Annotated in this window: 50 protein-coding genes and 1 other RNA gene (2 of these 51 only partly in view); 14 read left to right on the forward strand and 37 right to left on the reverse strand. The window is 63.2% G+C overall.

The genetic code is table 11. The features are described from left to right. Positions 1–1,408, reverse strand: partial view of an alpha-glucosidase gene (locus tag MUK71_RS11440; protein ID WP_227929462.1) — the 5' portion only. 296 nt of this gene lie to the left of the window's left edge; the window shows 1,408 of its 1,704 coding nt (coding positions 1–1,408); its start codon is at positions 1,406–1,408; the stop codon falls past the left edge of the window. 216 nt (positions 1,409–1,624) lie between these two features. Between MUK71_RS11440 and MUK71_RS11445 the strand changes: the two genes are divergently transcribed. Both MUK71_RS11445 and MUK71_RS11450 read left to right on the forward strand, forming a co-directional pair. Further along, positions 1,625–2,125, forward strand: coding sequence for a DUF1269 domain-containing protein (locus MUK71_RS11445; protein ID WP_227903439.1), 501 nt, complete (start codon positions 1,625–1,627; stop codon positions 2,123–2,125). Positions 2,126–2,250: 125 nt separating this feature from the next. Then, positions 2,251–2,625 carry a hypothetical protein gene (locus tag MUK71_RS11450; RefSeq protein ID WP_227929461.1) on the forward strand — a complete coding sequence of 125 codons (375 nt, stop codon included), beginning with the start codon at positions 2,251–2,253 and terminating at the stop codon, positions 2,623–2,625. 134 nt (positions 2,626–2,759) lie between these two features. On the opposite strand, the gene MUK71_RS11455 is transcribed toward MUK71_RS11450, so the two are convergent. From MUK71_RS11455 to MUK71_RS11500, 10 genes are all read right to left on the reverse strand, one after another. Continuing rightward, positions 2,760–3,392, reverse strand: coding sequence for a uracil-DNA glycosylase family protein (locus MUK71_RS11455; protein WP_227903442.1), 633 nt, complete (start codon positions 3,390–3,392; stop codon positions 2,760–2,762). A 244-nt stretch (positions 3,393–3,636) separates the two neighbouring features. Beyond that, positions 3,637–4,008: a transfer-messenger RNA gene (gene ssrA / locus MUK71_RS11460) on the reverse strand. 66 nt (positions 4,009–4,074) lie between these two features. Further along, entirely contained in the window at positions 4,075–4,434 is a 360-nt protein-coding gene (locus MUK71_RS11465; RefSeq protein ID WP_227903443.1) for a hypothetical protein, read from the reverse strand. Then, on the reverse strand, positions 4,431–4,904 hold the full coding sequence (smpB, locus tag MUK71_RS11470) for an SsrA-binding protein SmpB (protein ID WP_227903444.1): 474 nt from the start codon (positions 4,902–4,904) through the stop codon (positions 4,431–4,433). Before smpB ends, MUK71_RS11465 begins: the two co-directional genes overlap by 4 nt. Before the next feature lie 60 nt (positions 4,905–4,964). Further along, positions 4,965–6,368 carry a M23 family metallopeptidase gene (locus MUK71_RS11475; RefSeq protein ID WP_227929460.1) on the reverse strand — a complete coding sequence of 468 codons (1,404 nt, stop codon included), beginning with the start codon at positions 6,366–6,368 and terminating at the stop codon, positions 4,965–4,967. A 74-nt stretch (positions 6,369–6,442) separates the two neighbouring features. Then, entirely contained in the window at positions 6,443–7,345 is a 903-nt protein-coding gene (ftsX, locus tag MUK71_RS11480) for a permease-like cell division protein FtsX (protein WP_227903447.1), read from the reverse strand. Continuing rightward, on the reverse strand, positions 7,342–8,097 hold the full coding sequence (gene ftsE / locus MUK71_RS11485; protein WP_227903449.1) for a cell division ATP-binding protein FtsE: 756 nt from the start codon (positions 8,095–8,097) through the stop codon (positions 7,342–7,344). Before ftsE ends, ftsX begins: the two co-directional genes overlap by 4 nt. A gap of 187 nt (positions 8,098–8,284) precedes the next feature. Further along, positions 8,285–9,403 carry a peptide chain release factor 2 gene (gene prfB / locus MUK71_RS11490; RefSeq protein ID WP_227929459.1) on the reverse strand — a complete coding sequence of 373 codons (1,119 nt, stop codon included), beginning with the start codon at positions 9,401–9,403 and terminating at the stop codon, positions 8,285–8,287. Positions 9,404–9,566: 163 nt separating this feature from the next. Then, positions 9,567–9,716, reverse strand: a complete 150-nt coding sequence (locus MUK71_RS11495) for a hypothetical protein (RefSeq protein WP_227929458.1) — start codon at positions 9,714–9,716, stop codon at positions 9,567–9,569. Beyond that, entirely contained in the window at positions 9,713–10,777 is a 1,065-nt protein-coding gene (locus MUK71_RS11500; RefSeq protein WP_227929457.1) for a glycosyltransferase family 2 protein, read from the reverse strand. Before MUK71_RS11500 ends, MUK71_RS11495 begins: the two co-directional genes overlap by 4 nt. A gap of 490 nt (positions 10,778–11,267) precedes the next feature. Between MUK71_RS11500 and MUK71_RS11505 the strand changes: the two genes are divergently transcribed. After that, positions 11,268–11,567, forward strand: coding sequence for a hypothetical protein (locus tag MUK71_RS11505; protein ID WP_227929456.1), 300 nt, complete (start codon positions 11,268–11,270; stop codon positions 11,565–11,567). Positions 11,568–11,580: 13 nt separating this feature from the next. On the opposite strand, the gene MUK71_RS11510 is transcribed toward MUK71_RS11505, so the two are convergent. From MUK71_RS11510 to MUK71_RS11540, 7 genes are all read right to left on the reverse strand, one after another. Then, positions 11,581–12,057: a pilus assembly protein TadG-related protein gene (locus MUK71_RS11510; RefSeq protein WP_227929455.1), complete on the reverse strand. Its 477-nt coding sequence runs from the start codon at positions 12,055–12,057 to the stop codon at positions 11,581–11,583. Then, positions 12,054–12,509: a hypothetical protein gene (locus MUK71_RS11515; protein WP_227929454.1), complete on the reverse strand. Its 456-nt coding sequence runs from the start codon at positions 12,507–12,509 to the stop codon at positions 12,054–12,056. The genes MUK71_RS11510 and MUK71_RS11515 overlap by 4 nt, the downstream gene beginning before the upstream one ends. Continuing rightward, complete coding sequence (locus tag MUK71_RS11520; protein WP_227929453.1) at positions 12,493–12,888, reverse strand: TadE family protein; 396 nt, start codon at positions 12,886–12,888, stop codon at positions 12,493–12,495. The genes MUK71_RS11515 and MUK71_RS11520 overlap by 17 nt, the downstream gene beginning before the upstream one ends. Before the next feature lie 35 nt (positions 12,889–12,923). Continuing rightward, positions 12,924–13,118, reverse strand: a complete 195-nt coding sequence (locus MUK71_RS11525) for a hypothetical protein (RefSeq protein ID WP_227929535.1) — start codon at positions 13,116–13,118, stop codon at positions 12,924–12,926. Between the two features lie 157 nt (positions 13,119–13,275). Next, entirely contained in the window at positions 13,276–14,217 is a 942-nt protein-coding gene (locus tag MUK71_RS11530; protein WP_227929452.1) for a type II secretion system F family protein, read from the reverse strand. Next, positions 14,214–15,071: a type II secretion system F family protein gene (locus tag MUK71_RS11535; protein ID WP_227929451.1), complete on the reverse strand. Its 858-nt coding sequence runs from the start codon at positions 15,069–15,071 to the stop codon at positions 14,214–14,216. The genes MUK71_RS11530 and MUK71_RS11535 overlap by 4 nt, the downstream gene beginning before the upstream one ends. Further along, positions 15,068–16,294 (reverse strand): TadA family conjugal transfer-associated ATPase, encoded by a 1,227-nt coding sequence (locus MUK71_RS11540; RefSeq protein WP_227929450.1) that lies wholly within the window; start codon positions 16,292–16,294, stop codon positions 15,068–15,070. The genes MUK71_RS11535 and MUK71_RS11540 overlap by 4 nt, the downstream gene beginning before the upstream one ends. A gap of 406 nt (positions 16,295–16,700) precedes the next feature. Between MUK71_RS11540 and MUK71_RS11545 the strand changes: the two genes are divergently transcribed. After that, positions 16,701–17,585, forward strand: coding sequence for a glycosyltransferase family 2 protein (locus MUK71_RS11545; protein ID WP_227929449.1), 885 nt, complete (start codon positions 16,701–16,703; stop codon positions 17,583–17,585). A 276-nt stretch (positions 17,586–17,861) separates the two neighbouring features. After that, the gene (locus MUK71_RS11550) at positions 17,862–19,733 is read left to right on the forward strand and encodes a GH25 family lysozyme (RefSeq protein WP_227929448.1); all 1,872 of its coding nucleotides are present in this window, start codon (positions 17,862–17,864) and stop codon (positions 19,731–19,733) included. Positions 19,734–19,869: 136 nt separating this feature from the next. Here MUK71_RS11550 and MUK71_RS11555 read toward each other — a convergent pair whose 3' ends face one another. The 6 genes from MUK71_RS11555 to MUK71_RS11580 all read right to left on the reverse strand — a co-directional run bounded on the left by MUK71_RS11555 (position 19,870) and on the right by MUK71_RS11580 (position 25,981). After that, positions 19,870–20,325 carry a DUF2304 domain-containing protein gene (locus tag MUK71_RS11555; protein WP_227929447.1) on the reverse strand — a complete coding sequence of 152 codons (456 nt, stop codon included), beginning with the start codon at positions 20,323–20,325 and terminating at the stop codon, positions 19,870–19,872. Next, the gene (locus MUK71_RS11560; RefSeq protein WP_227929534.1) at positions 20,322–21,029 is read right to left on the reverse strand and encodes a glycosyltransferase family 2 protein; all 708 of its coding nucleotides are present in this window, start codon (positions 21,027–21,029) and stop codon (positions 20,322–20,324) included. The genes MUK71_RS11555 and MUK71_RS11560 overlap by 4 nt, the downstream gene beginning before the upstream one ends. Positions 21,030–21,335: 306 nt before the next feature. After that, positions 21,336–22,238: a glycosyltransferase gene (locus MUK71_RS11565; protein ID WP_227929446.1), complete on the reverse strand. Its 903-nt coding sequence runs from the start codon at positions 22,236–22,238 to the stop codon at positions 21,336–21,338. Continuing rightward, entirely contained in the window at positions 22,225–23,649 is a 1,425-nt protein-coding gene (locus tag MUK71_RS11570; protein WP_227929445.1) for a sugar nucleotide-binding protein, read from the reverse strand. The genes MUK71_RS11565 and MUK71_RS11570 overlap by 14 nt, the downstream gene beginning before the upstream one ends. Positions 23,650–23,651: 2 nt before the next feature. Continuing rightward, positions 23,652–24,650, reverse strand: a complete 999-nt coding sequence (gene rfbB, locus MUK71_RS11575; RefSeq protein WP_227929444.1) for a dTDP-glucose 4,6-dehydratase — start codon at positions 24,648–24,650, stop codon at positions 23,652–23,654. A gap of 59 nt (positions 24,651–24,709) precedes the next feature. Continuing rightward, positions 24,710–25,981 (reverse strand): polysaccharide biosynthesis protein, encoded by a 1,272-nt coding sequence (locus MUK71_RS11580; protein WP_227929443.1) that lies wholly within the window; start codon positions 25,979–25,981, stop codon positions 24,710–24,712. A gap of 101 nt (positions 25,982–26,082) precedes the next feature. On the opposite strand from MUK71_RS11580, the gene rfbA reads away from it, so the two are divergent. The 4 genes from rfbA (at position 26,083) to MUK71_RS11600 (ending at position 30,579) form a co-directional block, all read left to right on the forward strand. After that, positions 26,083–26,952 (forward strand): glucose-1-phosphate thymidylyltransferase RfbA, encoded by an 870-nt coding sequence (gene rfbA, locus MUK71_RS11585; protein ID WP_227929442.1) that lies wholly within the window; start codon positions 26,083–26,085, stop codon positions 26,950–26,952. A 152-nt stretch (positions 26,953–27,104) separates the two neighbouring features. Then, entirely contained in the window at positions 27,105–29,039 is a 1,935-nt protein-coding gene (locus MUK71_RS11590; protein ID WP_227929441.1) for a DUF6541 family protein, read from the forward strand. 362 nt (positions 29,040–29,401) lie between these two features. Continuing rightward, on the forward strand, positions 29,402–29,728 hold the full coding sequence (locus MUK71_RS11595; RefSeq protein ID WP_244802772.1) for a helix-turn-helix domain-containing protein: 327 nt from the start codon (positions 29,402–29,404) through the stop codon (positions 29,726–29,728). Positions 29,729–29,772: 44 nt separating this feature from the next. Continuing rightward, on the forward strand, positions 29,773–30,579 hold the full coding sequence (locus tag MUK71_RS11600; RefSeq protein WP_244802774.1) for an IS3 family transposase: 807 nt from the start codon (positions 29,773–29,775) through the stop codon (positions 30,577–30,579). 118 nt (positions 30,580–30,697) lie between these two features. On the opposite strand, the gene MUK71_RS11605 is transcribed toward MUK71_RS11600, so the two are convergent. From MUK71_RS11605 to MUK71_RS11625, 5 genes are all read right to left on the reverse strand, one after another. Then, positions 30,698–31,426 (reverse strand): ABC transporter ATP-binding protein, encoded by a 729-nt coding sequence (locus MUK71_RS11605; RefSeq protein ID WP_227929593.1) that lies wholly within the window; start codon positions 31,424–31,426, stop codon positions 30,698–30,700. 3 nt (positions 31,427–31,429) lie between these two features. After that, on the reverse strand, positions 31,430–32,299 hold the full coding sequence (locus MUK71_RS11610; protein ID WP_227929602.1) for an ABC transporter permease: 870 nt from the start codon (positions 32,297–32,299) through the stop codon (positions 31,430–31,432). A gap of 28 nt (positions 32,300–32,327) precedes the next feature. After that, positions 32,328–34,328 (reverse strand): glycosyltransferase, encoded by a 2,001-nt coding sequence (locus MUK71_RS11615; protein WP_423724633.1) that lies wholly within the window; start codon positions 34,326–34,328, stop codon positions 32,328–32,330. After that, the gene (gene glf, locus MUK71_RS11620; RefSeq protein WP_227929592.1) at positions 34,325–35,512 is read right to left on the reverse strand and encodes a UDP-galactopyranose mutase; all 1,188 of its coding nucleotides are present in this window, start codon (positions 35,510–35,512) and stop codon (positions 34,325–34,327) included. The genes MUK71_RS11615 and glf overlap by 4 nt, the downstream gene beginning before the upstream one ends. Positions 35,513–35,597: 85 nt before the next feature. Further along, complete coding sequence (locus tag MUK71_RS11625) at positions 35,598–37,646, reverse strand: acyltransferase family protein (protein ID WP_227929591.1); 2,049 nt, start codon at positions 37,644–37,646, stop codon at positions 35,598–35,600. Between the two features lie 305 nt (positions 37,647–37,951). Here MUK71_RS11625 and MUK71_RS11630 point away from each other — a divergent pair, with 305 nt between their 5' ends. After that, positions 37,952–41,974: an FtsK/SpoIIIE domain-containing protein gene (locus MUK71_RS11630; RefSeq protein ID WP_227929590.1), complete on the forward strand. Its 4,023-nt coding sequence runs from the start codon at positions 37,952–37,954 to the stop codon at positions 41,972–41,974. Here the strand turns inward: MUK71_RS11630 and MUK71_RS11635 are convergent. Further along, entirely contained in the window at positions 41,971–42,399 is a 429-nt protein-coding gene (locus tag MUK71_RS11635) for a hypothetical protein (protein ID WP_227929589.1), read from the reverse strand. The two genes, MUK71_RS11630 and MUK71_RS11635, sit on opposite strands and share 4 nt — an antisense overlap. A gap of 371 nt (positions 42,400–42,770) precedes the next feature. Between MUK71_RS11635 and MUK71_RS11640 the strand changes: the two genes are divergently transcribed. Next, positions 42,771–43,019, forward strand: coding sequence for a WhiB family transcriptional regulator (locus MUK71_RS11640; RefSeq protein ID WP_055239553.1), 249 nt, complete (start codon positions 42,771–42,773; stop codon positions 43,017–43,019). A 147-nt stretch (positions 43,020–43,166) separates the two neighbouring features. Here MUK71_RS11640 and MUK71_RS11645 read toward each other — a convergent pair whose 3' ends face one another. The 4 genes from MUK71_RS11645 to MUK71_RS11660 form a co-directional block, all read right to left on the reverse strand. After that, positions 43,167–44,648, reverse strand: coding sequence for a sensor histidine kinase (locus MUK71_RS11645; RefSeq protein WP_227929588.1), 1,482 nt, complete (start codon positions 44,646–44,648; stop codon positions 43,167–43,169). Positions 44,649–44,660: 12 nt separating this feature from the next. Then, positions 44,661–49,496 carry an NAD-glutamate dehydrogenase gene (locus MUK71_RS11650; protein WP_227929587.1) on the reverse strand — a complete coding sequence of 1,612 codons (4,836 nt, stop codon included), beginning with the start codon at positions 49,494–49,496 and terminating at the stop codon, positions 44,661–44,663. A gap of 82 nt (positions 49,497–49,578) precedes the next feature. Continuing rightward, positions 49,579–50,883 carry a CpaE/TadZ family protein gene (locus MUK71_RS11655; protein WP_227929586.1) on the reverse strand — a complete coding sequence of 435 codons (1,305 nt, stop codon included), beginning with the start codon at positions 50,881–50,883 and terminating at the stop codon, positions 49,579–49,581. Beyond that, positions 50,880–51,530, reverse strand: a complete 651-nt coding sequence (locus MUK71_RS11660; RefSeq protein ID WP_227929585.1) for a CpaB family protein — start codon at positions 51,528–51,530, stop codon at positions 50,880–50,882. The genes MUK71_RS11655 and MUK71_RS11660 overlap by 4 nt, the downstream gene beginning before the upstream one ends. A gap of 233 nt (positions 51,531–51,763) precedes the next feature. On the opposite strand from MUK71_RS11660, the gene MUK71_RS11665 reads away from it, so the two are divergent. Then, a complete protein-coding gene (locus tag MUK71_RS11665) occupies positions 51,764–51,997 on the forward strand; it encodes a helix-turn-helix domain-containing protein (RefSeq protein ID WP_227903500.1) in 234 nt (77 codons plus the stop codon). A 49-nt stretch (positions 51,998–52,046) separates the two neighbouring features. Here the strand turns inward: MUK71_RS11665 and MUK71_RS11670 are convergent, their stop codons facing one another. Beyond that, positions 52,047–52,610, reverse strand: coding sequence for a hypothetical protein (locus tag MUK71_RS11670; RefSeq protein ID WP_227929584.1), 564 nt, complete (start codon positions 52,608–52,610; stop codon positions 52,047–52,049). A gap of 223 nt (positions 52,611–52,833) precedes the next feature. Between MUK71_RS11670 and MUK71_RS11675 the strand changes: the two genes are divergently transcribed. Both MUK71_RS11675 and MUK71_RS11680 read left to right on the forward strand, forming a co-directional pair. Continuing rightward, complete coding sequence (locus MUK71_RS11675) at positions 52,834–53,646, forward strand: LysM peptidoglycan-binding domain-containing protein (RefSeq protein ID WP_227929583.1); 813 nt, start codon at positions 52,834–52,836, stop codon at positions 53,644–53,646. Continuing rightward, the gene (locus tag MUK71_RS11680) at positions 53,643–54,242 is read left to right on the forward strand and encodes an Rv3235 family protein (protein ID WP_227929582.1); all 600 of its coding nucleotides are present in this window, start codon (positions 53,643–53,645) and stop codon (positions 54,240–54,242) included. The genes MUK71_RS11675 and MUK71_RS11680 overlap by 4 nt, the downstream gene beginning before the upstream one ends. An 11-nt stretch (positions 54,243–54,253) precedes the next feature. On the opposite strand, the gene secA is transcribed toward MUK71_RS11680, so the two are convergent. Together secA and MUK71_RS11690 are read right to left on the reverse strand one after the other, a co-directional pair. Then, on the reverse strand, positions 54,254–57,016 hold the full coding sequence (gene secA / locus MUK71_RS11685) for a preprotein translocase subunit SecA (protein ID WP_227929581.1): 2,763 nt from the start codon (positions 57,014–57,016) through the stop codon (positions 54,254–54,256). 91 nt (positions 57,017–57,107) lie between these two features. Continuing rightward, on the reverse strand, positions 57,108–57,671 hold the final stretch of the coding sequence (locus tag MUK71_RS11690) for a winged helix-turn-helix domain-containing protein (RefSeq protein WP_227929580.1). The gene runs 651 nt beyond the window's last position; the window shows 564 of its 1,215 coding nt (coding positions 652–1,215); its start codon lies off the right edge, out of view; it ends in the stop codon at positions 57,108–57,110.

Below are 57,671 nucleotides of genomic sequence, written 5' to 3' on the forward strand. Positions count from 1 at the left end.
ACTTTTCCGCGGCCCGGTCAGCCTCCACGCTGGTTTCGGGAAATCCCTTTCCCAGCGGAATCCACGGCTCAACCGTGCTGAATCCGGCGTGGGGCCCGGAGGTCCACTGCATGGGGGTGCGGGCGTTGTCCCGGCTCATCCGGCGCAGGGACTCCAGCACGGCTTCCTGATCCATCCCCAGCCGAAGTGCCTCGGCGTAGTGGTTTAGCGACTCCACGTCCCGATACTGGCCGATCGAGGTGAACCCGGCGCTCGGCATACCGATCTCTTCACCCTGATAGACGTACGGCGTGCCGCGCTGCAGATGCAGCAGGGTCGCCCACAGCGTGGCGGATTCGTACCGGTACTCTTCCTCATCGCCGAAACGTGAAACTATCCGGGGCTGGTCGTGGTTGCTCAGGTAGAGACTGTTCCACCCGGTTTCCGCCAGTCCCCGCTGCCAGCGGTTCCAGCTGGTCTTCAGGTCGGCGAGCTCCAGGCCCTTGTAGTCGAACTTCCCGCCCGGCCCCTGGTCCAGGCTGACGTGCTCAAATTGGAAGACCATGTCCAGCTCATGCCGCCTCCTGTCCGTATACAGGCGCGCCTGCTCCACCGTTGCGCCGGGGGTCTCACCCACCGTTAGGTACTCGCCCTGGCGTTCGCTGAAGACCCGGTGGTGCATCTCCTGCAGGAACTCGTGGATCCGCGGACCGTTGACGTAGTGCGGGCTTCCGTCGCCCCAGACACCCCCTGCTTCAGAGACTCCGTCCGGCAAGGCGGGATCCTTCGAGATGAAGTTGATGACGTCCATGCGGAAGCCGTCTACGCCTTTGTCCAGCCACCAGTTCATCATCTCGTAGACACGCTCCCGCACCCTGGAGACTTCCCAGTTCAGGTCCGGCTGCTGCGGAGTAAACAGATGCAGGTAGTACTGCCTGGTGCGTTGATCGAAAGTCCATGCCGATCCGCCGAACATGGATCCCCAGTTGTTCGGCTCGGCGCCGGGTTCCCCCGCGGTGAAGCCCGGCCGGGGATCCCGCCACCAATAGCTGTCCCGCCGGGGTGAGCTGCGGGAGGACCTGGACTCCAAAAAGGCGGGATACTCACTGGAGGTATGGTTTACCACCAGGTCCATAATCAGTTTGATCCCCCGCCCGTGCAGGCCCTCCAACAGTTCGTCCAACTGCTCGTTGGTGCCGAACAGCTCGTCCACCCGGCGATAGTCGCTGATGTCATAGCCGTTGTCGAACTGCGGCGACTGGTGGATCGGGGACAACCAGAGGACATCAATGCCCAGATCCTGCAGGTGATCGAGGTGTTCAATGATCCCGCCGATGTCGCCGATACCGTCGCCGGTCGAATCCGCAAAACTGCGGGGATAGATTTGGTAGACCACTGCGTTGGCCCACCACGGGGTACGGGGTTCCATGGCAGGCCGTCCTTTCCCAGTCCCTGGCCTCAGGGTTTCCCTGCATGCTACGTCTGCGGACGCCGCCGGCACAGGCCTTCGGCAACTTCCCGGCCAAGCTGCCCGGTCATAGCCGTTTGCCTTGTACGCCGCCCATGCACACCGATAACGTTGGCGCTGCCGGCGGGTCCCTTGTACGGACACCTTCGTCGAACTCAACCGTTTGGAGTAACTGCCATGGCAACACTGACCGTTTGGAAATTCTCTGACGCCGGGGCTGCGGAACGCGCCACGGAAACCCTCGCCAGCCTGCAGTCCCAGGGGCTGATCAATGTCCAGGATGAAGCAATCGTCACCTGGCCCGAAGACAAGAAAAAGCCCAAGACCATCCAGGAGCATCATCTGGTGGGAGCCGGAGCCCTGGGCGGCGGCTTCTGGGGGCTGCTGTTCGGCCTGATTTTCTTTGTACCGCTGATCGGGGCCGCGGTTGGTGCAGCAGTGGGCGCGCTTTCCGCGTCCATGGTGGACGTCGGGATCAACGACGACTTCATCAAGCAGGTGCGTCAGGAAGTGACTCCGGGCTCCTCGGCCCTGTTCGTCCTGTCCACCGACGCGGTCGAGGACCGGGTAGCCGAAGCGTTCAAGGACTACCAGGGTGCCAAGCTGATCTACACCAACCTCTCCAAGGAGCAGGAAGCGAACCTTCGCGAGGCTTTCTTTGAGGCAACGCCTGCCTAGGCAGGCCCGCAACGCCTGATCACAATAGCGGGACGCCGGCCGGATGGCCGCCGTCCCGCTATTGCCGTTCCAGGGTATTCCTGCCCTGAAACGGATGAAGGCCCGTACGCCGTATCGTTTAACTGATGATTACTCGACGCCAAGCCGCACAAATACTTGATATTCCGCTTGAAATGGCCATCCGCCACGGTATCCCGCCACGGATGGAGGACGCCGAGCTGGCCCGGCTCCAGGCCGATCCTCCCGGGTGGCTACTCCAGTCACGGGCCAACCGCACCGGGAAACGCCCGGTATGGGTCGAGCTTTCCTGCACCGTGTGCGGTTACACCGAAACGGCGCGGCCGAAGAAGTGGTGGCCGGAGTTCACCTTCCTGGCGTGCGAGGACCACAGCGTCCGCGAACTGCCCGCCCTGCCCGACGGCGCGGTGCGCAGCGAGTACCCCGGCGTAGGCTCCCGGTTTATTGGCGTGGTGGACTCCGCCGTAAGCCCCGCGGACTGAAGATCCCTCGGCCCTGCCGGCGGAAGCAGGCCCGCCCGATGGAGCCGGGCCGGCTCCCTGAAGGCAGGCCCGCCCGATGGAGCCGTGCCGGCCGATGGAGCCGGACCGGCCCCCGGCGAGGTGCCGTGCCGCGGCTAGCGGGTAGCGCTAAGTCCGGTTCGTGCCATCGCGTCAGTGTAGGCGGCCTTCATATCGTCAAGGGCCTCCTGCTGGCGCTCCGCTGTGGCACCGAAGGAACGTCCCGAGAGTGAGCGGGCCTTGTAGACCTTGAAGCTCCGGCGGTAGATCATCCGGTTTTCGGTCTTCAGGAAGGCCGCGGCCAGACGCTGCGCCTCAGTACCGTGTGCCACGATCACCGAAGCACGCGGCACCAGGGCAAGGAAGCGAAGCAGCGGCCGAAGCCCTTCCTGCACCTGCTCCTTGGTCAGCTTGCCATTGGGCTCGCCGGGCACATGCCAGGGATAGGTGTTCCACGGCATCACAAACTCGGGGCGGAGCCCGGCCTGCCAATGGACACCCAGAAGCCGCGTCATGGCGTCGTTGTCCCCCGCCGTGATAAACCCGGACTCGTGCGCTTCGCCGATGTTGGAAAAAAGACTGACAATCCGGCATTCACCGATGTCATGCATGGGGTCCACATAGGGGACCTGGCTGCCCGGCTTGATTTCGGCCAGTGCGTCGCAAAGCTGGTTCACTTCCGCAACATTGGGGTCGTACCGTCGGTTCCAGAGGTCGTCATGCTGGGATTCAACTGCCGGGCTTTGCATAGAGTGGTGCGTCTCCTACGAGGTCTTCCGACCGGTTATATCGCCCGCTCCGGTGGGGGCCGGCGCGGGTAGTGCTTCAGTGCAAGTTTAGCAACGTGTCCCGCACGTCCCGGCGGCGGAGCCCGGACTTACGGCCTAAACAAGCGTGGGTGTGAGAAACAACTCCGCCCCGGTCCGATGACCGTCGGCCTTTAAACCACAAGACGGGACGTGTCCGTGGACACGTCCCGTCTTGTGCGGAACACAGTGGAGATGGGGGGAATCGAACCCCCGTCCGATGTCGCTTTGTCAGGGCTTCTCCGGGCGCAGTCTGCATCGGATTTTCTCGGTCCCAGCCATCACGCAAACAAGTGGCTGATCCGGACCCAGCCGTCTAAAAGTCCCGAACACCCCAACGGCGAAGGTGTTCAGCAGTGGCCCTCTAAATGACGCCAGGCACCGGGGCGAGAGCATCCCCGGGCTGACGGACTATGCCTTACTGCTTAGGCAGCAAGAGCGAAGTCAGTGCGCTTTGATTCGGCACTTATTGGTTTACAGAGATCGTTAACGAGATAACCCTGTATCCTCGGCCCGCTTCCCCTGTCTCAACAAAACATCGTCGAAACCGGTCATCCCCTTATTGAGTTGCCAATCCGGCCGGAGCCGGAACACCCATTGTAGCCCATGCGCCGCAGGCCCGGGTTTAGAGGGTGAAGCCCAGTATTACTACCGGCGCCTGCCAGGCGATAAGAAGAATCCAGGAGACCAGGACAAACAGCACGGAGAGGATGCTCAGCGCCGTCATTCCAGGTGCTTTGCGCCGGAAGGCCCAGGCAAAAAGCGCTATGTTGGCTCCCACCAGCACCGGAGCCAGCCAGACCAGTACCGTTGCCAGGTAGAGATAAAAAGCGAGGAAAAACGGCACTACCACAAGGATCACTACGGGCAGCACGGCAAGGACAATCAGCAGATCAACGGCCGCCACCACCCAGGTCCAAGCCGGCTTCCGGACGCTTACCTCTTCGGCGGCATCGGGCTGCGCTTCCCAGAACGTGCCGCTCATGCGCCGCGGTTCTTCTCCCGCATGGCCCGAAGTGCCTCACGGTTGTCCTGCTTTTCCCGCAGTGTCTGGCGCTTGTCATACTCACGCTTACCGCGCGCCACGGCAATCTCCACTTTGGCCCGCCCGTCAACGAAGTAGAGCTGGAGCGGGACGATGGTGAAGCCTGATTCGCTGGTCTTCCGCATGATTTTTTCGAGCTGTTCGCGGTGCAGCAGCAGCTTCCGCCGGCGGCGGGCCGCGTGGTTGGTCCAGCTGCCATTCAGGTATTCGGGAATGTAGGCGGCTTCAAGCCAGAGTTCATTGTTGTAGAACGTGGCAAAGCCGTCCACCAGTGAAGCCCTGCCCTCGCGCAGCGATTTCACCTCGGTTCCCATCAGGACCATACCGGCCTCATAGGTGTCCAGGATTTCGTAATCGTGCCGGGCCTTGCGATTGGTGGCCACTACCTTCCGGCCACTTTCCTTAGGCACGGGGCAACTCCTTAGTGATTCAGCGTCAGCTGGTCTTTGAGCGAAAGTTCTATTGTAGGCCTACAACAGACCCATCGGGTCAACCAGGTTGCCGTTCAGGACCGTCTCGAAGTGCAGGTGACAGCCGGTGGAGTTACCGGTGCTGCCGACGTAACCGATCAGCTGGCCCTGGTTCACCCACTGTCCCCCACGGACGGCGAAGCCGTTGAGGTGGTAGTAGTTCGTGGCCAGGACGTTGCCGCCCACCACACCGTGGTTCAGGACAATGCGGTTTCCCGTGCCGATCATCTCGCCGCCGCCCTGGTCCGCCCGCCAGACTTCGCCGGCGGCCGCAGCGTAGACCGGCGTGTTGCAGGCAGGGGCGAAGTCGATGCCCGAGTGCAGGTACCCGCCGTTGCCAAAGAAGTCGATGGATCCGGGAGGCGTGGCACGCCACCCGTAGCCGGAGGATACGGGTGCACTGACTACCGGGTAACGCAGTCCGAAGGAGGACGGGCTGGAGGGCTGCGGCACGGTTTGGACGGGAGGGGCCGGCCGGTTGTTTCGGGCGGCCTCTTCGGCTGCTGCCCGGTTGGCAGCGTCAATACGCGCCTGCTCACGCTTGCGGTGCTCCTCGAGCAGTATCCGCTGCCGTTCGGCAATGTCCGCAGTGACCTGCGCGCTTTCCTTTTCCAAGGTGGCCATCTGCGCCTGCAGCTTCGGCTTCTGCGCTTCGAGTTCCTTGTTCATGGCAGTGGTCTCGGCGATGAGGCTGTCCACTTTGGCTTTCTCGGCGGCAGCGGCATCGCGGGCTGCCTGTTCGGCCTTCAGTGCTTCTTCGGCCTGGGCCTTCAGCTTGTTGATTTCCTCCGCAACGGCGGCCAGCCGCGCTTCGGAGTTGAGGTTGTTCGCGTTCTGCTGGGAGAGCTTCTCCACCGCTGCATTCTGACCCTTGAGCGCCTGTTCGGCCATGCCCAGGGAATCCGTCAGGCTGTCCGCACCCTTGGCGCCAAACATCAGCGACAGGGTGGAGGGAACGCCGCCGTTCTTATAGGCCTGGGAGGCTATCTGGCCGATGGCCTTCTCGGTGGCCGCAATCTCCTCACGGTCCTTTTCAATCTGGCCCATGATGGTCTCGTGCGTGTTCTGCGCCAGGGCCACCCGGTCATTGAGCGCGCCGACCTTGTCTGCGGCGGTGTTCACCCGGCCCTCAGCATCAGCCAGCTGCTGCTGTGCTGCCGGCAGCTGCCCGTTGTAAATGTTCAGCTTGGCCACGGTCTCGGCAATGTCCTCACCCAGATACTCGTAGTTCTGCTGGACCTGCTGCTTTTCCGCCTCGATGGCTTCAAGCCGGTTATCCAGTTCGTCAGCGCTGGCAGTACTGGTGAAGGCTATTGAAAGCGTCATGGTCAGGAGCACAACAACACCCGCGACCGCCCGTGATGCATGGGCGCGTCGGGACCGCTTGGACACGGCATTATCCATTGATGAGACTCTCCATGATGTTCAGCTTTCTCTTCCGGGTGCCGATGTACTGCTCATGAGTACTGCTCATGACTCTAAACCTTCAGGTAACGACGCAGCGTCAACAGCGAGGATACGCCCGCCAATAGTGCTCCGAGAACAAGTAAGACGGGTGTTAGATACAGAACCTGTTCCGAGGAGATAAAGGCTGTGGTGGGGTACTGCCTGGCCAGCGCACCAATAAAGAAGTGTGCAGTGCTCCACAATGCCACAGAAGCGAGGATTGCGCCGATAACGGCGGCAATGACGCCTTCCAGGACGAAGGGCAGCTGGATGACGGCCTTGGAGGCTCCCACCAGGCGCATGATTCCCGTTTCCCGCCGGCGGCTGAAGGCCGAGAGCCGGATAGTCGTTGCTATCAGCAGGATGGCGCAGATCAGCATCACCGCCGCCACGCCCAGGGCTGCCACGGACGCCAGGTTCAGATAAGTGAACATCTTCTCGAAGAGTTCCCGCTGGTCGCTGACTGATTCCACACCCGGCTTGGAGGAAAACGCTTCGTTGATGACCTCATACTTTTCCGGGTCCACCAGGCTCACCCGGAAGGACTCGGGCAGCATTTCCGCCGTAATGCTGTCCACAATGGGCGAATTCGCAAACTGTTCACGGAAATGCGTCAGCGCAGTTTCCTGGTCTTCGTACTCCACGCTTTCCACATACCGGTCCGCCCGCAGGTCTGCCTCGACGGCGTCGCGCTGCTCATCGGTAACCGCCCCCGCGGCGCAGGAGGCTGAGGTGTCATTGTCGGTGCACAGGTACACCGCCACCTGCACCCGGTCATACCAGTAGCCCTTCATCTGCCCGATCTGCAGCTGCAGCAATCCGGCAGCACCCACGAAGGTCAGGGACACAAAGGTTACGAGGATAACCGAAACCACCATGGACAGATTCCGGCGCAGGCCCGAACCGATTTCGCCAAGGACAAATGCAAGCCTCATTCGGATACCCCGCTTTCCTGGCGGCCGGGCGCATCCGGCTGCGGCTCCGGATCCTGTTCGGCCCCGGGCTCGCCCAGGTAGATGCCTTCGCGTTCGTCGCGGATGATCTGGCCGTTGCGCAGTTCCACCACGCGCTTGCGCATGGCATTAACGATGTCGTCGTCATGGGTGGCCATAACCACCGTGGTGCCGTTCTGGTTGACCCGGTCCAGCACCTTCATGATTCCCAGCGACGTGGTCGGGTCAAGGTTGCCGGTGGGCTCGTCCGCGAGGAGGATTCCGGGCTTGTTGACAATGGCGCGGGCGATGGCCACACGCTGCTGCTCGCCGCCGGAAAGCTCATGCGGCATGCGGTTGTCCTTACCCTCCAGCCCCACGGTTTTCAGGACCTCGGGAACGGAGTCACGGATGACGGCACGGCTGCGTCCGATCACCTGCATGGCGAAGGCAACGTTGGCGAAAACCGTTTTGTTGGGCAGCAGGCGGAAGTCCTGGAAAACCACGCCGATTCCGCGGCGCAGCCGGGGAACCCGCCAGCTGGGGATCTTCGCGACATTCGCCCCGGCAACGTAGACCGTCCCCTTGGTGGCGTGCTCTTCCTTCATGATCAGGCGGATAAAAGTGGATTTACCCGATCCCGAGGCGCCTACGAGGAAAACGAACTCTCCCCGGTCCACGTCAAGGCTGACTGAGTTGAGCGCAGGCCGGGACTTCCGGTCATACAGCTTGGTGACATTGTCGAATGTGATCATGACTACTTAGTGCCCATGAAGCGGCCGGAGACACGGGCCTTGGTTCGGGGTATGGGCACCGGCTCCTCGACTATAGCCAGCTTGCCGGACAATGGGCCAGAACCGGCCGGCGCGTGTCGGAACCGGCGGGCGGCACGACGGCGGTCCTGCCGGCGCGACGCACTGTCCGGCTGCCGTATCCGCCGGGTTATTTGCGGGCCGAGACACTGCCGTTGGCGCGCCAACGGATACCGGCGTCAATGAAGTCGTCAATCTCGCCGTCGAACACGGCAGACGTGTTGCCCACTTCGTGTTCGGTGCGCAGGTCCTTGACCATCTGGTAGGGGTTGAGCACATAGGAGCGCATCTGGTCGCCCCAGGAGGCTTTGACGTCGCCGGCGAATGCCTTCTTCTCCGCGTCCTCCTGCTCCTTCTTCAACAGCAGCAGCCGGGACTGCAGCACCCGCATGGCGGCGGCACGGTTCTGCAGCTGCGATTTTTCGTTCTGCATGGAAACCACGGTGCCGGTGGGAAGGTGGGTCAGGCGGACGGCGGAGTCTGTGGTGTTAACGGACTGGCCGCCGGGGCCGGAGGACCGGAAGACGTCCACGCGGATCTCGTTGTCCGGGATCTCGATGTGGTCGGTGGGTTCGATCAGCGGAATCACCTCGACGGCGGCGAACGAAGTCTGGCGGCGCCCCTGGTTATCGAACGGGCTGATCCGCACCAGCCGGTGTGTGCCGGCCTCCACCACGAGGGTGCCGAATGCGTAAGGGGCCTTGACTTCGAAGGTGGCCGATTTCAATCCCGCCTCTTCAGCGTAGGACGTGTCCAGGACGGTGGTGGGGTAACCGTGGCGTTCGGCCCAGCGCAGGTACATCCGCAGCAGCATTTCGGCGAAGTCCGCAGCGTCCACTCCCCCGGCGCCGGAACGGATCGTCACAACCGCCTCGCGGGCGTCGTACTCACCGGAGAGCAGGGTGACCACCTCGAGCTGGGACAGTGACTTGCGCAGCGATTCCAGCTCGGTCACCGCCTCAGCCTTCGACTCGGCGTCCGCCTCATCCTGGGCCAGCTCCACCAGGACCTCAAGGTCATCGATGCGGGACTCGATCTTCTCCAGGCGTTCCAGCTCCGACTGGCGGTGCGACAGCTTGGAGGTGATCTTCTGCGCCTCGGCCGGGTCGTCCCAGAGATCGGGCACGCCGGCCATTTCGCTGAGCTCTTCGATGTCCTCTTTGATCTTTGCCACATCCGAGACCTCTTTAATGGAGGCGAAAGTGGAGCGGAGGGCGCGGATTTCTGCGGGAAAATCTATTTCTGCCATGGTGCTTACAGCCTACGCCATGTCCCTGCGCCGCTGCCCGTCGTCGTCGTCGTTGCCGTCGTCCCACCGCGGCTGGGGCCAGGGTCCGGCCCGCGAGGCAGCAGAGCAGCGGAAGGCTTCGCAGGTTTTCGCTGCCGGGACACGGCCTTTGCCTAGGGCCTGCCTAGGGCCGGTTGGAAGAATTCTTCTTCAGCAGTGTGAAAAGACCTACTGCAACGAATATCCCGCCCAGGATAAACAGGACTATCGAGCCTATCTCCAGTACGGCTGCCGCGATGCCGGCAACCTTGGACGCCAGGATTACCCCTTTCATGCTTCCACGCCCTCTGCCTTGTACTGCGCCGCCCACAAGTCACGATCTTTGCGGGTGATCTTTTTGCGGAGGATTTCTCCCCAGGAAGCGAGAATCCATCCGCCGCGTATGCAGGCCAGGAGCTCAATAGGGATTATCAACACGACGATAAGGATGTCCCACTTGTCCTTATACGGGACGCGAAGGGCCGTCTTGAGGTTGATGGCCATAAACAGGATGGGCACGAGCAGTCCCCACCAAGCCAATGTCAGGGCATCCAGATACAGCGCCAGCGAAATTACCATCACCCATAGCGCCCGGATTGCAGGTCCGAGCAGATTGAGCATCTGGCTAAACCAATCCCTGATGGTCAGATGGTTGACTCCGAAGCGAAGCAGATCCTGAAGGGTACCTGTCTGCCACTTCATGCGCTGCCCCCACAGGGACTTCAGGTTCTTCATCCCGTCGGTGTATGCCCTGATGGTGGTGGATACGTAGGTCTTGTACCCCGCTTCCCGGAGCCGGTAGGTCAGCTCGTAGTCCTCCACGGCACTTTCGTAGGACCACGGCCCTTCCCTGTCGTCCCTGGCGGCAATCTCCCTCAGCGCCCTGCCGGAGAACGCAGACCCGGCGCCTGCCAGGACATTGGTCCAACCATGATTCAGCCCCTGTTGGATGTTGTAGGCGTATTCGGATTTCTGCAGCCTGCACCACAAACCGGGCTGCCGGATGGTGAATTTGGAAGTCGATCCTCCGAAGAGACGCTTCCATGATTCCTTCTCCCAGTCTTCGATGGCATTGGGGACAAGTACAGTGTCTGCGTCCATGGACACGACAAGGTCGGAGTCACGGCCATAGAGATTCCATCCCCTGTTCATGGCCTCGGACTTGCGGTGCTCCAGGCGGGGCAGATCCATAACGATTACCGGGTACTTTTTTGCTACCTCGACCGTTTGATCAGTGCATCCATTGGCGATAATGATTATCTGGTCCGGCTGCCGGGTCTGCGCAAGCAGGGATTCAATGGTTTGCCCTATTGTTTGCTCCTCATTGTGCGCCGGCACTAATACCGTGACCTCCATTTCTCCTCCTTCCTGGGCAGAGTGCCGGGAACATCGCCGTGCCCGCCGGGGTCCAATCCGCGCACGCGGATCAGATCCTGGTCCCGGCCCGCTGCCATCCCCACGGCATGCACTGGCGGGCCCCCGGTAACGCACGGGATGGACCGGATATGCCGCCCGTCCCGCGAGAATCGGGCGGCCGGTTTGTGGCTACGGCGTAAGGCTAAGGAGCGCGGGAAGGCCTTGACGAGGGTATTGCGGGGGTCGGATGCAAAGTCGGGTATGCCACCCGCGGCGCCGGGGGCAGAGACTCAGTAAAGGCGGGCGTCCCCCGGTATCTTCCGGCGGCCGGGCAGCACTGGAGCAGCCGGGCCTCACCCGCCGCTGCGATGGAGATTCCGTCCGGCACCGGCCGCCTGACGCGCCGCGGCAGTGCACGGATGTGTCGGCGGGGAGGGTTACATTAACCAATGACGGAGAAAGAACACACGCCCTGATGAAGGAGCCTGTCTTGACCGAACGGAATCCGCACCCCCATCCCGAACGCGGCCGCCTCTACACCCTCGACGAACTCAACGACCTGGCTGAGCAGGGGGATCCCTGGGCCATGGGCAAAGTGGACGAATGGGACCGCGACTTCTCCAACGACTATGCCGTGAAGATGTTCGACAAGTGCCCCGACAGCAACTGCGAGTACTACGGTGAGCCCGTCAATATCTGCTACGGCGAGGACGGGCAGGTCCTGGACATCGACCACGGCGGCTGGGACCACGGACCGGCGCAGGACATGGCGCAGAAAAAGGCGTCATAGCCACTGCGGGCGTTTACTGAACCAGCCGTGCCCGGGCCTCGCTGACGGCCGTTATTTGAATACCCTCCGGGACCAGGAAATTGACAATCGGCGGGTGCACCCGTGCAGCCAGGACAATTCGGGCCGTCCGGCCGTCCGCCGTACCGGTGTCCTCCGCCACCACGAGGTCATTGAAACGGGACTCGGCCCCCGTTACCTGAAGGTAGTTTCGTGCCGCAGCGCGCACCGCGCCTGCGTCCAGTGCCGCCGCCGGGCCGTCCCCGGCGTCGGACTGGCCCAAGGTGAACGTATCCGCGGCTGCCACAGCTGCTCCGTCGGCTGCCGACAGCAGCTTCTTCTGTCCGATGTACACCGAAGATGCCGCCATCACAACGGTCACGGTGAGCAGGGCCAACAGGGTGTAGCCGATGATCAGCACGCCTACCTGGCCGCTTTCGTGCCCCTCGCTGCCACCGGCGGGACCGCCGTCGCTCCCGGAGCCCGGCCTCATCCGAAACGCTCCACGACCTGCGTGGATTCCGAGTCCACCACTACCGGTGAGTCCCCTGCCCAGGGAAGTCCGGGCAGGGGAACATCAACGCTCACCCGGACGGTCACGAGGGTGCCCGGCGCCAGGCAGTCGGCAGGGCAGCTGATGACCATGTCCATGGTTCCGGCCGGCAATCCGAAGTCATCCAGGGCAAGCTGTGCAGCCTCCGTGGCGCGGCGTTCCGCCGTCGCCGCGTCCGGCGCCGTGGCATAGACCTTGGCGGCCGCATCCGCTGCTCCCACGGCAGCAAAAGAGGCACCCTGGATCTGACCCACCGTAATAACCAGATAGACCACCGGAACAAGCAGCAGCAGGCCCAGGAAAATGAATTCGACGACGGCGCTTCCGGTTTCGTCCTGCTCCTGCCGGGTCCCGCCGCAGGTGTCCGGTCCGCCCTCAGCGCCAGGCCGCATGCCCCGCCACCTCAATCCCGCCGTCGGGACCGATCAGGCCGATCACCGGCAGCGGTGCCCGGACGGTGATCTCGAGCAGGCGGGCGTCCCCTGCAGTCTGCTCGGCGCTGGTGATGTCCCCGGCGTATTCCGCCCCGAGGCTGGCATGGATCAGCTCGGAGGTCCGCCGGATACCGTCCTCCGGAGAACGGTCCGCCAGCGTCCCGTAGCGGGCCCCCGTTGCAGCGGCGTCAATGAGCGTGTTGCGCACGTGCAGTACCAGTGCCAGCTGGATCACCGCCATAAAGACCAGGCTGACAAGCGCCCCCACCAGCACAAAGTCCACCACTGCCGACCCGCGCTCCGTCGCGCCGGCAGGCAGCCGTGCGGAACGGAGCACCCTGGTCCGGGCGTCCGCAGGACGGCGTCCCCGCGCTATGGCTTCACCTGTTCCATGGCCGTCCTGAAGAGCTGCTCCAGTGCGGGCTCGGCGATGAACAGCAGCCCGGCCACCAGGATGGCGGACATCAGGGTGATCATGACCCACCCGGGCACGTCGCCGCGCTCCCTGTCCAAAGGCCGGGCCGAAGCCCGAACCTGACGGACGAGCCGGTAGCACCAGCCTGCCAGAACGGCGGCGGCTGCTTTCCAGCTGTCCGCTGTTTTCCAGCCTCGCTCCCCGCCCGTTTCGGTCCTCCGGTGCCTGCTGCCGTTCCTGGTATTCATGGTTTCCCTTTCCGTCGTAGCCATGTCTTGGATGTCCGGACACCGTTATGCCCGCTGCCCGTCACAGCCCCAGCCTCAACAGCGCCATGCCGGGAAATACGGCAAACAGGACCGTCAGGGGAAGGATGCCGAAAACCACCGGCACCATCATGGCGATTTCCTTTTTTCCTGCCGTTTCCATCAGCTCGCGTTTGGCCGCGTCCCGGACATCCTGGGCCTGGGCCCGCATCACGTCTGCCAGAGGTGTCCCGCGTTCCACAGCCACGCTGACCCCGTCCACAAAACGCGTCAGCGGCGCCAGCCGGATCCGGTCGGACAGCTCCTCCAACGCGGCAGTCAGCGGTGTTCCCGCCCGTGTCTGTGCCAGTACCCTGCGAAACTCCCCGGCCAGTTCTCCCTGCGCCGCTGCTGAGACACGTTCCAGTGACCCCACGGCGTTCTCCCCCGCTCCGACCGCGAGCGCCATCATTTCGGCAAGACTGGGAAACTCGGCCAGGATGCGGGCATTGCGGCGCTTTATTTGGTGGGTCAACAGATAATCCCGCAGGAGGAAGCCCGCTGCGGCGCAGGCAAGAATCCCCAGGACTACAGCCGGCACGCCGATGCGTCCGCTGCCGGCCAGGAACGCCGTCGCCGTCCCTCCCATCAGGAGCCCGCCACCGGCACAGAGCACCTGCTCCACCCGGAAATCCAGGACGGTTTTCGTCCCGCCGGCCTGCTGCAGCCGGACGGCGAGCGATCTGTTCCCGGGAGACAGCCGGGCCAGCCGGCGTCCGGCGTCTCGCAGTACCGGACGCAGGATGCGTTCCAGCGGGCCGAAGGGCGTGAGGTCCGGCGTTGAAGGGTCCAGCAGCCTCGACGCCGGGCTGACCGAGCGTAGTTGGGGCGCCACGCGCTCTGCGAATGTGGTGCTGCGCAACGGCGGCAACCGGTGCAGCACCAGGAGCAGGCTGATGCCCACCATGGCACCTGCCAGCATCGCCATCGACGTCAGGCCGGTCACCGGAGGACCCTCACGTCTTCCGGAAGGGCACCGATCCGAAGCATCAGCCGGTAGCAGAGCACTGATATCCCGATGCCTGCCGCCAGGACACCGGCGCCCGCGGCGGTGTTGTACGCTGCCGCGGTTTCCGGCCGGGCTGCCAGAAGCAGCAGCACCACCCAGGGTGCAGCGGCTGAGAGCCGCGCCGCGTTGACGGTCCAGGATTGCCGTGCCAGCAGCTCGCTTCGGGTACGGGCGTTCTCCCGCAGGAAACCGGCCAGCGTGCCCAGCAGGCGGCCCAGGTCTGTTCCGCCCACCTGCCGGGTAATCCGCAGAGCTTCGATAATCCGGTCCGCGACGGGATCCGAGAGCCTGTTCTTCAGCCGGGTCAGCGAATCCTCGAAGTCACCGCCGGACCGGTAGTCCGACGCGAACGAGGAGAAGTACCCCCGCAGTTCATCCGGCCCGTTGTCCGCCAACTGGATCAGCGCATCGGGGAGCGGGAGTCCGGCCCGGATCGCCGAACGCAGGTGGTCAACGACGTCGGGCCAGAGCTCGGCAAGCGACGCCCTCCGCCGGGTGGCCTGCATCCGCACCAGGGCATAGGGAAGGGCAGCACCGAAGATACCGAAGCACGCGGCGATGGGCACTGAGAGCGTCAGGCCGTAGACCAGGAGGAGAGCAGAGAAGCCGGTGACGGCACAGGTCACCAGCAATCCGCCGACACCGACGCGGTCAATTCCCGCCTGTCGCAGCAGGTCTTCCAGGAACCCGGTGCGGCGGCGTCCGGGTCCCGGGCGGGCCGGTGACACCCAGCATGACTGCCACAGCAGCAGCAGACCAAGCCCCAGACAGAGTCCGGCGGCGGCGCTCACTGTCCGCTCCCCAAGAGTGCAGCGACGTTGACTCCTGCCCGCGCGAACTTCTCCGCAGCAGGCATGGAGGACGCGGTGACGGCCAGCTGACCCTCGGACCGGGCAAAAACGGAAGATGACTCGATGAGGCCGTTTTCGACCCGGCGCCCCAGGGCCAGGATTTCGGTCACTTCCCGTTGCCCGGATGGGGTCCTTTCGCAATGGACCACCAGGTCAATGCAGGAGGCCACCGTCGGGACCACGAATGCACTCGAAATATTGCTTCCCGCCAGCAGCGGAAGAGTGCACAGCTTGGTCACTGCATCCCTGGCACTGTTGGCGTGTACGGTACACATCCCGGGCAGCCCTGCGTTCAGGGCAATCAGCATGTCCAGGCTTTCCGCTTCACGGACCTCCCCCACAATCAGGCGGTCCGGCCGCATGCGCAGCGCTTCCTTGACCAGGCGCCGCAGCGGAATCTCGCCCTGCCCCTCCAGGTTCGCCTGCCGGCACTGCAGACCCACAACATCACGCAGCGGCAGCTGCAGTTCGAAGATCTCCTCAACGGTCACCACCCGTTCGCGGGCACCAATGGCGGCGCCAAGGCAGTTGAGCATGGTGGTCTTGCCCGCCTGTGTGGCACCCGACACCAGGATATTCAGGCCGACACCCACAGCAGCGTCCAGGAACCGGGCCGCGGGGGCGGACAGCGTGCCCAGTTCCACCAGGTGCTCCAGGCGGCGTGCGCGGGCCACGAACTTTCGGATGTTGACGGCCCAATGGCGCCGGGTGACATCAGGTATGGCCACGTGCAGGCGGGACCCGTCCGGCAGTGCAGCATCCACAAACGGCGAGGACAGGTCCAGCCGGCGACCGGAGGATTTCAGCATCCGCTCCACCAGGACCCGTACCTGTTCCGGTGTCAGTGTCAGCGAGGTCAGTTCCGAGCGGCCGTCCCGCGCCAGGTAGACCTCTGAGGGAGAGTTGATCCAGACTTCCTCGACCGTCGGATCATCCAGCAGCGGCTGGAGAACGCCGAATCCGGCGACGGCGTCGAACACCTGCCGGCGCACCGATTCGGGCCGTCCCAGCGGCGGCAGCGATCCGAGCAGCGAGCGTTCGTCGTAATCCGACACTGCCGCGTCCACCAGGCGGCGGACCTCCCCCACCTGTTCCTGCGGATCCAGGCCGCGCACGCGGATGAGTTCGCGTACCTCGTCCTCCACGATCCGTAGCGCATCCATCCGTATCCCCCGTATTCACCCGGGCGGCAGCACCCGGCATGAGACTGGCGGCCCCGGTTTGCGGGCCACGGGCGACAGAGTAGGGGCCGGATGGCGGAGAAGCGAGAGTGGTGGTCAGGCGTTGTGGATAAGTAGTGGCCCGAGCATCCGTCGGGGCGCCTTCAGGGTTCAGCTCCACCGTCCACGGGAACGGTTGAGCAGATGATGTCACGGAAGCGTCGGATAGTCCCGCCGAGTGTAGACGGCAGGCTGCGGCGTCCCTGTATCCCAAGGACGCGCCTCGCGGTGGAGCAATCTATACGCCTGTTGACGGTTCTGCACTATAGGCCTTCCTCCCAGCATTCCGAAGCGCCCAGAATCAGTGGGACGGTCGTCCGCTGAACCCGTTGATTGGAGAACCAGGTCCATGGAGAAAATCGACGTATTACTCCCCTACTACGGCGACGTGGAATTCATGAAGATTGCAACTGCGAGCGTGCTCGCCCAAAGCTACGACCACTGGCGGTTGCTGGTCCTGGACGACGCCTATGCCGACGATGAACCTGCACGCTGGTTTGCAGGCCAGACGGACCCCCGCATCACCTATCTCCGTAACAGTGAGAACCTGGGCGCCAGCGGGAACTTTCGAAAAGCCCTCAGCATGGCGCAGGCTCCCCTGACCGTGATGATGGGTGCCGACGACGTAATGCTGCCGGGTTATTTGCAGCGGGTCGCAGAGATACTCGATGCCTACCCGCAGGTTGCGGTGGCGCAACCTCGCGTGCAGGTCATTGACGAATACGGATATCCAATACTTCCGCTGACAGACCGGATCAAACGGTTTATCTCGCCAAAACCTGCTCCTGAGGTGGTTATCGGAGGGGAAGACATGGCTGCAAGCCTGCTCCACGGAGGCTGGCACTACTTTCCGTCATTGGCTTGGCGGACTGCGGAGATGCAGCGTTACGGATTTAGACCCGGGTACGACGTTGTTCAGGATCTGGCGCTCCTATTGGACATCGCGGCCGGAGGGGGTTCCATGGTGCTATTTGATGACACCGTCTTCCAGTACCGACGCCACTCGAGGTCAGATTCTTCCGTGAGGGCGGGAGATGGTCGCCGTTTCGAAGAAGAGAGGAGGTTCTTTTGCGCGGAGGCTGAACGTTTCCGGACGCTCGGATGGCAACGTGCTGCGCGGGCCGCCCATCTGCACTGGACCTCCCGTCTCCATGCCCTCAGTCTGCTTCTTCGCACGGCACGCAGTGCCGATTGGGGAGCTGCCGGACTTCTCTGGCGCCACGTAGTCCGGTAAGCACCTAAACCAGACGAGTGGTCTCGCCATTTTCTCCGTGAAACCTCGCCACGGTACGCAGTGGAAACGGCGGCTACATATTCACGGGCGGCAACTTCATGGGAAACCAGTTCATTTCGGCGTCCGAATATTTTCCATCCACCATCAATAGCCTCTGCGGTTACACACGGCGGATAGAATTCGTAGACAATCCACCCATGTTGATGTCTATCCCCTGTTTCTGGAGCACCTGTGATTTCACGAAGCTGGCCCCTGCCAGCACTTATACTGGCCGCCGTGCTCGCTATAGCGCAGCCTGCGGGCGCGGCCACCCTCACGCCGGAAACTCCGGCGCCACCCTCCTATTCCGGCATGCAGCCCCCTGCGCCTGAGCCCTTCGCAACCGATTCACCGACGCCCGTCCCCACTCCGGTCGATGCATCGCAGATACCTCCCGCACCCAGCGATACAACGCCGACGGGCACCACAAACGGGGAATCGCCGGATGTTGACCTTCCGGAGCCGACTGAGACTGCTCCGGCGCCCGACGAGACTAAGGAAGACGATCTCGAGTCGATAATTGGTATTCTCGGTGCAAAAATGGGCCAAGGACTGGAGCGCCTCGAGGATACTCAGGACCCCCAGTTGCCGGGCGCCGAGGAAATAACGGAGCGTATCGAAGCCGAACAGACCCTGATTGAGGAAAATGTTGCGGACAGGCGCCTGGCTACCGGACCAGATGCATTTGATGCCCGATCCCCCGCTCAGGGCGCGACGGCCGCCCCGGCAGCGTTCGGCCGAACAGCTTCCCATGAACCTTCCGTTTCGTTGGCCGCCAGTTGGATGCCCGCCGGCCTTCAGGGCATGGACGTCGCCAGCCATCAGCCGGCGGTGAACTGGAGCCGTGCATGGAACCAGGGCGCCCGCTTCGCGTACGTAAAAGCCACTGAAGCCACTTCCTACACCAATCCGCTTTTCACCAGCCAGACTTCCGGAGCCACTAACGCGGGGATGCTGCACGGGGCTTACCACTTTGCGATCCCGAATGTGTCCAGTGGTGCGCGGCAGGCCAACTACTTCGTAGACCGTGGCGGCAAGTGGACTGCCGACGGCAACACACTGCCTCCTCTGCTGGATATCGAATACAACCCTTACTCCGAGCTTGGCGACACCTGCTATGACATGTCAGCACGCGAGATGATCGCCTGGATCAGGGACTTCTCGTCAACCGTTGCGGCCCGAACAGGCAGGGTGCCGATGATCTACACAACAACTGACTGGTGGAAGACGTGTACTGGTAATTCGAATGCCTTCGCCAACCACCCGCTGCATATTGCCAACTACGCCAAGTCCCCGGGAAGCCTTCCTAACGGCTGGGGAAAATACACCCTTTGGCAGTACAGCAGCACAGGGCCGTTCGAAGGTGACTCCAACGTCTACAACGGCAGCCTGAGCCAGTTACGGGACTTCGCCCGGGGGTCCAGGATCGCCGGTCCGGCAAAGCTCTATTTCCAGGGAAACCCTGTATCCAGCCTCGCTTATGGGCACACCACCGATGAATTTGTGACATGTGACTGGGACGGAGATGGCATTGCAACCCCCGCCGCGTTCCGGAACGGGGTTTGGTATATCCGCAACGGGTTGACCGGTAATGCATCGGTAACGGAACTTCGATACGGGGAAAAAGGGGACATTCCGATCTGTGGGGACTGGGATGGCGACGGATTAGACACTCTGGGTGTCTACCGCAAAGGTATGGCCTATCTCAGGAACTCCAACACCACAGGCAAGGCTGACGGAACGTTTCCGTTCGGGGCGGCATACGACATCCCCTTGGTAGGAGACTGGAACGGAGATGGCTATGACACGCTCGGAGTTGCTCGGATGGAAGGCGTGGGAAAACGTTTCTACCTGACTGACAGCAACATACGCCCTGCCGTCAGTCACACCTTCATCTATGGGAACGCGGGAGATACCCCGATTTCCGGCGATTGGAACAACGACGGTTTTAGCACGGTAGGTGTTCAACGGAGCAACATATGGCATTTGACCGACGACCACAGCACCGCGGCCACCACCTCCAGATTTGCTTTCGGCAACCCCGATGACCGGCCACTCACCGGACAGTGGAGCCGGGGAACTGGAACGTCGGTGGGGGTAATCCGCTAGCCAACTGAGCTGCTGACGCGCCTGTTCCCCTGCATCCTATGGAGGATGCAGGGGCACAGGCGTCCTACGCGGATCGCTGATCAGGTTACTGGATCCATCACTTCACCACTGAATACTGTTTCAGCTATGCAGCTGGTTAAGACTCGTCCGTACGGATTCCCTGTTGTCCGTGTTCGGGATGCTCTTTCTCCTGCGCCCTTGGGTGCGGCAGGGCAGGAGAGATTCCCTGCCCTGGAACCAAGCCGTCCACATTGGCTTGGAGTGCTTCCAACTGGGCCCGCAGGATGGCGGCCTCTTCCGCCAGAGCACGGGTTTCGTCCTCTACGACGGAAATCTCCAGTGACAAATGCAGGCACACTCCGATAGGAAGGAGGATCGCCAGGAGGAAGAGCAGATTAGACGGCAGCGCGAACCCTGTCAGCTCTGCCGCAAAGCTGAGAAGCTGCGGGAAGCCGGCAAGAATCAGCGTGACCAGGCCAACCAGAATCCATAAGACTGCGTATTTCTCCCGCAGCTTCCGCTGGCGCAGCAACCATACAACTGAGCCGACCACGAGAAGAGCCGCAATGAAAGGCACCACGGTGTTTGTCATTTTGCTGCTCCGATATGCTCAGGAATCCGGGTTTTCTTGCGGGTCATGGCTATGACGAGAGCAAAGCCGCTGCGGGCCAGGTACAGGGCGGCTTTAGCCGGGTTGTGACTCGGCTGTCCACCCTGTCTGGGCCTCATCTCGACAGGAACCTGCGTTACCGTCAGCCCGGACCGAACCGCCACTACGAGTGAGTCGATCGTGTCACCAAGATACTCCGCGGGATAATGCTCGCAATACTGGGCGATAGCACGGGCATTGGCCGCGCGGAAACCGGACGTTACGTCGGTCAGACGGGTCCGTGCTACTCGCGAGATGGACCAGCCGAGGAAGGACATGGCCCATTTCCGCGGTCCGCGCACCTCATAGTTGCCCTTCTCTGCAAAGCGGGCTCCGATGGAGATGTCCGCCTTTTCCAATCCCTTCACCACATTGATGAGGTCCTTGGGATCATGCTGTCCATCAGCATCCACCTGAATGGCCCGAGTGTAATTGAACCGTTTGGCGTATTTGTAGCCTGAGCGCATCGCTCCGCCTACGCCAAGATTGAACGGCAGGCGAAGCACAGTGGCCCCGGCTGCTGAAGCGAGATCCGCCGTGTTGTCGGTTGATCCGTCATCTACGACCAGCACGTCGCAGTGCGGCACTGTCCGAATGACCTCAGCGACGGTGTTTCCCACCGACTCAGACTCGTTCCAAGCCGGCATGATAACCAGCAGCCGGTCCTGCGACCGTGCCTCAGCTTTATCCACGAGAGTCCTAAACCATTCTGCAGTCGTTCAAATTGGGGCCAAGAGCGTCTAAAGCCCTCTGGCCGCGGGGCGCAGCGATGTGCCGCGTCTCGGATGGAACCTATCGGGAAGCCGGCCTAAATCCGCCCCGTTTCGGCGTTGTTCCGGCGGGAGAAGACCCTCCTTCGCTGCGGAGACAAGCAGTTACAGGCTATAGAAATAGTCGTCGACTCGCCAATTCCGCCGGCATAGCTCGCGCCGTCACCCCGCCATAGCCCCGGGTCAGCTCCCGAAAACGTGCCGGAGGATCACTTTTGCAGTTCGCATATCCCGCCGCACGAGGACTCCCGGCAGCAGGACAAGGGCATGCAGGCGCGATGTGACATGCAGACGCGCTGCGGACTGCGTCTTCCTCCAGCCCTTGGCTGTACTTAGCGCCATGGCGTGTTCGAAGAATTTCCGCTCGCCGGCAAACCTAGACCCGTCCCGCAGCTCAAGCGACGAGGCACTCGAACTGTGCCGGCGGTAGGCAAATACGACGTCTGGGACCATCAGCAGGTCGCCGCCGTCGAGCAGGATGTCCAAGATCAGGGCGAGGTCCTGGATGACGGGGAAGCCGTCACGGAAATCGTGGGACTGGATCGCCTCACGCCGGAAGGCCAGCGATGGCCAGTAAAGCCAGTTCCCATGCATCAGGTTGGCCGCCAGCTTGTCACCGGACAGCAGGAGGGGGGATTCGCTGCGGGGCCGAAGCAGTGACTGCTTCACCCGGTCCACCAAGGGCCTGACCACCGTGCCGCTTTCATCCACCACGGCAACCCCCGGCTGGATCAGGTCCGCGCCGGGGCAGCCCGCATGGGCCTTGCAGACAGCATCGACGTACCCCTCCAACAGGAAGTCGTCGCACCCCATCACTACAACACGCGGTTCGACGGCCATCTGCACGCATCGGCGGAAGTTTTCGGTGATTCCGCAGTTCTCCTCGTTACGGACGTACTGGATCCGCGGGTCCTGCAGGGTTTCAAAATAGGCATCAACGGAATAATCAGGGTGTGCGTCGTTCACGACAGTGAGGGTCCAGTCCGGATTGGTCTGGGCGAGGACGCTTTCCACGGCCGTCTGAAGGTAGTCGAGTTCGCCCCAGAACGGGATGTAGATTCCAACGGTGGCATCAGGCTTCGGCATTGAGAACTCCAGAGACGTAGGCAGGCAAACGGTCAGCGTATTGCGCCGGGGTAAACCCGGCGGCCTGGATCTTGCCGAGATCAAATGAGTTGTTAAGCGGACGAGGGGCAGTTCCTGCCTTGTCCCTGAAGTAGTCCGCGGTACTGATCCCCGTCACGTCGGCACGGCTGCGGCCGGCCAGTTCGAAGACCCTGGCCGCCACATCGGCCCAACTGGACGGTCCCCCGGCATTGCTGAGGTTGTACGTTCCGTAGGGCGCCCCGGTGTCCAGCAGGTGCCGGATCCCTGCCGCCAGATCAACAGTGAAAGTCAGCCGTCCCACCTGGTCGTCCACAACAGACGGAGCGATCCCCCGGCCCGCCAGCCCGGCCATGGTGGTGACGAAGTTCCTGCCGTCTCCGATCACCCAGCTCGTTCGCACTATGTAGTGCTTCGGAACCACGGACACAACGGCGTCGCCGGCTGCCTTGGTCTGGCCGTAGACCCCCAGCGGCGAGAATTCCTCATCCTCCGTGTGGCTTTCCGCGGTTCCGTCGAAAACATAGTCGCTGGAAACGTGCACGAGCGTCAGCCGGTTTTCCACCGCTACCCGCGCCAGACGAGCCACTGCGGAGACGTTGATCCGCCATGCAGCCTTCCTGCCCTCAGCGGTTTCGGCGGCGTCGACCCCCGTATAGGCAGCCGCGTTGATGACGGCGGAGTAGTTTTTCCAGTTGCGTTCGTATGAAGCCGCGTCGCACAGGTCGAACTCATTCCGTCCGGCGAACTCCACGGAGGGATCCCCTGCGTAAACCTCCCGCAGGGCCCGGCCCAGCTGACCGTCCGCCCCGAGCACCAGCGTCTTCTTCGGTGCCATCGGCACTACGTCGGCGAGGCGGGGGTGGGCGCGGTCCTTGTCGGAGAGCTCCGCGTCCTCCAGCGGGATCGGCCACTGAATGGCTGCGCTCTCGTCTGCCAGGTTCAGAAAGGTGTACTGGCCCTGAGCGTCGGCGCTCCAATGGTCATTCACCAAGTAGGTGTAGGCCGTGTTGTCTTCAAGCGTCTGGAAGGCGTTGCCTACGCCGCGTGGAATGAAGATGGCCTGGCTCGGATCCAGTTCCGCGGTAAATACGGTACCGAAGCTCGGGCCCTCGCGGAGGTCCACCCATGCCCCGAAAATCCGTCCGGTAGCGACGGAAACAAACTTGTCCCATGGCTCGGCATGGATACCACGAGTGGTGCCGGCGGATTCGTTGAAGGAGATGTTGTTCTGGACGGGCCCGAAATCGGGGAGGCCAAGAGCCAGCATCTTTTCGCGCTGCCAGTTTTCCTTGAACCAGCCCCGGTTGTCACCGTGCACCGGCAGGTCGAAAAGCACAACCCCGGGGATGGTCGTTTCGTGTGTGACCAGGGCCTTCGAAAACTCAACCATGCCTACTGCCCCTGAACCTTGTATTTGGCTTCGGTTTCGGCCTTCTGCGGCCGCCACCATGCCTCGTTGTCCCGGTACCAGCGGATGGTGTCCTCAATCCCCTGGTCGAAGTTGGAGAACTGCGGCTCCCAGCCCAGCTCCGATCGCAGGCGGGTGGAGTCGATGGCATAGCGCATATCGTGGCCGGGACGGTCAATGACCTGGTCATACGCATCGGCAGGCTGGCCCATGTGTTTAAGAATCAGCTCCACAACGTCTTTGTTGTTCTTCTCGCCGTCCGCGCCAATGAGGTAGGTCTGACCGATTTCACCCTTTTCGATGATCCGGAGCACAGCCGAGGAATGGTCATTGGCGTGAATCCAGTCGCGGACGTTTTCGCCGGCTCCGTAGAGCTTCGGGCGGATTCCGTCGATTACGTTGGTGATCTGGCGGGGAATGAATTTCTCCACGTGCTGGTAAGGGCCGTAGTTATTGGAGCAGTTGCTGATAGTGGCCTGCAGCCCGAAGGAACGGACCCAGGCACGCACCAGCAGGTCCGACCCTGCCTTCGTGGAGGAATACGGGCTTGAGGGGTTATACGGGGTCTTTTCTGTGAACCGCTCCGGATCGTCGAGTTCCAGGTCACCGTAGACCTCGTCCGTCGAAATGTGATGGAACCGCGTACCGTGCCGGCGGGCTGCTTCGATCAGCGTGTAGGTGCCGATGATGTTTGTGTCCAGGAACGGACGCGGATCGTGGAGGGAGTTGTCGTTGTGGGATTCCGCCGCATAATGGACGACGACGTCGGCCGAACCGACCAGCGTATTTACGAGCTCCGCGTCGCAGATGTCGCCCTTGACAAATGTGAAGCGGTCTTCTGGGAGCCCCTGCAGCGAGGCTATGTTCCCGGCATAGGTGAGCTTGTCCAGGACCGTAATGGCCGCGTCAGTATTGGCCAGTGCGTAGTGCACGAAGTTTGAACCGATAAAGCCGGCACCGCCGGTAACGAGGAGTTTCTGCATGCTACCAGCCTACCGGTTATGCGTTGGCACTCCTGCCGGAGCCGATGCGCCCGGAGGCTTTACCGGCGGGCCGGCTTGAGGCTGCGCTGCACGAAAACGGTGTGCACAATGATCCCGCAAAGGGGCCCGACGCCGAGGCTCAGGATCGTTTTCGCTTCGATGCCCAGCGGAAGCAGCAGCAGCGAGAGGGAAACGGCCACGGCGCAGACCCAGCCCAAAGAATAGGCACGATGCCTGCCGGCGGCCACCGTCAGGGACCCCGTAAGGGTCAACAGTGCAAGGAAGCCCGAGTCGAAGGTCAGGGCAGCCAGGACGAGGCCTGATACGTGGTAGTCCGGCCCCAGCAGGAACACCATAAGCCACGGTCCGACTAGGGCTGCCGCCAGTGCTCCTGCGGCAGCCACTCCGAGGACCACCAGGAAAATGGGCAGATACGCCTTGGCTCCCTGCTCCTTGCGCGACATGAAGTGCGTAATAGCCACCCCTTGGAAAGCGGTCAGCGGAATCATCAGCGGCGCACGGGTGAGGGACAGGGCCATCAGCAGCGGAGCTGACGCCAAGTAGACGTTGTCGGGGGTCGTAAACTTGAGCATCGCGGGGAACCCCACAACCAGGGCTGCACTTGCCGTCGCAGCCAGGCAGGCGTGCAGGACATTGCGCACGTACCGGTTTGTGCCGACGTCGGCACGGGAAAGGACCGTGCCCCGGACATCCTTTGAGAACATAAGCAGCAGGAGCCAGGCCGCGGCTGCGAGGGCAGAGGCTACCGCCAGGCCACCGACGGTGGCTCCGACGGCGAACACGGCAGCGGCCGCAGCCAGCCGCACGCCCGACTCTGCGAACACCGCAACCGAGTATTGGTTCCAGTTGCCGGACCCGCCCAAGGCCCCGATAGTGGCGACGTGGCCGGCATAGACAACGGCAACAAGGCAGATGACGGGCACAAGGGTCGCGGCCAGCGACCCGAAAAGCGCCTCCCCCCACCAGAAGGACGTTGCGAACAGAACAACGGAGGTGCCTGCGCCTATCAGCAGCGCGGGGCCGGCAAATCTGGTGCCACGGTCCGAATCAGGCAGGTCGGCTGCCGCCCGTGTGGCACGGGTGGTCTCGACCGTTATGCCGCCCAGGACACCGAAGATAAAGAAGAGGAAGGACCAAAAGGCCAGAAAGACGGCGTTTGCTTCCGTATCAAGGGTCCGGGCCGCCACCAGGAGCAGGACGTATCCCACTGCCGCAGAAACAAGGGACGCACTTCCCACACCTGCAGCTGATTTACCGCCAATGGATCCGTCCGCCGGGCGGCTGGAGTCGGTGCGTGGAGATTTTCTCAAGTTGTGCCTAACTATCGTTCCCCCGGAACTCCCCGCAGGTCAGGGTTCCGCACGGCAACCGTGGATTTGGTGCGGTAGCCACTCTAGGACATTATTGTTTCATGCGCGGAATCATCTTGGCCGGGGGTACGGGTTCACGGCTCCACCCCATCACGATGGGCATCAGCAAGCAGCTGGTACCGGTCTACGACAAGCCGATGATCTACTATCCGCTTTCCACTCTTATCCTCGCTGGCATCAAGGACATCCTGATTGTCACTACGCCGCAGGACGCCGACCAGTTCCAGCGCCTGCTGGGCGACGGCAGCCAGTTTGGCGTGTCCCTCAGCTACGTAGCCCAGCCGTCACCGGACGGACTGGCACAGGCCTTCATCCTGGGTGCTGAGCATATCGGTGACGGACCCGTGGCCCTGGTACTGGGCGACAATATTTTCTACGGCCCCGGCATGGGCGCCCAGCTGCGGCGCTTTTCCACCATCGATGGCGGCGCCATCTTCGGTTACTGGGTCCAGGACCCTAAGGCGTACGGCGTCGTCGAGTTTGACGCCGACGGCCGGGCGCTGTCGCTGGAGGAAAAGCCGGAGCAGCCCAAGAGCAATTTCGCGGTCCCCGGACTCTACTTCTATGACAACGAAGTTGTGGAAATAGCGAAAGCGTTGAAGCCTTCCCCGCGTGGTGAGCTCGAAATTACGGATGTCAACCGGGTTTATCTCGAGCGTGGAAAGCTTCAGGTCGAGATTCTCCCCCGCGGCACGGCCTGGCTCGACACCGGCACGTTCGACTCCCTGAATGAAGCCTCAAACTTCATCCGAACGGTCGAGAATCGCCAGGGACTCAAGATCGGCTCCCCCGAAGAAGTGTCGTGGCGTATGGGGTTCCTCTCAGACGACGAACTCCTGCAGCGCGCGGAAAAGCTGGCAAAGAGCGGCTACGGAGATTATCTCGCCGGCCTCTTGCAGCACGGCCGGTAGAGCCTGCCCGAACGCGTGGCAGCCCGGCCGGGCACAGTGCTAATTGCCTCCGCGTAGAATCTTATTGGCCTTCCCGGCCGTAACGTTTACCCCTTGGAGGAAACCAGTTGTCCTGGATACCCGTACTACCTGTGCTTTTGGTGACTGCCGGGATGGTGGTAATACCAGGCCTCCTGGTCGCCTTGGCACTGCGCTTCCGAGGATTCTCCGCGGTTGCCCTGGCACCCGCATTCTCCGCTGCAATCGTTGGCGTCTTCGGGATTCTGGGCGGAATCATAGGCTTGGACTGGTCGGTATGGGTTTATGCCGGCGGTACTGTGCTGACCTGTGTGGCCGCATGGATCGCAACCTCAATCCGTACCAGGGGCATCACCCGGCCGCAGCCGGAAGACCGCAGCCGTAGCGCCTGGCGGACACTGGCAGTACCCCTGGCGGCCGTCCTTGTGGCCGCGGCTATGGTATCGCGCCGGATCATGCAGCTGATCGGCCAACCGGAGCACTTCGCGCAGAACTTCGACAATGTATTCCACCTCAACGCAATCCGCCATGTCCTCGAGACCGGCAACGCATCCTCGCTGACCCTTGGAGAGCTCCAAGGCGAAGGCGCCGTCGGTGTCTACCCGGCCGTCTGGCACTCATTTGCCGCCCTTACGGTCCAGTTGACGGGTGCCAGCGTTCCCCTGGCGGAAAACTCCATCAACATCGTCTCCGCAAGCGTCGTCTGGACTCTTGCCTGCGTCTTCTTCGCGCGCAGCGTTTTTGGCAACAATGCCCTGATCACCCTCACGGCGGGCATCCTTTCCGCATCACAGATCGCCTTCCCGTTCAGCCTGCTTGTGTGGGGGCCACTGTTCCCGAACACGCTGGCCACCAGCATGCTTCCGCTTCTGCTGGGTATCGTGGTCCGTTTGTTCCGCGGGACCGACCTCGATCAGGACCAGCACCTGCAGCGTTCCTGGTGGATGGCCTTCCTCCTTGCCCTGGCCGGAGCTTCCACTGCCCATATGAGCGTGGTCAATGCGCTGCTGGTATTCTCCCTGCCGCTCATCGTAACCGGCTGGTGGCACGCGTTCAGGCGGCGGCTGAACCATCGCGCAGGAGGCTCCAAGCTGGCTGCATTCGGTGCCTTGACGGTTGTTGGAGCCATCGCCGTGATGCTCGTCTGGCTTCGTCTTCGGCCTGCCTTCTATGACTCATGGGGACCCTACACCACGACGGGCGGTGCTATTGGCGAAGCACTGACCAACAGCCCGATGGGCACCCCCACCAACTGGTTCGTGACGGTCCTGGCGATTTCCGGCGTCGTGTACCTGTTCCAGATCCGGACCCACCGCTGGCTGATCGTAAGCTACGCCCTGGCAGTCTGGTTCTACGTAGTGGATGCCTCCCAGGACCGGGGTTTCCTGCGCAACTTCCTGACAGGTAACTGGTACCAGGACACCAACCGGCTGGCGGCTTTCCTTCCGGTATTCGCGACTATCCTCGGCGCGGTTGGAGCGTGGGCGATCATCCAATGGATCCGCACTGCCCTGCCGGAACCTACCGCGGAAAGGATGGAAGAACGCTGGGCCGCAGTGCGTCCGATACGCGTCCTCTCCCTGACGGTCCTGACCGTGGCCATGGCTCTGCTGGGGTACTTTGGTCCCGTCAAGGAGTACATCAAGTTCACCATGCCGGTGTATGCCTTTAACGACTCCTCCCCCATGATTACGCCCGCTGAACGCGAACTCGTCGAGAACATTGCCGACTACGTCCCCGAAGGTGCCGTAATTGCTGACAACCCTGCTAACGGCAGTTCCGCGGCGTATGCCTTCGGTGGGCGGGAGGTCCTAACCCCGCACATGTTCGCCAGCAATGATCCCGAGCGAATCCTTATCTCCGAAGAGCTGCCCGACTTCAGCCCTGAGGTCTGTGCGGCCATCGTTGACGAGAACGTGGAGTATGTCTTGGACTTCGGTACGCAGGCACTGTCGGACACCGGCTCCCAGTACGCCGGTGTGATGGACCTGGCGGGGAAACCAGGTTTCGAACTGGTCAAGTCCACCGGCCCGGAGGCGAACCTCTACAAGATCACCGGCTGCGATTAGCCACCCACGCAGCGGCCCATGCGGTCTTAGCGGCCGCTGCGTGGGTGGCGCAGGGACACCAACTGGGCCACCCGGCGCCGGCCTTCGGGCGCCAGTTATGCCGGGACGTTCCATAGGTAAAAAGAAGGACCCGCCGCAAAAGTGAACTGCTCCCCGAAAGTTGGACTGAGAAATCAGTTCTGACTTTCGGGGAGCAGTTTTTGCAGAAGAGCAGTTCGTTATCCGAGGAACAACGCAAGGCCGCGGTAGCGTTGTTCGAGACCGGTTGGGGTCCCAACTCCGTAGCAACAAGGCTCGGGGTGCGCGTGAAAGCAATCCGCCGGCTATACGACCGGTGGAGAGTTCGCGGAGGTTCGACGCTAGTGGCCAAGCCAACCAAACGCTTGTTCTCCTTCGAGTTCAAACTCGATGCCGTGCGCCGATTTCAAGCTGGAGAGAGCAAAGTCGCCCTGGCTAAAGAGCTCCAGCTGTCCTCTCCGCAGCTGATCGAGAAGTGGGCACGTCAGTACCGGGCGGAAGGCGAAGACGGACTGCGCGCGAAGCCCAAGGGCCGCCCGAAGACAAATCCTGAGGCATCGACGCAGCCAGAGTCAGAGATACAACGATTGCGCCGCGAGAACGAGCGTCTGCGGGCAGAGGTCGCGTTCCTGGGAAAAGTGCAGGCCTTGAGGGACGAGGAACGGCCGTAAAGGTCCGCGCTGTCATCGCTCTCAAGGCCGAACACCGGCTGGACGTGCTCCTGGACGTCGCGGGCCTGGCCCGTTCGACGTTTTTCTATCATCAGGCCCGCTTCCAGCGCCCAGACCCGCAAGCTGAGATTAAGGCTGCCGTGAGGGAGATCTTCGAGAAGAACCACGGCCGGTACGGGCACCGCCGCATTCATACTGAGCTGCTCAAGCACGGGTGGACGGTGGCGAAAAAGACCGTGTTGAAGCTGATGCGTTCGCTGCGGCTGGTCTGCAAAGTACGGCGAAGGAAGCGTTACGTCTCCTACCGCGGTGAACAGGGCGTGGTGGCACCGAATCTGCTGAACCGGGAGTTCGAAGCTGCTGCACCGAACCAGAAGTGGGTGACCGACGTGACCGAGTTCAGCGTCGGTGACCGCAAGCTCTACCTCTCCCCGGTGATGGACCTCTTCAACCGGCAGATCATCTCGTACTCGATCGGGTTATCCCCGAATCTGGAGCTCACTAACTCCTCGCTGCGTGAAGCCCTCACCGGTCTCGAGCCCGGGGCGCAGCCGCTCGTGCATTCGGATCAGGGATTCCAGTATCAGCACGTCTCGTGGCGGACGCTGCTGAAGAACGCCGGAGCGGTCCAATCGATGTCCCGCAAGGGCAACTGCTACGACAACGCGGTGATGGAGAACTTCTTCGGACACCTCAAGGAGGAACTCTTCCACCGGGTCCGGTTCCTGAACACCGATGCCCTGAGGGCCCAGCTGGATGAGTACATCCGCTGGTACAACACTGAACGTATCTCGACAAAGCTCGAGGGCCTGAGCCCGGTGCAATACCGTGCTCAGGCCCTCGCGGCCTAGACTTTTATTTGGCCAGTCCAACTTTCGGGGACCAGTTCAAAGCGGCGGGTCCTTCTTCTTATGTTGTACCTCCGCGGCTCACCGGCGGAGGTGCAGGAGGTTCCCCGGTGCGCGCCTGTCAGTTGCCGCGCATGCGGTCAACGACGTCGCGCACCGGGCCGTCCATGACCACTTCGCCGTGTTCCAGGAGCACGCCCCGCTCACAGATGCGGGAGACCAGATCAAGATCGTGGCTGACGACCACCAGTGTCTTCCCTTCCCCCGCGAGCTCCTTGATTCTATCGATGCACTTGCGTTGGAACGGCTCATCGCCGACGGCGAGGATCTCGTCCACCAGGAAGACTTCGGGATCGGTGTGCACGGCGACGGAGAAGGCAAGCCGCAGGTACATGCCCGAGGAATAGAATTTCACTTCGGTGTCGATAAACTGGCCGATTTCGGAGAACTCGACGATCGAGTCGAACTTCGCGTTGATTTCCTCCTCGGTCATACCGAGGATCGCCCCGTTCAGATAGACGTTGTCCCGACCGCTGAGATCATGGTGGAAACCGGCGCCTACTTCAATCAGCCCGGCAACCCGTCCACGGGTTCCCACAGTACCGCTGTCCGGACGCATGACACCTGAAATGTGCTTTAGCAGCGTGGATTTTCCTGAACCGTTCAGACCAAGCAATGCAACGGTCTCGCCTTGTTCAACGTTCAGCGAAACACCTTTGAGAGCATGGAACTTCTCGGACAGGTCGCCCTTGCGCCCCTTGACGAGCCAGACAAATGCTTCTTTCATGGAACGGGTGTGCCGTAGAACGAACTGCTTGTTGATGTTATGGATTTCAATGGCACTTGCCACGGTTCACAGCTCCTGCGCGAAACGGCCCTCAAGGCGACGGAAGACGAGCTGACCAATCAGCAGTACTGCTGCGGAAATGGCCAGCGCAACGGGGATCCAGACGGACAGCAGATGCGGGGGGATGGACTGGGAGCCGTCGGTGGTGGGAAGCCAGAATGCGTAGTGGAACGTCTCGACGCCCACTGTGATCGGATTCAGCTGGTAAAAGTTGAAAAACGTCTCTCCCAGCTTGGACTGCACCATGGTCCAGGAATAGAGCACGGGCGAAGCCCAGGTTGCGACCATCAACAGCATGTCCACCAGGTTCTCCGCATCACGGAAGTAAACGTTGATGGCGCCGAACAGCAGGCCGAGCCCTGTGGCCAGCATGGCCACGACCAGGAAGCCGGCGGCTGCCGCTGCAAGCTGCAGCAGGGACGGCCGCCAGCCGCTGAAGAGGCAAGCCCCGATCAGGATGACCATCTGCGGCACGAAATGCACGCCGGAGACCCACACCGAGGCAACCGGGAACAGCTGCCGGGGCAGGTAGATCTTTTTGATCAACCCGCCGTTGCCCACAATCGACCGCGACGCGTTACCCAGGGCTTCCGTGAAGAAGTTGATCAGCACGATCCCGGAGAACAGATAAATCGCATAGTTCGGCAGGCCCCCCCGGTTGCCCGCACTCTCTTCAAGTCCCAGGAACACACCCAGGGCAACGTAGAAGACCAGAAACTGGATGCCCGGTTTGACGTAGGACCAGAGCAGGCCGAGAATCGATCCCCGGTAGCGGACCTTGAGCTCCTTGGAAACAAGGAGCTTCAGGAGGAACCGGTGCCGCAGTACGTCCTTGAGGCTGCCGGGCTGGCCCGGTACCGTGAGTTCTTCCTGCATACGCATTCCCGCCTGCGAGTGGACTGTCTTACTTTCCGGGGTTCTCATCAAACGTCCGCTGCCAGGATTCCATGGAAGTGATTTCAGGCAGCGCCTCACGGTAGCGGGCGCTGAGCTGCTCCCACTCCGCAAATAGCTGCGCCTTAAGGACCGCCGCTTCAGCCAGCATGCTTCGGACCTTCTTCGGGTCCCGCTGGTACCAGGAAGCACCGGTTCCATCGGCGTTGGACACCACGGCGCTGTCAAGCTTGGACAGGACCCACCATTTGCTGTCCTGGTTGGCCACCACAAGCTGCGGATTCTCGCGCGATTCAGGGGCGACAGGGAGCACGGTCTGTTTCAGGATGGTCTTGGCAGCCCACGGAACCAGAGACGCCAGGGACGGGGACTTTGTGCTGATGGGTTTCTTCGGCGGCTTGCGCATGTGCGGATCCGGGAAAGCGCCGGGATCCTGCTTGACTACCGAATCGCTGTATTCCGAGCGCAATGCCCGGAGTTTGGGCATCATCGCAGGAAGGGACTCGTGCAACTTTTCGGGGCCCTGAAGCACGTCGCGCAGGGCCATCAAACGGGCCTTCTGCGGGTAGTACTGCATCGAGAAAAGGTGCTTGACGTCGGTGTTCATGCTCTCACGCAGGATGCGCCCGCCCTTGGCGTACGGGGAGTGCAGCAGTGTGGCGATAAGCCGGTTGCGCTCGTGGAAGTAGGCCTGCCAGTCGACGGAATCGTCCTTGTCGGCCCAGGAAACATGCCAAACGGCGGCACCGGGAAGCGAGACCGTGGCATAGCCCACCGATCGGGCGCGCAAGGAATACTCGGCGTCGTCCCACTTGATGAACACGGGCAGGGACAGGCCGATTTCGCGGATGATCCGGGTCGGGATCAGGCACATCCACCAGCCGTTGTAATCCGCATCCCAGCGTCGGTGCAGGATCGACGAGGAACGGAGGCCCTCCAGTGCGAAGTCGTGGTTGGCCAGGCCGTCTACCGGCCCCCACCGGAACTTGTACTGGTTGACCACCTCTGCATAGGCGTTCAGCACGGACTTGTTGTACATGTCGAACATGTGTCCGCCCACAATCGTGGGTTTGCGGCACATGTCAGCGAAGGCCACTGCCCGGAGGATGCCTTCCGTCTCAACGATGATGTCGTCGTCGAGCAACATCACGTAGTCCGACCGTCCCTCCTTCACCGCTTCGCTCATGTTCCGGGCAAAGCCGCCGGATCCGCCCAGGTTGCCTTGAACAATGATCCGCAGCTGGCTGCCCATCGCCTTGGCCACATCGTCGAAACCGGCCTCGTCGGAGACCTTCTGGTTGCCCTGATCGACAATGATCAGTTCGTCCAGGATCTCGCGGACACCGTCGTCGGTCTGGATGGCTTTGATGGTGTTCAGGCAGTAATCGGGACGGTTGAAGGTCGTGACACCCAGCGTTACGCTTCCGGCGGGCTTGTCGGATACGGCGCTCCAGTCCGCTGAATCCAGCTGCATCCCGTCCGAATCGGCGATGAGATCGAACCAGTACCAGCCGCCGTCACCGAAGGGCGCCAGCGTGAGATCGAAAACGGTGCTTTCGGTGCCGGTCACTTGGCGTGACTCCACGCGCTGCGCTGCACCGCGGGCATTGGACTTGTAAACGACGACCGTACCTTCGCCAACGGTCCCGACCCGGAGAATGACGCTCTCCACCGTGGTCCAGCGGCGCCAGTAACTGGCTGGGAAAGCGTTGAAGTATGAGCCAAAGGAAAGACGCTCACCCGGGCGGACCCGCACTGAAGACCGGCTCAGGATATCCTCGGGGTGCAGTTTTCGTCCGGGCGCAGTCAGTGCCTGCTTGCGTCCGTTCTCAGCATCCAGCCCACCCTTGCCGGTATCGCTGTCGATGTAGAGCGGCAGTGTATCCAGATCCTTGTCGTTGGGCAGGACAACCCGCTGCAGAACCCGAAGCTCGGCATCACTGTCCTCGTCCGGACGTGCCGCCGTTATACCCGGCAGATACCCTGCCTCGTCCACAATGCCGTTGCTCACGCGTCGACTCCTCCGCTTTCCAGCTTTGCGCCCCCGGTGAAGTGGGGCTTGATCTTATTGTCAAACATCGACAGTGCCGATCCGATGGCCATGTGCATGTCAAGATACTTGTATGTGCCCAGGCGACCGCCAAAGAGAACGGATTTCTCGCCTTTGGCCAGGTCCCGGTAGGCCAGCAGCTTGGCACGGTCTTCCGCAGTGTTTACCGGGTAGTACGGTTCGTCGCCCTTCTCGGCAAAGCGGGAGTATTCACGCATGATCACCGTGGCGTCCTTGGTGTAGTCCCGTTCCGGGTGGAAGTGGCGGAACTCGTGGATCCGGGTGTAGGGAACGTCCTCATCCGGGTAGTTCATCACCGAGGTGCCCTGGAAGTCCTCGACGGGGAGCACTTCCTCTTCCAGGTCGATGGTCCGCCAGGACAGGTCGCCTTCCGCGTAGTCGAAGTAGCGGTCGACGGGGCCGGTGTAGATCACGGGGACCTGGCCGAGCGTGTTATCGCGGGAGAACTCGTGGCCCTCGTCGAAGAAATCAGTCTTCAGGTGCACCTGGATGTTCGGGTGGTCGGCCATGCGCTCAATCCACGCGGTGTAGCCGTCCACGGGCAGGCCCTCGTACTTGTCATTGAAGTAGCGGTTGTCGTAGTTGTAGCGCACGGGCAGGCGACTGATGATTTCCGCCGGCAGGTCCTTGGGATCGGTCTGCCACTGCTTGCCGGTGTAGTACTTGATGAAGGCCTCGTACAGCGGGCGGCCGATCAGCTGGATGCCCTTGTCGTTGAGGTTCGCCGGATCGGTCCCGGCGAGCTCGCCGGCCTGCTCCTGGATGAGCGCCTTGGCCTCGGCAGGGCCCATGGAGGCGCGGAAGAACTGGTTGATCGTGCCCAGATTGATGGGCATCGAGTACACCTCGCCCTTATGGCTGGTGTAGACCTTGTGAACGTAGTTGGTGAACTCGGTAAAGCGGTTCACATATTGCCAGACCCGCTCGTTCGAGGTGTGGAAGAGGTGCGCTCCATAGCGGTGCACTTCAATTCCGGTCTGCGCTTCGTTCTCGCTGTAGGCATTACCACCAATGTGATGGCGGCGATCCAGTACCGCGACCTTCAGGCCCAGTTCCTTTGCAGCGCGCTCGGCTACGGTCAGGCCGAAAAAGCCCGACCCGACGACGACGAGGTCAACGTTCACATCTACTCCTGTTAGTTGCGTACTGAAGCTCCAGTACTGCCGACACTCAAGGTTAGCCGACAATCCGGATAGCCATTGCTGGCTCCTACCAGCCGACTGCTTCTACAAATCGCCGTTCAAACTCGGAAGCCGCCGATCGTACGTACTGGCCCATGAGGTGATCATCGTCGATATAGACAAAGATGTTGCCTATGGCAGGACGACAGAGACCGTCGGGACACACCATGTCCGTGAAGTCAACAAAGCGCACATCAGTTTCAGACACACCCTCCGGCGGCGTCGGATCCAAGACCTCCGTGAGTTGCACCTCACATTCAGCTGAGTCCTCGCCCACCTCATATGCACAATCCGTTGGCCTGAACGTAAACCGCGGCGTATCCCTTATGCCGACCAACTGGATGCCGTTGTTCCTAAGCACCGCGGCTGTGTCACTAAGCCCCTCGACTGGGACGTCGCGCGGGCCCGCAACTGTTGATCGGGTGGCAAGGGTAAAAACTGCGTCGGGGCGGAGGGTGAGCGCATAATCGAGTGCCGCAACGTTGAAGCGGTCGCATTCACTCTCCCCACCGTTGCTCTCGGTGCCGCTGAAGTTACATCCGGTCAGTAGCAGTGAGATCACTCGATAGCCGTTTTTATCGGCCATGGTATTCACTGCTGGAAGCCAATGCTCGGCATGTGAGCTGCCTATGACGAGGATGGTTCGGTCATAACCTGCTTCTGGCATTGAATGACTGCATTGCTTCGCAAGGAGGTCGTCTGTGGGGCCGTCCGTCAGAGCATCGCAGTCAGGTGTCTTCATCGAGCTGCCACCCCATTCCCCTCCACCAGGTAATGGCAGGGTCGGAGCGTTCGCGTCGGACTCATCAGTGTAGCCCGGGAGCAGTACCGCTGCTCCCGGGTTGTTGCGGTCGGCGTCAGCCGCCAGCCGGGCAGCCTCTATCTTGAGGCCACCCTGCCATCCTGCCAGCGGTACTGCTGCCAGCACGAGGCAAACTGCAATAGCCAGGATTCCGCGACGCTGCTTCTTCTCCACCCATGCCATGGAACGCAGTGGCTTTTCCACGAACTTCGTGGTGAGGTACGCCAGGATAAGCGAGAGACCAATAATCGCCGTACCGCCGACCGGCCCGACTTCTTCCCTGCCCCGCCAGATCAAGTAGATAATCAGGACTGGCCAATGCCACAGGTACAGGGCATATGACATGTCGCCCAACCGAATGAGGGGTTTCCAGGACAGGAACCGGTCTGCACCGAACTTGCTCCCCGTCTGTCCTGCCAGGATCACGAGCGTCGCCGCCAATACAGGCCAAAGCGCCACGTATCCGGGGAACTGTCCCTGCACATCCAGGATGAATCCACCTGAGAGCATTGCCGCCAGACCGGTCCAACCTGCAGCTATCCGAACAGCCCTCGGGAGCCGGATATATGGAAGCGCCAGAACGAGCAATGTGCCGAAGGCAAACTCCCATAACCGGGTCCGAGTATCGAAGTACGCATAGGTCTGGTTGGTGTACGTCTCATAGATCGAAAACACGAACGATGCGGCGAAGACAGCACCGAAGACGCCGAGCACTGCATGCCTGAAGCGCACCTTCATGATGCGTGCAATGACGGTTGCCAACGCGAAAAGCAACGGCCACAGGATGAATACCTGCCCCTGTACGGACAGTGACCAGAAGTGCTGCAATGGGCTGGCCACACTCTGGTCAGTGGCGTAGTAGTCCACCGAGTTTTCAGCAAGCGCCCAGTTCTGGACGTAAAAAAGCGAGGACCAGCTCTGTGAGAGGATCTCACTCCATCTGCTTTTGGGGACGAATAGCGCTGTAGCAGTCAAAACACCCAGCAGCACCACAACCACGGCAGGCAGCAATCGCTTGAAGACATGTATCCAATAGCGACCGATGTTCAGCGCACGCCCGGCTTCGGCCTTCCTGATGAAGGAAAGAGAGAGCAGGAAGGCTGAGATAAGGAGGAAAACGTCCACTCCCCCGGAGACCTTGCCTAGCCAGATGTGGTAACTGGCAACCATCAGAACTGCCAGTGCTCGCAGGCCCTGGACCTCCGGCCGATACGAGCTTTGACGGTCCGGTCCCGGCGTAACCTGCGCCAGGAGATCGGTTTTCAGGTGAGTCACGCATGCCTTTCTAAAGCGATATTTCCATATGCAGTCTACTGCGGACGACTTGACCTTCCCTCCACACCCAACGGGCCCTCCCCTGCTTATCCACGGCTGCACACAGCAAACGTGACCAGAACTACGGTCTGCCTAGGCTATTCCTCACATGTCCACCTTCCGGCTGCGGCACACCGGGGGAATCAGCTGAGGCAGGTAAAAGTCGGGATACAACCCTTGGAGGGATATTGCAGCTCCATGTGACGCTGGCGAATGCGCCGGGTAGCCAAACAGGCTTCCGACCGGACCGATCCGGTCTCTGTGAAGTGGTCATTCAGGCTGCTGCGGGAACCACTGGCCCCGGTATTGCCTCGCTGCTCACTGAGCGTTTCGGTGAAGCGGCTCTTTCCATCCATGGGCGTGCCCTCCAGGAGCTCACGCCCGGACAGCAGCCATTCGTCAACGGCGCGGTGATCGTTCGTTCTGCCTGTCCCCTGTCCCCCGCGCACGGGGCTTCCCGGGTTGTCCCCGGCCTGCCGGTGGCGCAGCTGCTGCTTGTGGTCTGCAGCGGGCCCGACGCCGGCAACATCATTGCGCTGCGGCGGGGCGCCTACACCGTCGGCCGCACACAGCCCCCGGTGTTCGGCACGGCTCTGCGGGCAGGGCACCGGATAGGAATCGCGGATCCGGCCCTCTCACGCAACCATGCACAGCTGGTTGTGGCGACCGATTCGGTCAGCATCCGTGATCTCGGCTCCGCCAACGGGACGTGGGTTGACGGCGGAAGAGTCCGGAAGGCGATCCTGCACACCGGGTCGACCCTGCGGATCGGATACAGTACCTGCCGGTTGGTCCTGGCCGGCGCACCGATCCCGGAGCACCATGACTCCGGCCCTCAGCCGGAAGACCCGTTCAGCCCGCTGACGGTAAAGCTCCAGGAGCAGGGCCAGAAAACCGGTCTGCTCCTGTTAGGCGCCCTGCTGCCGCTTGTCCTGGGGGTGGTCCTGGCAGTGGCGACCGGCATGTGGATGTTCCTCGCATTCAGTGCCCTGTCCGCAGTCACTGCACTGGTTGCAGCCGTTTCCGGCAGCCGACGGCGCCGTGAACAGGCTGCAACGGTTGCCGCGGCCGCCCGCGAGGACGCCCAACGCCGACGCCGGGCTGCCCCCGATCCGGGCACCACCGTGGTGCGGACCATGGTCGGGGCTGAGGCGTTGTCGCACAGTACCGGCCGGGACCGCCCGCTGCAGGCGCCGATGAAACCGCACGGCACAGGTTCCAGCTCTGATCCCTCCTCCGTTCCGGTGCGGATCGGAGCAGCGGACCAGGCAGCCAACCTGGAGGTTCACCCGGTACGTCCGGGTTTCGCGCCACCGCAGCTGCAGGACGCGCCTGTTGTCCTGCAGCTGGGACGGGTCCGGGAGGTTTCGCTGCACGGACCAGAGGCCGGAGCGCTGTACCGGACCATCCTCCTCCAGGCCTCCGCCGCCGCAGGTGCGCGTTCAGAGGCACTGATCCTTTGTGCAGGGACTGCTGATGAGCTTGAGACCGATGGGAGGTTCCTGCCCGGCGTCACCCTCGCCGCGCTGCCCGAGGCATCCCGCTCGTCGCTGGCCGAGGCCGGTTCCCGCCTGCGGAAGCTGCTTCCCCCCTATCCCCGGGACCGGTCCACGGTCCTGGTCCTGGGAGTCTGCGGGGCATGGGCCGGGCTTGCCGGGGAGCTGCGCGATGAACTGCCGGATGATTGGCGAACCGGAAGCACCGTCATCCGCCTCGGGGGCCCGCCTGCTGCTGTACATGTGTCGCTGGTCGCGGCCAGGGGAATCCTTACCCAGGGCTCAGACACGCTTGAATTCCTCCCCGATCTTCTCCGTGCACCGGTTTTCAGCAGGCTCAGCCGTGCCCTGGGCGGGAGCGCGCCCTGCTCCGATCCCTCGCCGGAGGTACTTCCGCGGCGTCTGGCCTTCGATGCGTTTTTCGCTTCGGACCCCGGCGTCCTCCTGCGGAACTGGCAGGAAAGAGGCCCTGATACGGCCGCACGGGACGTGCAGGACGGCGGGGCGGTCGTCGGGCTGTCTGCCACGGGTCCGGTAACCCTGGATCTGGACCGCGACGGCCCCCATTTCCTTGTTGCCGGAACCACGGGGGCGGGCAAGTCCGAGTTCCTGCGTGCCTTCATCACCGGGCTGGCGTCCATCCATCCACCGACTGCCTTCACCGTCCTCCTGATTGACTTTAAGGGCGGCTCCGGGCTCGGACCGCTGGCCGCCCTGCCCCATTCGGTCGGCATCCTTACCGATTTCTCTGCGGAGAACGTGTCCCGGGCCCTTATCTCGCTGCGGGCGGAGGTCCGGCGACGTGAGGTACTGCTGGCCGACGCGGGGGCGGACAACCTCGGCGCCTACAACTCCGGCCGGCCACCGCTGGAGCATCTTCCACGACTGCTGGTGGCGGTAGATGAATTCCGCATGCTGGCTGACGCGGTACCCGCTGCGCTGCCGGAGCTTCTGCGGATCGCAGCTGTGGGACGGTCGCTGGGTCTGCACCTGCTGCTGGCCACCCAGCGCCCGCAGGGCAGCATTACCACCGACATCCGCGCAAACATTGCCACAAGCGTTGCCCTGCGCGTTCAGTCTGCCCCGGACTCCCGCGACGTCATCAATGCCGACTCGGCTGCCGACATACCGGCAGATCTGCCCGGACGCGCCTACGCGGGCATCAGCGGCCGTCCGGCCCTTTTGTTCCAGAGCCTGTCCACCGGCATGCGAAGCATAAACAGCCACTGCACGGTCCTGGAACTGGGCGAATACCTCACTGCGGGTCCGGCTCCGGACACCCAGGTGTCGACGGCCGCCGACACCGGAACGCTGTCCGGCATCTGCTCCGCCATCAATGAAGCAGCGGCCGCGGGAAATTACCCTGTTCCGTTCCGTCCCGTGCTGCAGCCACTGCCCACGGTCCTGACGGCATCATTGCTCGCTTCCGCGGCACACCTGCGCCCGGAGCCGGGGAAACTGGTCCTGGGGATCATGGACGAACCGAATCTGCAGCGCCAGCGGGCACTGGCCTGGCACCCCCGGCGGGACTCGCACATCGCCGTATTCGGCAGTTCCCGCGCCGGGACCTCCGACTGCCTTGCCCTGCTCGCCGGCAGACACCTGGAGGTCCTTCCAGCCAGGCATCTTTACGTGCTGGATTCCGATGGCAGCCTCTCATGGCTGGACGGCGCTGACCAGACGGGAGCCTACGTCGGAGCGCAGGATCCCAAGCGGGCCGCACGTGTACTGGCCTACCTTGCCTCCGAGCTCCTGCGCCGCATGGCGCCGGCAGCTGGCGGGCCCAGCGGAACGGTGCCACCCGGCATCACCGTCATGGTTACCGGCTGGTCCCGGTGGTGTACGGCCTTCCGTTCCGGTCGCGGACTCACCGGCGAAGAAGACCTGACCGATCTCATCCGCGACGGGGAACGCGCAGACATCTGTGTGGTTATCACCGGCGATAGAGAAGTACTCAGCTCTCGGTCTTTTCCGCTGATCCCCAACCGCCTGTACTTTCCGGCAGACGCCAGCGCCGAGACACTGTTGCTCTGGCCGCGGCTTCCACCCATGGACCGGGTCCCGGGGCGTGCCCTCGTACAGGGAAGGATCGGAACCGACGAGGGATTGTCTGCCCAGCTCCAGGTGCCGGAGGCGGCCCAGAAAACGGCGCCTCCCTTACCTGCGGCGGCCGCCCGGCCGCACCGGATCCAAAGCCTCCCGGGTGTCGTCAGCCCGGATTCCCTCGGACCGGCCGTATCCGCAGATTATGTACCGGTGGGTGTCAGCGGCGATGAGTTGGAGACGGCAACGGTTCGGATACCGCCGGCGAGCCTGTTCCTCGTCCTGGGTCCCAGGGGATCCGGAAGAACATCATTCCTGCATCAGGTCAAACGTGCCGCGCACACCTCGCTGGACAGTCGACTGGTCACCGGGCCGGCTGACCTGTTGCCCGTAATCGACGCCCTGGACAGGACGAACGAACCTCCGGAAAGCATGCTGGTCCTGGTGGACAACGCGGATTCACTGCCTCCGCCCGCGCACCAGCAGTTGGCCGTACTCCAGGCCAAAGGCGTACGGCTTGTCCTTGCCGCCCTTCCGGGGCCGCAGCTGACGGTCCGGCTCCCCCTGGCGGTGCAGGTCCGCTCGGCACCCCGGGGTGTGCTCCTCGCCCCCGCGGGGCCTGCAGACGGAGAGATCCTGGGCGTGCGGGTTGACCCGGCAACCCGGCATCCGGCGGGCCGCTGTTACCTTGTCGAGGGGCCGGTGGTCCGGGAAGCACAGGCAGCCGCGGCTACGGAGCCTTCCGGCTAGAAGGCCTTGGTGTCATTCCCATCGGTCAGCCGCTTGGTATGTTCCAGAACCGGTTTGGTAAACAGCAGCAGCAGCACCGCGGCTGCGGGCAGGAGCAGACCCAGGCCCGCCAGCACCAGGCCGGCCTGCAGTGTCGGCACGGCGATGATCACAACAAAGAGCTGCCACACCATGGCGGCGGAGCGGGTCCATCGATAGCCGCGGAAGAAGAAGTGGCCGACAGCGAGCAGCCAGACTGCCAGCGCCACAGCGAAGACGAGGGTAAAAACGGCTCCACCGAGTGAGAGCGGGGTAGAGACGGCCAGCTGGTATCCGTACCACCCGGCGAAGGCGAGGAGGCACAGCGCCTCAAGTACCAGTACGGCAGCTATGACGAGTACTGCCGGGGGCCGCTTTGCCTGTGGTGCATTCTTAGGTCTTGACACATTGGCACACTACCGGACATAGTCTGATTGCGGCCATGCCGGGGGCGGCCGCAGCGGAGTCATCGGGGACCGGTGGACGTTCGGACGCATGGTCAGGCACACGCGGACAATGCCGAAAAACGTACTGCACCGGCGCCTCACGGGACGGCTCCCGCCTGACAAATGACTGGGATGGCACACAAGACCTGTGATGCATCCCTCAGCCCTGAGGCCATATTTTCCGGTTGTTACCCCTTGTTTGCGTTCGGCTGACGTGCCACGCTAGATACAGGGAGATCAGGGGCCGAAACCGGCCCCTTTAGTTTGTAGTTGCTCGTGAATGTTTTCACAAACACGTAGGAGTCAACTTTTCAGAGGAGATAGTGATCAACATGGATTGGCGGAGCCGCGCAGCTTGCCTGGATAAAGATCCGGAGCTTTTCTTTCCCGTAGGCAACACCGGCCCGGCTCTTCTTCAGATTGAAGAAGCCAAGAGCGTCTGCCGGCGCTGCCCGGTCATCGATACCTGCCTCCAGTGGGCCATCGAAACCGGCCAGGACGCCGGTGTGTGGGGCGGCATGAGTGAGGACGAGCGCCGCGCACTGAAGCGCCGCGCTGCCCGCGCACGACGCGCCTCATAACCGGGAAACCCCCTGCAAGCCGGCCACGCCGGCGCGAAGGGCCGCTGCCATGGGCAGCGGCCCTTCGCCGTACCTGCACCTTTCCGGCGCAGACGCCGTTTTCCAGCTACGCCGTTTCTAGGTACGCCGTTTCCAGCTACGCCGTTTCTAGGTACGCCGGTATTCGGTGTCCAGTCCCATTTCGATTGTCACTTCGGTGCCGCCGCCCTCGGCTGCAGACCATTCAATGGTCCCGTCCAGTTCGCTTTGGACCAATGTCCGGACAATCTGCAGGCCCAGGCCCTCCCGGCGTGGCTCGGGAGGCAGCCCCACGCCGTCGTCGGACACCGTGACAGTGAGCCGTTCCTCCCGGCCGGCCGGTCCGTGCCGCCGTGCAGCCAGACCCACCGTGCCGCGGCGCCCTGCCAGGCCATGCTCGACGGCGTTGGTCACCAGTTCATTGATCACCAGGGCAAGCGGGGTGGCCAAATCGCTGGGCAGCTCCCCGAACGAGCCCTCTCGCCGGGTCCTGACCTCCTGCGTAGGTGAAGCCACTTCGGCCGAGAGGCGGAACTGCCGGCCGATCAGCTCGTCGAAGTCCACATTCTGCGTCAGCCCCTGTGACAGGGTTTCATGCACCAGGGCAATGGTGGAGACTCGTCGCATGGCCTGTGCGAGACCCTGCTTTCCCTCCTCGCTCTCCATCCGCCGGGACTGCATCCGCAGCAACGCAGACACGGTCTGCAGGTTGTTCTTCACCCGATGATGGATTTCGCGGATGGTTGCATCCTTGGAGACCAGCTCCATTTCCCGGCGGCGCAGCTCGGACACGTCACGGCAAAGTACCAGGGCGCCAAAGCGCTCCTTCTCGTCACGCAGCGGAATGGCCCGCAGCGACAGGCTGACACCTCGCGATTCAATCTCGGTGCGCCACGGCATCCTTCCGGTGACCACCAAGGGCAGCGTTTCATCCACCATCCGGCGGTCCTTCAGCAGCGCCGTCGTGATTTCCGCCAGGGACCGGCCCTCGAGCGTTTCCATATCCCCCAGCCGGCGGAACGCGGAAACACCGTTGGGGCTGGCGTACTGCACCACCCCTTCGGCATCCAGGCGGATCAGGCCGTCCCCCACGCGGGGAGCGCCCCGGCGCGAGCCAGTCGGCGTCGCGAAGTCCGGCCACAGCCCCAGGGTACCCATCCGCAGCAGGTCATAGGCACACTGCCGGTAGGTCAGCTCCAGGCGCGAGGGCATTCGGGAGCTGGAGAGGTCCATATGCGAAGTCACTACGGCGAGGGTCCTGCCGTTGCGGACAAAGGGGATGGCCTCCACCCGCATGGCCGTCTCGGCGGTCCAGCTCGTTTCGCTGGACCGCTCGATCTGCTGGCTCCGCCAGGCGGCGTCCACAAGCGTCAGCAGGTCAGCGCGGATGCGCTCCCCCACAAAGTCGCTGTGGAAGACCGTATGCGAGGTGGACGGACGGGCATGGGCCAGAGCCACATACCCGCCCTCGGGCACAGGGAACCACAGGGCCAGATCCGCGAACGCGAGGTCCGCGACCAGCTGCCAGTCCCCCACCAGCAGGTGCAGCCACTCGGCGTCACCGGGACCGAAGTCCGCATGGTCCTTGATCGGGTCGGTAAAAATTGCCACGTTTACTCCGGGCTAGCGTCGAACAATGGAGCGCAGCAGTCGCAGTGCTACCGAGAGCGAGGCCATGTCGTCCTGCTCCAGGCCGTTGACTTCCTTGAACATCTTCGTGGCCCGGCCCAGGTGATCCGCGTTTTCCTGTTCCCAGGTATCCAGCCGCTTGACCGGATCTTCTCCGGCCAGATCCGGTGTGGACTCCAGGACGGCGGTCGTCATGTCCGCCACGGTCGAGTACAGGTCATCGCGCAGGGCTGCCCGGGCCAGTGCCTGCCACCGGTCAGCGCGGGGCAGGTTCGTGATCCGGTCCAGCAGATCATCGATGCCGTAGCGGTCATAGACCGCGTAGTACACGGCGGCAACGGATTCGGCCGGCTCGTCGAACGCCCGGCTGACCAGGGCCACATCGAGGAGGCCAAAGGATTCGAACTGCTCGGCCCAGTAGCTGCCCAGTTCCTTCGGGATATCCAGTTCGCGGGCCTTCTCCTGCAGCGCTCCGACCCGTTCGGCATCCGAGCCGCGCAGGTACCGGGTGAGGCCGGCCAGCAGCGGCTGGACAACCGGCTTGAACGCCTCGATGTCTTCGGCAATCGAGGTTCCCCGGCCAACATGGTTGACGAACCAGCGCAGCGCCCGGTCAAGCAGCCGGCGCAGGTCCAGATGCATCATGGACCAGGTGCTGGTGGGGAAGTCCGCCGGCAGTCCGCCAAGGTCTGCCAGGACCTTGTCGATCCCGTAGATTTCCCGGATGGCAATGAACGCCCGGGCGATCTCCGCCTCGCTGGCCGAGGTTTCCTCGATGATCCGGAAGGCGAAGGTGATACCGCCAATGTTGATCATGTCGTTGGCCACGACCGTGGAGATGATTTCCCGGCGCAGCGGATGGGTATCCAGCTGGTCGCCAAAACGCTCAACGATCTGCTTCGGGAAGTACCGCCGCAGGGTGCCCTCGAAGTAGGGGTCGTCGGCGAGGTTCGACGCCGTCAGGGCCTTCGTAAGCTCGATCTTGGCGTAGGCGGCAAGCACTGCGAGTTCCGGGGAGGTCAGGCCTTCGCCTGCAGCGATCCGGGCGTGCAGCTCGTCGTTTCCGGGCAGTGCCTCCAGCTGGCGGTCCAGATCCGCGTGTTCTTCCAGCCAGGCCATCAGCCGCTCGAAGCTCGGGCTCCAGTCCACTACGCGCTGACGGTCATTGAGCAGCAGCATGTTCTGGTCAATGTTGTCCTGCAGGACCAGCTTGCCCACTTCATCCGTCATGGAGTGCAGGAATTCGGCCCGTTCGGCCGGGTCCAGCCGGCCTGCGGCAACCATCCGGTCCACGAAGATCTTGATGTTTACTTCGTGGTCCGAGCAGTCCACGCCGGCGGAATTGTCGATGGCATCCGTGTTCAGGATGACGCCGGCACGGGCGGCTTCGATGCGGCCGCGCTGGGTCATGCCCAGGTTTCCGCCTTCGCCCACCACCTTGACCCGCAGGTCGCGTCCGTCCACGCGGATGGGATCGTTCGCCTTGTCTCCGACGTCGGCGGAGGTCTCCGTGGAGGCCTTCACATAGGTGCCGATGCCGCCGTTGTAGAGCAGATCCACGGGTGCCGTGAGGATGGCCTTCAGCAGTTCCGGCGGGCTCATCTTCTTTACCGAGTCGGACAGGCCGAGGACGGCGCGTACTTCCGGCGAGAGGGGGATGCTCTTGGACTGGCGCGGGAAGATCCCGCCGCCGGCACTGATCAGTGCCGAGTCATAGTCCGCCCAGGAGGAGCGGGGAAGCTCGAAGAGCCGCTGCCGTTCGGCGTGGGATGCGGCTGCGTCGGGGTTCGGGTCAAGGAAAATGTGGCGGTGGTCAAAGGCCGCCACCAGCTTGATGTGCTTGGAGAGCAGCATGCCGTTGCCGAACACGTCACCGCTCATGTCACCCACGCCCACGACCGTGAAGTCCTGGCTCTGGGTGTCGATGCCGAGCTCACTGAAGTGCCGTTTCACCGATTCCCAGGCGCCCCGGGCCGTAATACCCATGGCCTTGTGGTCGTAGCCTACGGATCCGCCGGAGGCGAAGGCGTCGCCGAGCCAGAAACCGTATTCGGCCGAAATCGAGTTGGCGATGTCGGAGAAGGAAGCGGTTCCCTTGTCAGCGGCCACCACGAGGTAGCTGTCGTTGCCGTCGTGGCGGACCACACGCTCCGGCGGAACTACTTCCTCGCCGGATTCGGTCACCACGAGGTTGTCGGTGAGGTCCAGGAGCCCGCGGATGAACGTGCGGTAGCTGTTCTTGCCTTCCTCCATCCAGGCGCCGCGGTCCACAGAGGGGTCAGGCAGTCTCTTGGCGTAGAACCCGCCCTTGGCGCCGGAGGGAACAATCACAGCGTTCTTCACTGTCTGTGCCTTGACCAGGCCCAGGATTTCAGTGCGGAAGTCCTCCCGCCGGTCGGACCAGCGCAGCCCGCCGCGGGCCACTTCCCCGAAGCGCAGGTGTACGCCTTCAACCCGTGGCGAATAGACCCAGATTTCGTACTTGGGGCGCGGGAACGGTGCACCGTCGATCGCACCGGTGTTCAGTTTGAAACTGATGTACGGCTTGTCCTGGTAGTAGTTGGTGCGCAGGGTGGCATTGATCAGGGTGGCGAAGGTCCGCAGGACACGGTCGGCGTCGAGCGTGGGAACCTGCTCGAGCCCGCGCTCCAGCGCGGCACCGGCCTGTTCGACGGCGGATTCGCGGGCCTCCAGGTCCGGGTTAAACCGGCCGTCGAAGAGTGCCAGCAGGGCATGCGCGACGTCGGGGTTGGCCAGCAGGGTGCCTGCCACGAAACCGTAGGAGTTGGCCGTGCCGACCTGCCGCATGTACTTGGCGTAGGCCCGCAGGATTACGACCTGCCGCCACTGGATGCCCTGCTGGAGGATCAGCCGGTCGAATGCGTCGGACTCGGCGGTCCCGGACATTCCGGCGCGGAAGGCCTCCGCGAGCAGCGGCCCCGTCTTCACCGGATCAACGCCCGCCGGGTACAGCAGCCCGAGATCGTACAGATAGAAGTTCGCGCCGTCGCCGCGACGGATTTCGAAGGGCCGCTCGTCCAGGACTTCCAGTCCAAGGTTGTGCAGGAACGGAAGGATCTGGGTCAGCGACTTCGGCTCGGTCAGATAGAGCTTGAGCCGTGCGTCGGCCTGGCCTTCCCCCTCGCCGGCTTCCGGGACGTAGACGAACAGCTCCGGCGCGGTTTCGGGCCGGGCAATCCGGGCTTCGAAACGGGCAATGTCCTCGAGTGCGTCCTCGACTTCGTAGGCCACCCGGTACGCGGCCGGGAAGGCGTCCGCCCACAGCGCGGACAGTTTTTCGGCGTCCTGGCGGGCGAACTTGGTCCGGACCACCTCTTCAATGCCTTCGGTCCAGGACCGCGTGGCCGTCACCAGCCGGGCCTCCAGGGCCGGGGTATCCACTTCGGTGATTTCCTGGCCGCGGGGCAGCCGGATCCGGAAGAAGAGCCGGGCCAGTGCGGATTCAGTCATCCGTGCTTCAAAGTCGATGGATTCGGCGTTGAAGGTCGAGCGCAGTTCGTCCTGGATGCGCAGCCGGACCGGTGTGGTGTACCGGTCCCTGGGCAGGAAGACCAGGGCGGACATAAACCGTCCGTAGATATCCGGGCGCAGGAAGAGCCGGGTGCGGCGGCGTTCCTGAAGACGCAGGATGGCCAGGGAGGTCTCCAGCAGGGCTGCAGGCTCAATCTGGAAGAGTTCGTCGCGGGGGTAGGTCTCCAGGATGGAGAGCAGGTCCTTGCCCGAGTGGGAATCCGCGGGGAAGCCGCAGGACCGCATCACTTCGCGGACCTTGTCACGGACGATCGGGATGCTGCGGACCGAACCCGTGTAGGCGCCGGTAGCGAAAAGCCCGATAAATCGGCGTTCGCCGTTGACGTTGCCCTGTTCGTCGAAACGCTTCACGCCCAGGTAGTCCAGGTACGCGGGACGGTGCACGCTGGAGCGGGAGTTGGCCTTGGTGATCACCAGGGCACGCTTCTCGCGGGCCTTGGCACGCCCGGCGCCGGTAAGCCGCTGGACCTTGCGGGAGGCCGAATGCAGCCGCAGCAGCCCCAGTCCGCTGTCCTCAGTGGGGCGGAGCGCGTCTTCTCCGTCTTCGGTGATGAGGTCGTATTCCCGGTAGCCCAGGAAGGTGAAGTTGCCGTTGTCCAGCCAGGTCAGCAGCTCCCGCGCCTGCTGCAGGTCGGGAATGTCCCGGGCGCCGGGGACGGTGTCCAGGGAACGGGCAATCTCGTGCACCTTGGAGCGCATGGCGGGCCAGTCGGAGACCGCAACCCGGACGTCGCCAAGGACCTTGGTCAGCCCGTTGATGAGTTCCGTGCGCTTGTCCTGGTCCGTGATGCGGGCGACCTCGACGGCGATCCAGGACTCAACGCGGGTGGTGCCGCCGTCGGTGCCGAGCAGGTCCGCGAGGTTCGGGAGAGCGGCGGTGTCGCCGCTGGATACACCCGCAGCGGCCGGGACCCGCTGCACGCGCTGGAGTTCACCGTTCCGCGGGTCGCGCGTGGCAAGGAAAATGGGGTGGACGACCAGTCGGATGGCGGCGTTGCGCCGGACCACTTCGGCGGTGACCGAGTCCACGAGGAACGGCATGTCATCGGTGACGATGAGCACCACACTGGTGTCCCCCAGGTCCACAACGTCCACTGCCGCAGTACCTTCGGCGCGGGTGAGCGCGAGTTCCATATGCTTCCGGGCCCGCTCCCGCAGCACCGAGGGCGGATACGCCTGCGCATCTTCACGCGCCAGATGCTCGTAGTAATCCCCTATGAACTCGTCGAGGGAAGTGTCCGAACTTAAAAGATCCGCGATGCTGGATCCTGACGACATGTAATACGCCTCCGATAGTACTTACGTCCTGCTGCTCCGTTGCAGCTTGCTCTAATGAGCCTAGCCCCGAATGCGCGAAAGGTCACTTTGCCCGCCGGGGGCGCCGTACCGGCCGTCGGCGCCCGGTCCGTATGCCCGCCAGATCGGCAATGGCTGCACGGAGGGCCGACGCCGGTGCCGTTTCCAGCAGGGCCGTTCCGGAGAGCAGCGCCGCGTCTGCGGCGTCGTAATCCGCCGGCAGGAATGCGGAGATCTGCCTGCCGGGGCCGAAGCGTTCCCAGGCCCCGCCCAACTGGTTTTCCGGCTGCCTTCCCACCGATGACGCGCGGACCTTATTTAGCACGATCAGCGGATCTGCTGTCGGGACCGTCTCCGCCAGCTCCGCCACTGCCCGGACCAGTCGGGGCACGCCGACGGCGTCTGCCGCACCCACTGCATAGATGGTGTCCGCCTTTTCCAGGACCAGCAGTGTGGCGGCGTTCCGGCGGGGGGCCATGGTGTCGAAGCTGAGCTCCTCATCGGTTTCCAATGAGAACCCGCAGTCCACGATTATCAGGTCGAACAACCGGCGGGCGGCCTCGAGCACTCCGTCCAGTGCTGGCGGGCGCAGTTCCACCCAGCGGTCCGAACGGGTCACCCCCGTAAGCACGGCAAGCTGGTGCCCCCGCAGCGAGACAGATGCGGCCAGGGCGCGCAGGCTGCCGTCATCAAGCATGCCCTGGTCCGCGAGTCGGCACGCCTGCGCAATGCCCGCTGACTCATCGAGCAGTCCCAGGCCGACGGCGACGCTGGCGCCATAGGTGTCCGCGTCGATGAGGATCACGCTTCGCCCTGCAGCTGCCTGTTCAGCGGCCAGGTTGATGGCGAGAGTGGTCCGGCCCGGAGCTCCGGCAGGTCCCCAGACAGCGGTTACGGTGCCGGCCCGGACCTCCGATTCCGGCGTCCCCGGTGCCGGTTCCCCGGGTCCTTCGCCATTGGTACCGGATCCTAGGGCGGCACCCGGATCAGCCATCGCGGTGCCCGCCGTCCGGGCGGACCGGCCCAGGGCCAGTACCGCCGTGGAGATGAGTTCCGCCAAGTCCCCCGGATCCAGTCCGGTGGGGGCATTAAGAATGTTCAGGGCATCCAGCCGGCGCCGCAGCATCGGATCGTCAGCGAGCGCCACCAGGGCTACCCCGGCGGAGCCCAGCCGGTCTGCGATGCCGGCAGTTATCTCCTCGGCGTCGCCGGCCACGATGGCGGCGCGGACCATTCCGGTTTGCGCCACAGCGAGCATTTCGGTCAGCTCTGTGCACCGTCGGACTACCGTCACCGGACCCTGCAGCCGTTCCAGCCCGTCCAGAACGCCGGCGGCGGCGGTTCCGACGGTGGCAACGGGGATGTTCACGAGCCGGGGGCGGGGTTGTGTACCACGGTGATTTTTGCCTCGTTGGAGAGGGCCGCCAGCAGCATCGGCAGGTCGGCATCCTCGACCAGGATCAGGAGTTCGGTGTTCCGGTTCGCTCCGAGGGCCGACTCGGTAACGGACAGCTCCGATATTTCTGCGGCCTCGATTAATTGCCGGGGTTCATCGAACCCGTTCCTGCCGTTAGGTGCGGCAGCCCAGATATCCACACGCGAGCCTGCCTCCGTCCTGGCGGGCAGCGGATCCTCCACCCGCAGTCCGACAGGTTTGCGGTCCAGCGAGTCAGGCGTTGTCAGCGCAGACCGGGCCACCAGCTCCCCCTCCCTCAGGACGGCGCCCGCCACCGCGTTTTCGGGCACCCCCTCAGCTGCAGGCAGATACAGGTCTCCGGCGTTACCCAGCCTGACGGGTACCGGACGGAGGTCCTCGGCACGGATGGGAGCGCCGGGAGCAATATCGCGGTGGACAGCGTAGACGTCGGTGGTCTCATCTGCCTGCTGGACAAGGGTCACTACCGCCGTAACGGATCCCAGGACCAGGAGGATGCCCAGCAGCAGCCGTGGATCCCGCCAGGACGGCCTGCGCAGCCTGGCAGCGGACGGCTTCTCTTCTCGTGTACGCAGACTCATGTCTCCCCCGATTCCCCCATGCTTCTTTTCACGCTTCCCGCCAGACACTTCCCGCCTCACGATTCCCTGCCGGCTGAGGCCAGTGTGGAGTACGCACACGCGGAAGGAAACGGTGGTTTCCGGGCCGGCTTGAATCTGTGGATAACCCGGGGAACGGTTTTGCCGGTGCCAGACTGGTGCTGCTGGTATATAACGGGTGCAACCGCAGTGGTGCGGTTCGAAAGGTGAGTGCCGTGGGCGATAAGAGATTCCTGACGCTGGCCGACGTCGCCGAGGTACTGAACATTTCCTCTTCACAGACCTACGCCCTGGTACGCAGCGGGGAGCTTCCCGCCATCCAGATCGGCGGGCGCGGCCAGTGGCGGGTTGAGACACAGCAGCTCGAAGACTATATTTCCCGTGCCTACCGCAAATCCGCCGCCGCGGTCCGCCAGGGCATTCCGTCGGAAGACGCGGTGGACCGCTGACCCTTCCTCGCCCCACCCCGGGGCGGGCCTCCGAGGACGGATGCTCTGCTCAGCCCCAGCCGTGCTGCTGAGTCAGGACCGCTGCCACTGCGGACGTCGGGAGGAGATGAACCGCGGACACATTTCCCGGACGCCGCTCCTCTCCGGCTGCGACCACGGCCAGTTCAACGAAATCGGCCCCCACCCGGTCAATCGTTCCGTGCAGGACTTCGCCTGAGGCCTTTCCCGCCAGTCTGAGCGCGACAATGCTCCTGTCCCGGGATATCTCCCGCAAGGCCGACGCTATGCCGAGATTCAGGGCGCGGGCGGCAGGTTCGGCAAACCGGTCCAGCCCCCTGACGGATACCACATGGGCAAGTGCGGCAAGTGCCGAGCCGCGTTCACGCTCAAGCACCACCCAGCCGGCCCCTACGTGCCGCAGCACACCGCGCAGGGTTCCGGCCCGGCCAAGGTCCACGACGAGCTCCCTGCCGGACTGGCTCCGGAGCCGGTCCTGCAGGCTGATCCCGCCAAGCTCCACGCGAACGCGTTCGGAAATCTCGCCCGCCGCATGACGTTCGTCCGCGGCAGCCATCTGTGCCTCCATGTCCCTGAACAGGGCATCCCATCGCATCGCCCAAGGCTAGCTTTGTCACCCCGCAGAGACCACCACTCTGGACACCTATCGCGGTGAAGTGTAGACACGAGCCTCACACGGACCATTCAGGGTCAAAGGCCAACGACATTGATCAACTGTCTAAGACGATTCCAAACAGCACCAAACTGCATCAAATGGGCACTTGGCACCACCTAGGACCACCCAGGACTGCCCGGGACCACCACGATGAGGAGACGCCATGCGTAAACCGGTTATCCACCCGGCCCTGGCAGCCGACGCACTGACCGCTGTCGCAGTAGCAGCGCTCGGCCTTTTGCTTCTCCGGGGCGGTGCGGAAATCCTCCAGGCCCTTCCCGCAAGCGGCGCCCGGTCCGGGCCGTCGGTGTCCCCCGAGTCATTCGAGCTGCTGGCAGGACTGTGCGCCGCCGGCACCGGGTTGGTATTGACCGTTTGGTGGGTGGGCGGCCTTATCTGCGCGGCAGCGGGCGGCATCCTGGTGCGCTGCGGCATGGCCTCAGCCGGACACCGGACGATGCTGCTGGCTCCCGGGCCCGCCCGAAGACTGGCTGCTGCGGTGCTGGGACTTTCCCTGGCCGCCGGGAGCGTCCCCGCAATCGCAGCAGCTTCCGCGCCCACCCCCGCAGTATCGGCACCGGTTGCCTCCGGTACGGCGGCAACCGGTCACCACCGGCCTCCGGAACTGCTGTCGGCCACCGCTCCCTTCGCAGACAAGGCACCGGATGACGATGCCGTCTCACCGCTGTGGCGGCCGGCGCCCCCGCAGCCTCCGGCCGGAAACGTCCTGACTCCGGTGCCGCGGACGGAACAGGCCGAGGTGGTGGTGGCTGCCGGGGACACGCTGTGGTCCCTGGCCGCGGAGCAGCTGGGTCCGCTGGCTACGGATGCCGAAATAGCGGCACATTGGCCCCGATGGCACGCGCTGAACCTCGCCGTCGTCGGCCCTGACCCCCACCTCATCCTGCCGGGCCAGATACTGTCAGCGCCCGCTCCCGAACCTCTTCCCACGCCCCAAGAAAGGACAGCACCATGACCAGTGTGATATTCCTGCCGGCTCCCGATTCCCCCGCAGAGCTGGCGCAGCTGGCACAACTGGCGCCGGACGGCGGCCCCATCGCCGTGTACCGCGCTCCTGCCCGGGAGGAAATCCCGGCACCGGTTCCCGCCGTGCCGCGGCAGGCCCCGGCAAACGGCGTGGAAGCACCGGCACAGCCTGCATCCGCTGCCGCCGCCGCTGCCTGGTCATCCGACCCTGCCGACGATGCACGGGTTCGGGCCATCTGCCAGTCCGTGGCACTTGCAGCTCTGGAGGTGCTGGGGGGTGTCCGCCCGCTGCAGCAGATGAGCCGCTGGCTGGACCAGGAGAATTATGACCGGCTGCAGCTGCGGGCCAACCTGGTGCGGGGCAGGCGACAGGCAGCAGCAGCCGCTGCGGGGTCCGGTTCCGGCCCGGATCCGCAGCTGCTGCACCGGGGCGTGCGGATCCGATCCTGCCGGCTGTGTCCCGTGGCCGAGGGCATTTATGAAGGCGCAGTGGTTGCCCTGGAACACGAAAGAGCCCGCGCCGTCGCGCTGAGAATTCAGCTGCGGCGCGGGCTCTGGCGGGTTACCGCGTTGGAGATCGGCTAGGTGCCGGGTCCTTACTTGCGGCGCTTTGCCTTCTTGGCACCGGCTTTTCCGGCCTGGGCTGCCCGGCGGGTACCTGCCGCGTCCGCCTGCTTACCCTTCGAAGCAGTCCGCTCAATGCGGGTTTCCACCCCGCCCTGGCTGTCCGGGGCACTGAACTGCAGGCTCGCCGGCTGCTGCGGCGCTTCCAGTCCGGCCGCCTTAATCACGGGGGTGCCGATAACTCCGCGGGCATCCTTGACGCCCGAAAGCGCGTTGGCTGCCGGGGCGGCAGGTTCACTGACCTGGACGTCGGCATTGAACAGGTAGCCGATGCTTTCCTCGCGGATGGATTCCATCATGGTCTGGAACATTACGAAGCCCTCGCGCTGGTACTCCACCAGGGGATCGCGCTGGGCCATGGCCCGCAGCCCGATGCCTTCCTTCAGGTAGTCCATTTCGTACAGGTGTTCCTGCCACTTGCGCCCGATAACCGAAAGCACCACGCGGCGCTCCAGCTCACGCATGGTCGCGGATCCGAGAGCCTCCTCGCGGGCCTGGTAGGCCAGCTTGGCGTCCGAAAGGATCTCGTTGTGCAGGAACTCCCGGGTAAGACGGGACTTTCCGCCGGCTTCGTCAACAACCTCGTCGATCGTCAGGCCGATGGGGTACAGCGTCTTCAGGTTGGTCCAGAGCTGTTCCAGATCCCAGTCGTCCCCGTGGCCTTCGGCAGTCGCCTCGTTCACCACGGCGCTAACGACGTCTTCCAGGAAGAAGCTGATCTTCTCCTGCAGGTCATCACCCTCCAGGATGCGGCGGCGGTCGCCGTAGATCGCTTCACGCTGGCGGTTCAGGACGTCGTCATACTTCAGGACGTTCTTGCGCTGTTCCGCATTGCGGCCTTCGACCTGGCCCTGGGCGTTCTGGATGGCCTTGGAGACCAGCTTCGATTCCAGCGCCACGTCATCGGGCATGGAGGAGCTGTTCATGATCCGTTCAGCCGCACCCGAGTTGAAGAGGCGCATCAGGTCATCGGTGAGCGAGAGGTAGAAGCGTGACTCGCCCGGATCGCCCTGGCGGCCGGAGCGGCCGCGGAGCTGGTTGTCTATCCGGCGCGATTCGTGGCGTTCGGTGCCCAGAACGTAAAGCCCGCCGAGTTCCACTACTTCCTGCTGCTCGGCGGCGACGGCGTGGCGCGCCTTCTCCAGTGCGTCCGGCCAGGCGGCTTCGTAGTCTTCAGGGTTGTCGTTCGGATCAAGGCCGCGGCGTTCCAGCTCGGCAATGGCGTTGAACTCGGCGTTGCCGCCGAGCATGATGTCGGTGCCGCGGCCGGCCATGTTGGTGGCCACCGTGACAGCGCCCTTGCGGCCGGCCTGGGCAATGATGGCCGCTTCACGGGCGTGGTTCTTAGCGTTGAGCACCTCGTGCCGGATACCGGCCTTGGCCAGCTGCTTGGAGAGGTACTCGCTCTTTTCCACGCTCGTGGTGCCCACCAGGACGGGCTGGCCGGAGGCATGACGCTCGGCGATGTCCTTCACCACGGCGTCGAACTTGGCCACTTCGTTCTTGTAGATCAGGTCCGACTGGTCAATCCGGGACATGGGCTTATTAGTCGGGATCGGCACCACGCCGAGCTTGTAGGTGCTCATGAACTCGGCTGCCTCGGTTTCGGCCGTGCCGGTCATGCCGGAAAGCTTCTCGTAGAGGCGGAAGTAGTTCTGCAGGGTCACCGTGGCGAGCGTCTGGTTTTCGGCCTTGATGGCCACGCCTTCCTTCGCCTCGATCGCCTGGTGCATGCCTTCGTTGTACCGGCGGCCGGCAAGGATACGTCCGGTGTGCTCATCAACGATCATGACTTCGCCGTTAAGGACCACGTAGTCCTTGTCCCGCTTGAAGAGTTCCTTGGCCTTGATGGCGTTGTTCAGGAAACCGATCAACGGGGTGTTGGCTGCCTCGTAGAGGTTGGAAATGCCGAGGTAGTCCTCGACCTTCTCAATGCCCGGCTCCAGAATGCCGACGGTGCGCTTCTTTTCATCCACCTCGTAGTCGGTCTCCCGCGTCAGCCGCGTCACGACCTTGGAGAACTCGGTGTACCAGCGGTTGACGTCACCGCTCGCGGCACCGGAAATGATCAGCGGGGTACGCGCCTCGTCAATGAGGATGGAGTCCACTTCATCAACAATGGCGAAGTGGTGTCCGCGCTGCACCAGTTCGGCGGCACTCCAGGCCATGTTGTCGCGCAGGTAGTCGAAGCCGAACTCGTTGTTCGTTCCGTACGTGATGTCCGCGGCGTACTGCTGGCGCCGCGTCGCGGGGTCCTGGTTGGAGAGGATGCAGCCGCTGGTCATGCCCAGGAAACGGAAAACACGGCCCATGAGGTCTGACTGGTACTCCGCCAGATAGTCATTTACCGTCACGATATGCACGCCCCGGCCGGTCAGGGCGTTGAGGTAGGCCGGTGCGGTGGCAACGAGCGTTTTTCCCTCACCGGTCTTCATCTCGGCGATGTTCCCCAGGTGCAGGGCAGCGCCGCCCATCAGCTGGACATCGAAGTGGCGCATGCCCAGGGTGCGGCCGGCGGCTTCGCGGACAGCGGCGAACGCTTCGGGCAGGAGGTCGTCCAAAGACTCGCCGTCGTTGTAGCGCTCCTTGAGGCGGTCCGTCTCACCCCTGAGTTCGGCATCGCTCATGCCCTTGAACTCGTCCTCGAGCACGTTAATCGCGTCGGCGTAGTTACGCAGTGTCTTCAGCGTCTTCTTGTCGCCGGTACGAAGAACTCGTTCGAGTAGTGATGCCACTGATTTGCTCCCAATCTAGTGTTGCCGAAATCTGGCGTCCCCAGTCTACGTGAGAGACGTATGGTGCTGGTCCGTGGTTCCCCATTGACCTTTATTCCCTGCATACTTCCAGCTTCAGCGCGGGAGCCAGATCCCCCACGGGCCGGACGGCAATCCCGTCGAGCCCAAGCCACTGTGCCATGAGGACAAGCTCCGCGGCCAGTTGGCGCGCCGTGGCTGACGGAGCCCCGGGTTCGGCGAAGGCTCCCTGCACCAGCAGCATACCCGCGGCACGGTCCGCTTTGAGGTCCACCCGGGCCACCAGTTCCTCCCCCAACAGGAAGGGCAGTACGTAATAGCCGTGCTGCCGGGCCGCCGGCGGTGTATAGATCCCGATCCGGTAGTGGAATCCGAACAGTTCCTGCAGCCTCCGGCGCTCGAAGATCAGCGAGTCGAAAGGACTCAGCAGTGCCCGGCCGCCAGCTGTTTTGGGGATGGCCGCCTCGACGTGCAGGTAGGCCGGCTGTCTCCAGTCCGCAACCGACACCTTCTCAAGTAGCCCCTTCCGGACCAGTTCCTCTGCCGCCCCTGCGGCAGCACGCTGGGGCAGGCGGAAATAATCGGCGAGCCCCCGGGCGGTTGCGATGCCGTGCGCCCTGGCCGCGGCCTCTGTCAG

Source organism: Arthrobacter zhangbolii (genome assembly GCF_022869865.1).
GTDB classification, from domain to species: domain Bacteria; phylum Actinomycetota; class Actinomycetes; order Actinomycetales; family Micrococcaceae; genus Arthrobacter_B; species Arthrobacter_B zhangbolii.

Bases quoted from the DNA above. Each gene is read 5' to 3' on its own strand.
- ftsE (WP_227903449.1), bottom strand. From the start codon at position 8,097: ATGATCACATTCGACAATGTCACCAAGCTGTATGACCGGAAGTCCCGG.
- MUK71_RS11565 (WP_227929446.1), bottom strand. From the start codon at position 22,238: ATGCCGAAGCCTGATGCCACCGTTGGAATCTACATCCCGTTCTGGGGC.
- MUK71_RS11450 (WP_227929461.1), top strand. From the start codon at position 2,251: ATGATTACTCGACGCCAAGCCGCACAAATACTTGATATTCCGCTTGAA.
- MUK71_RS11510 (WP_227929455.1), bottom strand. From the start codon at position 12,057: ATGAGGCCGGGCTCCGGGAGCGACGGCGGTCCCGCCGGTGGCAGCGAG.
- ftsX (WP_227903447.1), bottom strand. From the start codon at position 7,345: ATGAGGCTTGCATTTGTCCTTGGCGAAATCGGTTCGGGCCTGCGCCGG.
- MUK71_RS11545 (WP_227929449.1), top strand. From the start codon at position 16,701: ATGGAGAAAATCGACGTATTACTCCCCTACTACGGCGACGTGGAATTC.
- MUK71_RS11515 (WP_227929454.1), bottom strand. From the start codon at position 12,509: ATGCGGCCTGGCGCTGAGGGCGGACCGGACACCTGCGGCGGGACCCGG.
- MUK71_RS11555 (WP_227929447.1), bottom strand. From the start codon at position 20,325: ATGACAAACACCGTGGTGCCTTTCATTGCGGCTCTTCTCGTGGTCGGC.
- MUK71_RS11445 (WP_227903439.1), top strand. From the start codon at position 1,625: ATGGCAACACTGACCGTTTGGAAATTCTCTGACGCCGGGGCTGCGGAA.
- MUK71_RS11560 (WP_227929534.1), bottom strand. From the start codon at position 21,029: ATGCCGGCTTGGAACGAGTCTGAGTCGGTGGGAAACACCGTCGCTGAG.
- MUK71_RS11455 (WP_227903442.1), bottom strand. From the start codon at position 3,392: ATGCAAAGCCCGGCAGTTGAATCCCAGCATGACGACCTCTGGAACCGA.
- MUK71_RS11570 (WP_227929445.1), bottom strand. From the start codon at position 23,649: ATGGTTGAGTTTTCGAAGGCCCTGGTCACACACGAAACGACCATCCCC.
- rfbB (WP_227929444.1), bottom strand. From the start codon at position 24,650: ATGCAGAAACTCCTCGTTACCGGCGGTGCCGGCTTTATCGGTTCAAAC.
- MUK71_RS11650 (WP_227929587.1), bottom strand. From the start codon at position 49,496: ATGTCGTCAGGATCCAGCATCGCGGATCTTTTAAGTTCGGACACTTCC.
- MUK71_RS11590 (WP_227929441.1), top strand. From the start codon at position 27,105: ATGGTGGTAATACCAGGCCTCCTGGTCGCCTTGGCACTGCGCTTCCGA.
- MUK71_RS11465 (WP_227903443.1), bottom strand. From the start codon at position 4,434: ATGAGCGGCACGTTCTGGGAAGCGCAGCCCGATGCCGCCGAAGAGGTA.
- MUK71_RS11670 (WP_227929584.1), bottom strand. From the start codon at position 52,610: ATGCGATGGGATGCCCTGTTCAGGGACATGGAGGCACAGATGGCTGCC.
- MUK71_RS11540 (WP_227929450.1), bottom strand. From the start codon at position 16,294: ATGGATGCGCTACGGATCGTGGAGGACGAGGTACGCGAACTCATCCGC.
- prfB (WP_227929459.1), bottom strand. From the start codon at position 9,403: ATGGCAGAAATAGATTTTCCCGCAGAAATCCGCGCCCTCCGCTCCACT.
- MUK71_RS11680 (WP_227929582.1), top strand. From the start codon at position 53,643: ATGACCAGTGTGATATTCCTGCCGGCTCCCGATTCCCCCGCAGAGCTG.
- MUK71_RS11640 (WP_055239553.1), top strand. From the start codon at position 42,771: ATGGATTGGCGGAGCCGCGCAGCTTGCCTGGATAAAGATCCGGAGCTT.
- MUK71_RS11475 (WP_227929460.1), bottom strand. From the start codon at position 6,368: ATGGATAATGCCGTGTCCAAGCGGTCCCGACGCGCCCATGCATCACGG.
- rfbA (WP_227929442.1), top strand. From the start codon at position 26,083: ATGCGCGGAATCATCTTGGCCGGGGGTACGGGTTCACGGCTCCACCCC.
- MUK71_RS11675 (WP_227929583.1), top strand. From the start codon at position 52,834: ATGCGTAAACCGGTTATCCACCCGGCCCTGGCAGCCGACGCACTGACC.
- MUK71_RS11495 (WP_227929458.1), bottom strand. From the start codon at position 9,716: ATGAAAGGGGTAATCCTGGCGTCCAAGGTTGCCGGCATCGCGGCAGCC.
- MUK71_RS11500 (WP_227929457.1), bottom strand. From the start codon at position 10,777: ATGGAGGTCACGGTATTAGTGCCGGCGCACAATGAGGAGCAAACAATA.
- MUK71_RS11610 (WP_227929602.1), bottom strand. From the start codon at position 32,299: ATGCAGGAAGAACTCACGGTACCGGGCCAGCCCGGCAGCCTCAAGGAC.
- MUK71_RS11660 (WP_227929585.1), bottom strand. From the start codon at position 51,530: ATGAGTCTGCGTACACGAGAAGAGAAGCCGTCCGCTGCCAGGCTGCGC.